The sequence below is a fragment of the Massilia sp. Bi118 genome (genome assembly GCF_918697865.1).
In the GTDB taxonomy this organism is placed as follows: domain Bacteria; phylum Pseudomonadota; class Gammaproteobacteria; order Burkholderiales; family Burkholderiaceae_D; genus Telluria.
Window position 1 is genome coordinate 1 of the sequence record NZ_CAKKMV010000021.1, and the last position, 57,671, is coordinate 57,671.

Sequence of the window (57,671 nt, forward strand, 5' to 3'; positions counted from 1 at the left end):
CTTGAGCTCCTTGAAGGGTCGTTCGAGACCAGGACGTTGATAGGCTGGGTGTGGAAGTGCAGTAATGCATTAAGCTAACCAGTACTAATTGCCCGTACGGCTTGTCCCTATAACCTTGGCAGTCAAAGCCAGGTCAATGACAGCTGTTTGTTGACACAACAGATTACAAAGTAAAACTAACTTCTTCCGGATTCAGGGTAGCGCTGCAGTCAAAAGCGATACCCGTACAGTTTATGCCTGATGACCATAGCAAGTCGGTACCACCCCTTCCCATCCCGAACAGGACCGTGAAACGACTTTGCGCCGATGATAGTGCTGCAACCAGTGTGAAAGTAGGTTATCGTCAGGCTAATTATTAAGCAGAGCCCGCTCAGTCAACACTGAGCGGGCTTTTTGCTTTTCAGCGTCCGACTAGGACGTGTTAATATTTTCGCTCTTCCGCTTCGCTGGAGCATGACGACATGAACAAGTAATGCACTGATGCCTCGCATTTGTCTGAAATCGCTGCCCTCGCACGATCTGTCAGCCGCATACTTACGTTCATATCCAGCACCTCCTGCGCGTCTCGCAGTTCCAGGGCAGTTTTCCGTCTTCATTCAAGGAAAACAGCACATGGCTTCCCTTAAACATATCGATGTGTTCAGTCATAACCGCGCCTCCTGGGATCGCCAGGCTGCCCAGCACTGCGAATGGTCGCAGCCGGTCAGTGCGGAAGAAATCGCCGCGGCCCGCAAAGGACATTGGCAGGTCAGGCTGACGCCCAATCCCTTGCCGCCCGGCTGGCTCGACGAAGTGGCCGGCCGGCGCATCTTGTGCCTGGCTTCGGGTGGCGGTCAGCAGGCGCCTGTTCTGGCGGCCGCCGGCGCACTCGTCACCGTATTCGACGCTTCCGATCTGCAGTTGCAGCAAGACCGCATGGTGGCGCAGCGCGATGGGCTGGAAATGCAGGTCGTGCAGGGCGACATGCGCGATCTGTCGGTCTTTGCCGACGCTTCCTTCGGCCTGGTATTCCACCCGATTTCCAATCTCTACGTGCCGGATATCCGGCCGGTTTGGCGTGAATGTTTTCGTGTCCTGCGCAGTGACGGCACGCTGTTGAGCAGTTTCTATAATCCAGTCGTCTTCGTCGGCGATCGCGATCCGTCCATTGCGAAGCAGGGCCTGATACGTCCGCGCTTTTCGCTGCCATATTCCGACCTCGAGCATCTCGATACGGCGGCGCTGGCAGACAAGCAGCAGCGCGGCGAAGCGCTGGTCTTCGGCCATAGTCTGTCCGAGCAAATCGGTGGGCAGATGGAAGCGGGTTTTGTCCTGACCGGATTCTACGAAGACCACCAGCCGAATCCGCGCTTCGTGATCGACCGGTATCTGCCGACCTTCCTCGCCACCCGGGCCAGCAAGCCTCGAGGGCTGAGCTAACGCTTGTGGTAGGTACCGATCAGTTGCCCCTGCGCCAGCACATGCCCTTGCATCGCTTTTTCCAGCTCGGCCTTGGTCGGATGGCCGACGTTCGGCAAGTCCACATCCAGGGCGTAGAGCTTGTGCACGTAGCGGTGCGTGCCCGTCGGTGGGCAAGGGCCGCCGTAGGCGCTTTTCTTCCAGTCGTTGAGGCCGGCGCGCGTGCCCGGCGGCAGGTCCGTGCCGCGCACACTGGGCGGCAGGCTCGCGGCCGACACCGGAATGTTGTAGAGCACTCAGTGCACCCAGGTCATCTGTGGCGCCGCGGGATCCGGCGCATCCGGATCGTCGATGATCAAGGCAAAACTCTTCGTGCCCGGCGGCGCGCCCGACCAGGACAGCGCGGGTGAGGTATCGGTCCCATCGCAGGTGTGAATCACGGGGATGCTGCCGCCGGCGTCGAAGTCCGCCGAAACGAGTGTCAGGCTCATACTCTTCTCCTGGAGGCTGAATTCCTTACACGCTTCGACCATGCGATGCCGGTCCGGTTGCACCCAAACGCTTCAGGCCTGCGACAGCGGCGCCGTATCCTGCGCCGCAGCCTCTTCTACCCGCTGCTTGCCACGGCTGATGCTCTCGCCGTCATTGCGGCGCAGGCGCCAGAACACGACGGACGACAGCATCGTCGTAATGGCCAGCGCCAGGAAGGCATGGTGCAGCGCCGAGGTGACCATCACCTGGTTGGTCTGCGGCACGCGGCCCAGGAACCAGGCCGTCACCAGAGAACCGCTGGCCAGGCCGAAGCTCATCGACAGCTGCTGGACGGAACTGGCGATGGTGCTGGCCATGCTCGAATCCTTCTGGGGGACATCGGCGTAGGCGAGCGTATTCATGCTGGAGAACTGCAGCGAATTGAAGAAGCCCTGCAGCAGGCCGATGCCGGCGATCGCATACCAGGGCGTTCCCGGTCCCACCAGCGCAAACAGCGCGATCGTCAGGCCGATGCAGATCGTATTCACAACCAGCACCTGGCGGTAGCCGAAGCGCGCCAGCACCTTGGGCGCAATCAGCTTCATGCCCATCGCGGCGGCCGCGGTCGGCATCATCAGCAGGCCCGACTGCCAGGCCGGCAATTTGAGACCCAGCTGGTAAAGCAGGGGCAGAAGGAAGGGCAGGCCGCCGATGCCCAGGCGGGTAATGAAACCGCCCAGTACGGAGATGCGGAAGGTGCGCACCTTCAGCAGCGCCAGGCGCAACAACGGGTGCTCGCGCTCGTTCGCGTGCCAGACATAGGCCGCCAGCAGCGCCACCGACAGGCCCAGCATCAGGACCATGGTCACCATGTCCAGCGTATGCTCGCCGAAGATCTCCAGCAGCCAGGACAGCAGCGCCGTGCCCGAGCTGAACAGGATCAGGCCGATCACGTCCAGCGGCCGCGGCTCGGCGCCCTTGTAATCCGGCATGTAGCGATGCACGAGAAACAGCGCCAGCAGGCCGACCGGCACGTTGACGAAGAAGATCGCGCGCCACGAACTCCAATGCACGATCAGGCCGCCGACCGTGGGGCCGAGCAGGGGACCGATCAGGGCCGGCAGGATCACGAAGTTCATCGCGCCCAGCAACTCGCTCTTGGGGAAGGTGCGGATGATGGCCAGGCGTCCGACCGGCATCATCATGGCGCCGCCCAGGCCCTGCAGCAGACGCGCCACCACCATCATCTGCGCGTTCACCGACAGCCCGCACAGCACCGATGCTGCCGTGAAGATGCCGATCGCGGTGAAGAACACGCGGCGGGTGCCGAAACGGTCGGCCATCCAGCCGCTCACCGGAATGCCGACGGCGAGGCTGAGGATGTAGCTGGTGACGACGGATTTGAGGCTCAGCGGCGTGACGTTCAGGCTGGCCGCGATGCTGGGGATGGCGGTGTTGACGATGGTGGCGTCGAGCTGCTCCATGAACAGGGCAGTCGCCACCAGCCAGGGGAGGTAGCTTTTGACGGTGCTGGTATCGGTCATTGAATGATTTTTACATAAATCATCCAATGCCGAAGTTTGCTAGCTTGGAATCAATAGTGGTAGCTGGCTTTCACCATGAACAGGTTCACACCCCCATTCGGATGCTTGATACCGCCATTCGAGTAATGCTGCAGCCGCGCGCCCAGTTCCCACTTGTTGGCGAATACATAGCCCACACCCACGTGGTCGGCGAATTCATAGGCGGTCGACAGCTGGCGGTGGGTGTTGCGGTACACGTCCGAGAACAGGGCCGCGCCGATACCCGCGTCGGCATAGAAGCCCAGCTTGTTGTCGGCTTCCCAGCGGAATACAGGGGTGAGGCCGATCACGGCCAGGTTGTGGCGGTTGCCGGGCACGTCCAGCCACTGGTTGGCGCGCCAGTAGGCGATGTTGGCATCCCAGTAGCCCGACAGGTGATAGCCGCTGGTCGGGAACCAGTTCTTGTTCCAGTCCTTCTGGGCCGACAGGCGCAGTACCTGCACGTGTTCGCCGCCGCCGGCTTCCACGGCGTAGGCGTCGACCAGGCCGTTCTGGGCATGGCCCGCCTGGGCGGCGAACAGGGCCGCCACAGCGGCCATCGAGGTAGCGAGTTTCTTGGTGGAGAACATCTTCTTCCTTTGGTTTCGAATGACGAATCCCGCTATTTTAGCGAGGTCCGCGTTTTGGCGTGGCCGGTCCGTCAATTGTTAGAATCGAAGGATGGAAAACGCTACCAATCACCCACTGCCGACTCTGGCTTTCCTCGGCATCGGCCTGATGGGCAAGCCGATGGCGACCCGGCTGGCCAAGGCCGGCTATCCCTTGCGCGTCTGGAACCGCACCCATGCGAAAGCCGAGGTCCTGCGCGGCGCCGGCGCCCGGCCCTGTGCCGAGCTCGAAGATGCGGTCAAAGGCGCCGCCATCGTCATCTCGATTCTGGACGCCGGGCCGGTGGTCGGCCAGGTGCTCGCTGCCGCGCTGCCTTGCCTGTCGCCGGGCACCCTGTGGATCGACATGAGCTCGACCCGCCAGGACGAAGCGCTGGACTTCGATGCGCGGCTGCAGCAGGCCGGCTGCCGCTTCATCGATGCGCCCGTGTCCGGCGGCGTGGTCGGTGCGGAAGCGGGCACGCTTGCCATCATGGCCGGCGGTAGCGGGGCCGATTTCGAGGAGGCTGTTCCGGTGCTCAAGACGATGGGATCGCCGACCCTGGTCGGGCCCGCGGGCAGCGGGCAGGTCGCCAAGCTGTGCAACCAGCTGATCGTCGGCGCGACGATCAACATCGTGGCCGAGGCCCTGCTGCTGGCCGATGCGGCGGGCGCCGATCCGGCCGCGGTGCGTGAGGCGATCCGCGGCGGCTTTGCCGGCAGCCGCGTGCTGGAAGTGCATGGCCAGCGCATGCTGGAGCGGAATTTCGTGCCGGGCGGGCAGGTGAAAACGCAGCTCAAGGATCAGCGCAATATCCTGGCTGCAGCGGCGGGGGCGGGCGTGAAGCTGCCGGTGGCCGAGCTGGTGACGCGGCAGTTCGAGACGATCGAGCTTGACTTGCCGGCCGCCGATCATTCGGCGGCCTTGATTGCTTTGGAGCGGATGAATCCGGGCAAGCGGGTCGGCGACGGGGCTGACACGCTGCCGGATAAATAAACAAACTTGGACCCCCGCCTTCGCGGGGGCGACGAGTCAAGGTCGCGGGGACGACGGCTAGGGCTGTGGCAAGCTCATCTCCACCAAACGCACCCAATAACTCGCCCCGATAGGCAGCAACTGATCATTGAAGTCATAACTGCCATTGTGCAGCTGGCAAGGCCCTAGCCCGTGGCCGCCCAGACGGTGTTCGCCATCGCCGTTACCGAGGAAGACATAGCAGCCCGGCTTGGCCTGCAGCATGAAGGCGAAGTCCTCGGCACCCATGGTCGGTTCGACGTTCGAATCGACCATGGGCGCGCCGACCACCGCCTTCATGGCCTCGATCGCAAACGCCGTCTGTTCCGGGTGATTCACCAGCGGCGGGTAATTGCGCTTGAACGAAAAATCGACGCCCGCATTGAAGGCCGCGCAGACACCCTGGGCGATCTCGCCCATGCGGCGTTCGACCAGGTCCAGCACTTCGTTGGTGAAGGTGCGCACGGTGCCGATCATGACCGCTTCGTCGGGGATCACGTTGGTGGCGCTGCCGGCGTGAATTTGGGTGATCGACAGCACGGCGGTTTCCAACGGGTTCTTTTCGCGCGAGATGATGGTCTGCCAGGCTTGCGCGATCTGCACCGCCACCATCACCGGGTCGATGCCGCGGTGCGGCTGCGCGGCGTGCGCACCCTTGCCCTTCACGACCACGCGGAACTCATTACTGGATGCCATCATCGGCCCGGCGACCACGCCGAACTTGCCGGCGGCCATACCGGGCCAGTTGTGCAATCCATATACGGCGTCCATTTTGAAACGCTCGAACAGGCCATCGTCCATCATGCGCCGCGCACCGGCGCCGCCTTCCTCGGCTGGTTGGAAGATCAGGTAGACCGTGCCGTCGAAGTTGCGGTTCTGCGACAGATAGTGGGCTGCACCCAACAGCATCGTTGTGTGTCCATCATGACCGCAAGCATGCATCTTGCCGGCGTGGCGCGACGCGTGCTCAAATGTGTTGAGTTCCTGCATCGGCAGCGCATCCATGTCGGCGCGCAGGCCGATCGCGCGGCTTGATGCGCCATTCTTGATGATGCCGACGACGCCGGTGATGCCGAGGCCGCGCACGACTTCGATGCCCCAGTTTTCCAGGCAGCGGGCCACGACGTCGGCGGTGCGTTGTTCTTCGTAGCAGAGTTCGGGATGCGCGTGGATGTCGCGGCGGATGGTTTCCAGTTCCGACTGAAAAGCCAGGATAGGTTCGACTAGTCTCATACCTTCTCTCCCCATGTTTTTGAACTATTGTAGCCCTTCCGCAGCAGACCTTGCCAGTGCCGGCACAAGGGCCGCGGGAATCGTCTAAACTATTGGTTTCTCGACGTTTTTTCCGGATCTGATTCGATGACCACGACCCTTGTCAGGGCAACATGCCCGCACGATTGCCCCGATACCTGCGCCATCCTCGTTACCGTGGAAGATGGCGTTGCGACGGAGGTCAAGGGCGATCCGGATCACCCGACCACGGCCGGGGTGCTGTGCACCAAGGTCTCGCGCTACGTCGACCGTACTTACCACCCGGACCGCCTGCTCACGCCGATGCGCCGCGTCGGCAGGAAGGGCGAGGGCCGTTTTGAGCCCATCACCTGGGAGCAGGCGCTGGACGAGATTGCGGCGCGCCTCAAACCGATCGCGGAACGCGATCCGCAGGCCATCCTGCCCTACAGCTATTGCGGCACCATGGGTCTGGTGCAGGGCGAGGCGATGGCCATGCGCTTCTTTAACAAGCTGGGCGCCTCCTTCCTGGATCGCACCGTGTGCGCGACCGCCGGCTTTACGGGCTACAAATACACCATTGGTGGTTCGATCGGCACCGACATCGAACAGTTCCAGGATGCGAAGCTGATCCTGATCTGGGGCGGCAATCCGATCGCCTCCAACCTCCATTTCTGGATGCGCGTGCAGGAAGCCAAGCGCCGCGGCGCGAAGCTGATCGCCATCGACCCGTATCGTTCCTTGACGGCCGAGAAGTGCCACCAGCACATCGCCGTGATGCCGGGTACGGACAGCGCGCTGGCGCTGGGCATGATGCACGTGCTGGTCAAGGAAAACCTGCTGGACCACGACTACATCGCCAGGCACACGCTGGGCTTCGCGCAGCTGAAGGACCGCGTGGCCGAATGGACGCCGGAGCGCACCGCCGAAACCTGCGGCATCACGGTGGACGAAGTCGTGAATCTGGCGCGCGAGTATGGAGAAACTGCGCGGCGCAATGAACCAGTGGCGATCCGCATGAACTATGGCCTGCAGCGCGTGCGCGGCGGCGGCATGGCGGTGCGCAATATCGCCTGCCTGCCGGCCCTGATCGGCGCCTGGCGCCATCCGGCCGGCGGCGTGCAGCTGTCGACCTCGGGCTCCTTCCCGGCGAATAAACTGGCGCTGCAGCGCCCGGACCTGCTGCGCGGCCGCCTTCCACGCACCATCAACATGAACACCATCGGCGACGACCTGCTGAAGGAGGCCTCGCCGGCATTCGGTTCGAAGATCGAAGCCGTCATCGTCTACAACGCGAACCCGGTGGCGATTGCCCCCGATTCGTCGAAGGTGCAGCGCGGCTTCGAGCGCGAAGACCTGTTCACCGTGGTGCTGGAACACTTCCAGACCGACACCGCCGACTACGCGGACATCCTGCTGCCGGCCACGACCCAGCTCGAGCACGTCGACGCCCACCTGGCGTATGGCCACCTGTACATGATGGCGAATAACGCCGCCATCGCGCCGCTGGGCGAAGCGAAGCCGAACACCGAGATCTTCCGCCTGCTGGCCAAGGCCATGGGCCTGAACGACCCCGTGTTCGACGAGACCGACGACGAGCTCGCCGCGCAAGCCTTCAACAAGCAGGACGCGCGCGCCGTGCACTTCGACTGGGAATCGCTGAAGCGCACCGGCTGGAGCAAGCTGAACATGCCGGCCGCGCCCTTTGCCGAAGGCGGCTTCCCTACGCCTTCCGGCAAGTGCGAGTTTTATTCCGAATCGATGCTGGCGGACGGTCTCGATCCGCTCCCGAGCTACATCGCGAATTACGAATCCGTTGCATCCAATCCTGAACTGGCGGAAAAATACCCGTTGGCGATGATTTCTCCGCCGGCCAGGAACTTCCTCAACTCAACCTTTGTCAATGTCCAGAGCCTCCGCGCCACGGAAGGTGAACCTCACCTGGACATCCATCCCGTCGACGCCGCAAGCCGCGGCATCGAGCACGGCGAGATGGTGCGCATCTTTAACGACAGGGGCTCGTTCGTCGCGCGAGCCCGTGTCACGCCCAAGGCGCGGGCCGGCCTCGTGGTCGGCCTGTCGATCTGGTGGAAAAAGCTCGCCAGCGACGGCAAGAACGCCAACGAAGTAACCAGCCAGCGCCTGACCGACATGGGCCGGGCGCCGACTTTCTACGACACCCTGGTGCAGGTAGAGTCGGCATCATGACAAACCTACTACGCGTCGCACTGCCAGCCGGCGATGCTCGCTGTACTGTTCGTACAGCTGCGCTTCTCGGCAGGCATTGCTTCCGCTCGCTACGGTTTGTCATGATGCCTAAAGATCGCACCATGAACCATTTAAGACATGAAACTTTCGCGAATCACCCCGCGGCTCCGGGTCCTGCTCCTGGCGGGCACGGCGGCGGGGCTGCTGGCCAGCTGCTCCACGCTGAACTACTACTCGCAGGCGGCCCAGGGCCAGCTTGAACTCCTGTCGGACGCCCGTCCGATCGACGACTGGATCGCCGACCCCGGCACCAGCTCCAAACTGCGGCTCCGCCTGGAGACCGCGCGCCAGATCCGCCGCTACGCCGTTAGCGAAATGTCATTGCCAGATAATGACAGTTATAAAAAATACGCCTCCCTGAAACGCCCCTACGTGCTGTGGAACGTGGTCGCCACGCCCGAGCTGTCGCTGCGGCCCCTGCAGTGGTGCTTCCCGGTGGCCGGCTGCGTGAACTACCGCGGCTACTACGACAAGGACGCCGCCATGGCCTACGCCAGGGAGTTGAAGGCGGACGGCAACGACGTCGAAGTCGGCGGCGTGCCGGCCTACTCGACCCTGGGCTGGTTCAGCGATCCGCTGATCTCCACCTTCATCAACTACCCGGACGCCGAGCTGGCGCGCATGATCTTCCACGAACTGGCGCATCAGGTCGTCTACGTGGCCGGCGACTCGCAGTTCAACGAATCCTTCGCCAGCACGGTCGAGGAGGCGGGCGTGGAGCGCTGGATGGAGCGCTTCGGCAACCAGGGCATGCGCGACGCCTACGCGCGCTACAAGAGCCGCAAGCACGACTTCCTGGCCCTGCTGCTCAAGTACCGCAAGGCGCTCGAGCAGAACTATGGCGTGGTCGACCGCAGCGACAATGAAAAGCGTGCGGTCAAGGTGCGCCTGTTCCAGGAGCTGAAGGACGAGTACCAGGTCCTGAAGGGCAACTGGGGCGGCTATGCCGGCTACGACCGCTTCTTCGAGCAGCCGCTGTCGAACGCCCACCTGGCCTCGATCGCGACCTATGAGGACTTCGTGCCGGCCTTCCGCGCCATGCTCAAGCGCGACGGCAGCTTCGGCCGCTTCTACAAGTCAGTCAGGCAGCTGTCCGAACTGGATCGCAAGGAGCGCCACCGCATCCTGAAGGCCCTGGTGCCGCCGGCGCCGAGCGCGCCCTTGATGGTGCAACGCAGCGAAGCGCCGACCATGGGAGGACGCTAGCGAAGCGGCTAGAATGCAAGTTCGAATTGCAGTAAAAATGCTTGCTATCGGGCGCGCTGCCCGATAGCATCATGTAAGTAACTCAAGCACGACCGTGCGTTTTTTTCGGTTCGGCGGCCCAGACAGAATAATTACACTGGAGACAGGCACCCGATGGACAAGATTTGGCTCAAGTCGTACCCGCCCGGCGTTCCCGCGGAAATCGATCCCGACCAGTACGGCTCGCTGGTGCAGATGCTGGAAGAGTCCTTCCAGAAGTACGCCAGGAATAACGCCTTCGTCTGCATGGACAAGTTCCTCACCTACGCAGAACTGGACAGCATGTCGAAGCGCCTGGCGGCCTGGCTGCAAAGCCGCGGCATGGCCAAGGGCGCGCGCGTGGCGGTGATGATGCCGAACGTGCTGCAGTACCCGGTGGCGCTGGCCGCCATCCTGCGCGCCGGCTACACGGTGGTGAACGTGAACCCGCTGTACACGCCGCGCGAACTGGAGCACCAGCTGAAGGATTCGGGCAGCGAAGCCATCATCGTGCTCGAGAACTTTGCGCACACGCTGCAGCAGGTGATGGGCAAGACCCCGGTGCGCCACGTGGTGGTGGCGAGCATGGGCGAGATGCTGGGCGGCGCCAAGGGCATGCTGGTCAACTTCGTGGTCCGGTCGGTCAAGAAGATGGTGCCGGAGTTCTCGCTGCCGAGCAGCGTGCGCTTCAAGGATGCGCTGGCGCAGGGCGCGAAGATGCCCTTCCAGCCGGCGCAGCTGAAGAACACCGACGTCGCCTTCCTGCAGTACACGGGCGGCACCACCGGCGTGTCGAAGGGCGCGACCCTGACGCACCGGAACGTGATCGCCAACCTGCTGCAATCGGAAGCCTGGTCGGCGGTGGCGATGAACCGCGAGCCGGTGGTCGAGCATCCGACCATCGTGTGCGCGCTGCCGCTGTACCACATCTTCGCGCTGACGGTGTGCGCGCTGTGGGGCATGCGGGTGGGCGCGCTGAATATCCTGATCCCGAACCCGCGCGACATCCCGGGTTTCATCAAGGAGCTGGGCAAGTACAAGTTCAATGCGCTGCCGGCGGTGAACACGCTGTACAACGCGCTGGTGAACCATCCGGACTTCAGGCACCTGGACTTTTCGGGCCTGAAGCTGTCGAACGGCGGCGGCATGGCGGTGCAGCAGGCGGTCAACGACCAGTGGAAGGCCGTCACCGGCGCCCACATCATCGAGGGCTACGGCCTGTCGGAGACCTCGCCGGTGGCCACCGCGAACCGCTGCGACATCTCGTCCTTCACGGGCACGATCGGCCTGCCGATCCCGTCGACCGAGGTGGCGATCCTGGACGACGACGGCAAGGAGCTCCCGCTGGGCAGCGTCGGCGAGATCGCGATCCGCGGCCCGCAGGTGATGGCCGGCTACTGGCAGCGCCCGGACGAAACGGCCAAGGTGATGACCCCTAGCGGCTACTTCAAGTCGGGCGACATCGGCGTGATGGACGAGAACGGGTACGTGAAGATCGTCGACCGCAAGAAGGACATGATCCTGGTGTCGGGCTTCAACGTCTATCCGAACGAACTGGAAGGCGTGATCGCGGCGCACCCGGGCGTGATGGAATGCGCGGTGATCGGCGTGCCGGACGAGCATTCCGGCGAGGCCGTGAAGGTATTCGTGGTCAAGAAGGATCCGAACCTGACGGCCGAGCAGCTGATGGACTACTGCAAGCGCGAGTTCACCGGCTACAAGAAACCGAAGTACATCGAATTCCGCACCGAACTGCCGAAGACGAACGTCGGCAAGATCCTGCGGCGCGCGCTGCGCGAGGAAAAGCAGGCAGCGTAGTTGGCTTAAAAACCGTCGTCCCCGCGCAGGCGGGGACCCAAGGCAGAACTTGGGGGGAACCCAAGGCGGAACTTGGGGGGGACCCAAGGCGGAACTTGGGTCCCCGCCTCCGCGGGGACGACGTTTGTTGAAACAAGAAAGGTAATCACATGGACAAATTCTGGCTGGATTCGTACGAGGCGGGCGTACCGTCGGACATCGACTGGACCCAATACCGCTCCCTCACGCACCTGCTGGAGGAGGCCTTCCACAAGTATGCGGCGCGCCCCGCCTATGCCTGCATGGGCAAGTCCATGAGCTATGCCGAACTCGATAAGCTGTCCGGCCAGATGGCGGCCTGGCTGCAAAGCCGCGGCCTGCAGCCGGGCGCGCGCGTGGCCATCATGATGCCGAACGTGCTGCAGTATCCGGTGGCGATGGCCGCTGTCCTGCGCGCCGGCTACACCATCGTCAACGTCAACCCGCTGTACACGCCGCGCGAGCTGCAGCACCAGCTGAACGACTCGGGCGCCGAGGCCATCGTGGTGCTGGAGAACTTCGCGCACACGGTGGCGGAAGTCGTAGGCCAGACCAAAGTAAAACACGTCATCGTCGGCAGCATGGGCGACCTGCTGGGCGCGAAGGGTTTGATCGTGAATTTCGTGGTCCGCACCGTCAAGAAAATGGTCCCGGCCTGGTCGATTCCGAACGCGGTGCCGTTCAAGCGCGTGCTGTCGGAAGGCGCGCGTGAGAAGCTCAAGCCGGTCACGGTCGGCCACGACGACGTCGCCTTCCTGCAGTACACCGGTGGCACCACCGGCGTGTCGAAGGGCGCGGTGCTGCTGCACAAGCACGTGATCGCCAACGTGCTGCAGAACGAAGCCTGGTTCGCCCCGACCCTGGCCAAGGCCGGCGCCGACCTCCAGTTCGTGTGCGCGCTGCCGCTGTACCACATCTACGCGCTGACCGTGTGCGCCCTGCTGGGCATGCGCGTGGGCGGCATGAACCTCCTGATCCCGAACCCGCGCGACATCGGTGGCTTCATCAAGGAGCTGCGCAACTACCGCATCAACGTCTTCCCGGCCGTGAACACCCTGTACAACGGCCTGCTGAACAACCCGGACTTCGCCAGCCTGAATTTCTCCGGGCTGCTGGTCTGCCCGGGCGGCGGCATGGCGGTGCAGAAGCCGGTGGCGGACAAGTGGCTGGCGCTGACCGGCACCCCGATCGTCGAAGGCTACGGCCTGTCCGAGACCTCGCCGGTGGTCGCTGCCAACCGCTGCGACATCACCGGCTTCACGGGCACCATCGGCCTGCCGCTGCCGTCCACCGAGATTCGCATCCTCGACGAAGCCAGCCAGGAAGTCCCGTTCGGCACCGCCGGTGAAATCTCGGTGCGCGGCCCGCAGGTGATGGCCGGCTACTGGCAGCGTCCGGACGAAACGGCCAAGGTCATGACGCTTGACGGCTTCTTCAAGACCGGCGACATCGGCATCATGAACGAGCAGGGCTACATCAAGATCGTCGACCGCAAGAAGGACATGATCCTGGTTTCGGGTTTCAACGTATATCCGAACGAGGTCGAGGAAGTCGTGGCTTCGCACCCGGGCGTGCTGGAAGTGGCCTGCGTGGGCGTGCCGGACCAGCACTCGGGCGAGGCTGTGAAGCTGTATGTGGTCAAGAAGGACAAGGCCTTGAGCAAGGAAGACCTGCTCGAGTTCTGCAAGGAGCAGCTGACTGGTTACAAGCGGCCGAAGTTCATCGAGTTCCGCGAGACGCTGCCGAAGACGAATGTGGGCAAGATTCTGCGGCGCGAGCTGCGGGACGAGAAGCAGACGGCCTGACGCCGATCGCGGCTGTTCGAACATGCCGTGCCGCGGATGCGGCAGGCAGGTTTTTCTTTGGTGGTGCATGATGCGGCTACTAAAGACAAACCGAACGAGGCTGAAATGGCAAGAATCCTGTCGATCCTTGTATTACTGTTTGCCATGTGCGCCTGCGATGGGCCGCGCACATGGCCGGTAGAGAAATTCGATGCCGCGGTGTGGCGAGCTGCGCCTGAACAGGAACGCTATAGATTTGTGCAGGACCTGATTGCAAGCGGGCGCCTGATCGGCAAAAGAAAGTCGGAAATCATCGAGCTTCTTGGGCCGCCCTCTTATGAATCCAAGTTTCCCACCCTGACCTATCTGGTAACGCCAAGCAATAAACGCTTCGCCCAGGTCTTCATGCTGGACGTCCACTTTGCTGATGGCAAAGTTCGAAACCTCATGGTTCGCGGCGGTTAAGCTTGGCGAGTTCGTGTCAGCCGGTCGTAATCTCGACGCCCGCCTTCCCATCCGCCACCCGAAACGCCGCCAGCTCGCGCTGCGCCGTCTGCGGATCCTTTACATCATCCAGCCCCATGAACCGCGTCCGCGTTTCCTTCGGGGTCAGCTCCATCAGCATGTAACCGCGCCTGTCGCTGCGCCCATACTTGATGTGCGGGTTCATTGCCAGATACTGCAAGGTGCGTTCCTGCGGGCGCGAACTCGAGGTCACCGAGGTGCCGACGAATTCGGTCGCGATCAGCGGGTTGTCGCGCGAGGCCGGCCGGCTGAAGTCGGCGCGCAGTTCGGTCGCATAGAAGGTGTGGACGTCGCCGCCCAGCACCAGCGGATTGCTCGCGCGGCTCGATACCAGAGCATCGAACAGGCGCCGGCGTGCCGCCGGATAGCCATCCCAGCCATCGGTCCAGAAGCGCCCGCCGTCCGCGCCGACGATCGGCACCTGGGTCGACTGCGCCATCAGGGTCTGCTGCGCGAGGATGTTCCAGCGCGCCTTCGAGGATTTCAGGCCGTCTTCCAGCCAGGCTTCCTGCTCCAGGCCCAGCATGCTGCGCGAGGGGTCGAGCAGGGCAGGGCAGGCACGCGGGCCCACCGAGTTCGAGCCGCCCCGGTCCTTGCGCGGGCAGGCTTGATAAGCACGGTACTGGCGGTCGTCGAGCACGTGGAAGCGCGCCAGCCGCCCCCAGTCGACACGCTGGAACATGCGCACCTTAGCGAAGCTCCGCGGCGGCGGCAGGCGCAGCGGCATGTGCTCGTAGAAGGCCTGGTAGGCCGCCGCGCGCCGGGCCGAAAAATCGATTGATAGACGCTCGTCGTGGTCGCCGCCGTAATCGTTGGCCACCTCATGATCGTCCCAGGTCACGATCCAGGGTGCGGCCAGGTGGGCCGCCTGCAGGTCCTGATCGGTCTTGTACTGGGCGTAGCGCTGGCGGTAGCTCGTCAAGTCGAACGACTCGTTCTGGCGCACGATACGCTCCCCCGGCTGCGGATGCTGGCGCCGGAAGGCGCCCCATTCGTAGATGTAGTCGCCGAGGAAGGCGACCAGGTCCGGCGCAGCCTCGGCGATGTAGCGGTGCGCGGCATAGCTGCCGAATTCCCAGTGCTGGCAGGAGGCCACGGCCAGTTTCAGCATGTCCGGCATGCTGCCCGCGCCTGGGGCGGTGCGCGTGCGGCCGACCGGGCTGACGGCATCGCCGAACAGGAAGCGATAAAAGTACCAGCGCCCGGGCTGCAGGCCGCCCACATTCACGCGCACGCTGTGCGCCAGCTCCGGCGTGGCGACGGCGCTGCCTTTCGCGACGATGCGGCGGAAGGCCTCGTCCTGCGCGACTTCCCAGCGCAAGGGCACGGCCAGCCTGGGCGCCGAGCTGGCATCGAGCGGATCGGGCAGGATGCGGGTCCACAGGATGACGGAATCCGGCAGCGGCGATCCGGAAGCCACCCCCAGGCTGAACGGATAGCCGGTCGCATTCGACGGCGCCGCACGTACAAAGCCGGAAGCAGTAACAGCCGCGGCCAGGCGCGCCGCATCCAGCAGGAACAGGCGGCGCGATGACATCCTTGTGTTATTCCGCGATCAGCGCTTCGAGCGGCGGCAGCTGGCGCGGCTTGCGGTCCGCGCCGGTGGCGACATAGGTGAGGGTGGCTTCGGTCACCTTGACCACGTTGGTCTGCAGGCGGTTGCGCTCCGCGTAGACTTCGACGTAGACGGTGATCGAAGTATTGCCGACCTTGACGATGTCGGCGTAGAAGGACAGCAGGTCGCCGACGAAGACCGGGTTCTTGAACAGGAAGGAGTTGACGGCGATGGTGGCGACGCGGCCATTCGCGCGGCGCACGGCCGGCAGCGAGCCGGCAACGTCGACCTGGGCCATGATCCAGCCGCCGAACACGTCGCCGTAGACGTTGGCATCGGACGGGGCAGGCATCATCCGCAGCACCGGCATCTTTCCTTCAGGCAGGCGGGTAGTGGATGGTGTCTGGTTTTCTGGCTGGGTCATCTTGAAATCTCGGTAAAAGCTACAATCGTCCCAGATTGAACCATAAATAAAGAATTCCTGTCATGCGACGCTCCTCTCCAAGCTCATCCCTGCCGCCCGCGGCCGACCCGAACGCCAAGCGCAACGACTGGGCGGTCATCGGCACGCTGCTGCCCTATCTGTGGGTCTACAAATGGCGCGTGATGGCCGCGCTGCTCTGCCTGATTGGCGCCAAGGTCGCCAACATCGGCGTGCCGCTGGTGCTGAAGAATATCGTCGACAGCCTCAGCATCTCGCCATCGAATCCCTACGCGCTGCTGGTGCTGCCGCTCGGCGCGCTGTTCGCGTATGGCGCGCTGCGCTTCTCGAGCACGCTGTTCACCGAGCTGCGTGAATTCCTGTTCGCGCGCGTGACCCAGCGCGCGGTGCGCACCATCGCATTGAAAGTGTTCCGCCACCTGCACGCGCTGTCGCTGCGCTTTCACCTGAACCGCCAGACCGGCGGCATGACGCGCGATATCGAGCGCGGCACGCGCGGCGTCAGCTCGCTGGTGTCGTACTCGCTGTTCTCGATCCTGCCGACCCTGGTCGAGATCACGCTGGTGCTGGGCTACCTGGCCGCGCGCTACGACAAGTGGTTCTCGATCATTACCGCGGTGGCGCTGGTCACCTACATTACCTTCACCATCGTCGTCACCGAATGGCGCACCCACTTCAGGCGCACGATGAACGAGCTCGATTCGAAGGCCAACACCAAGGCCATCGACTCGCTGATCAACTACGAGACCGTCAAGTACTTCGGCAACGAGGACTACGAAGCCAAGCGCTACGACGAAGGCCTGCAGGGCTACGAGCGTGCCGCCGTGCGTTCGCAGACCTCGCTGTCTTTCCTCAACAGCGGCCAGTCGCTGATCATCGCCGCCGCCGTCACCGCCATCCTGTGGCGCGCGACGCAGGGCGTGATCGACAAGACCATGACCCTGGGCGACCTCGTGCTGGTGAACTCCTTCATGCTGCAGCTGTACATTCCTCTCAACTTCCTGGGCGTGATCTACCGCGAGATCAAGCAAAGCCTGGCCGACATGGAGCGCCTGTTCGGCCTTCTCGAGCAGCACCGCGAAGTGGCCGACTCACCGGAAGCCAGGCCGCTCGTGACGCATGGCGCCAAGGTCGAGTTCTCGCACGTCGAATTCAACTACGACCCCAAGCGCCAGATCCTGTTCGACGTCGACTTCACCATCCCGGCCGGCACCACCACCGCCGTGGTCGGCCACAGCGGCTCGGGCAAGTCGACCTTGTCGCGCCTGCTGTTCCGCTTCTACGACGTGCAGCAGGGCTCGATCTGCATCGACGGCCAGGACATCCGCAACATCACCCAGGATTCGCTGCGCCACGCGATCGGCATCGTCCCGCAGGATACGGTGCTGTTCAACGACACCATCGAATACAACATCGCCTACGGCCGTCCGGGCGCCAGCCGCGAGGACATCGTGGCGGCCGCGCGCGCCGCCTCCATCCATGACTTCATCGAAAGCCTGCCCGACGGCTATGCGACAATGGTGGGTGAGCGCGGCCTGAAGCTGTCCGGCGGCGAGAAGCAGCGCGTGGCGATCGCGCGCACGCTGCTGAAGAACCCGGCCATCCTGATCTTCGACGAAGCGACGTCGGCCCTCGACTCCAGGTCCGAGCAGGCGATCCAGGCGCAGCTGAAGGAAATCGCGAAGCAGCGCACGACCCTGGTGATCGCGCACCGCCTGTCGACCATCGCCGACGCGCACCAGATCCTGGTGCTCGACCACGGCCGCATCGTCGAACGCGGCACGCACGCCCAGCTGATCGCGCAGCGTGGACTGTATCAACAGATGTGGGACCGGCAGCAGGCAAGGCAGGACGAAGACCTGGCATCGCCGCCGCTGGAACTGGAACAGGAACAGGAATAAAAACATGGAAAACCAGATCGTCGAGATCGACATGCAGGAGGTCGGCCACGGCAATCCGGCCTGGATCGCCGCGCTGGAAGCCGGCAAGGTGCTGTACTTCCCGAACTTCGGCGAACACGGCTTCGCACCGCAGAAGGAAGAGCTGGCGCTGTTCCGCGAAGACATCCGCGACCCGAAGATCCGCAACATCAGCCTGGACGCCGCTGGCCGCCTGAAAGGCGTGATCGGCGACGATGCCACCCAGGCGCTGGCGGCCGGCATGATAGGCCGCTTCCGCGCCCAGGCCGAGGGTCTGCTCGGCAAGCTGGTGCCGCGCTACAGCGAGCACCTGCGCCGCGGCTCCGTGAGCTTCCGCCCGTCGAAAGTCGAGACCCGCGTGCAGTCCTGGCGCGCCGACGACCGCCGTCTGCACGTCGACGCCTTCCCCTCGCGCCCGAACCGCGGCGAGCGCCTGCTGCGCGTGTTCACCAACGTGAACCTGGAAGGCGTGCCGCGCGTGTGGCGCGTGGGCGAGCCCTTCGAAGATGTGGCGCGCCGCTTCCTGCCGCGCCTGAAGCCCTATGTGGCGTGGCAGGCCAAAGCCCTGAACGCGCTGCACGTGACCAAGTCGCTGCGCAGCGAGTACGACCACCTGATGCTGCAGCTGCATGACGCCATGAAGTCCGACCTCGACTACCAGAAGAACGCGCCGCAGGTCACCTTCGGCTTCCCGCCAGGCTGTGCCTGGGTGTGCTTCTCGGACCAGACTTCGCACTCGGTGATGTCGGGGCAGTTCATGATGGAATACACGGCGCAGCTGTCGCCGGCGCAGCAGTACGACAAGGAGGCCAGCCCGCTGGCGATTCTGACGCGCTTGCAGGGGCATCCGCTGGTATAAACCGAATCGCCAATGAAAAAGCCGCCCGAGGGCGGCTTTTGTGCGTTACGTAGGGTGGGCACGCCGTGCCCAAGCGCTTCAATACGTATAAAACATCCGCTGAATCTCTTTGGTGTTATTCGTCTTCGTCAGCGCCAGCATCAACAGAATCCGCGCCTTCTGCGGATTCAGCGTATCCGACACCACGAAGTCCAGTTCGTCGTCGTTGGCTTCGCCATTGCGCGCCACGATGCCCTGGCCGACGCGGCTCGAACGCACGACGATCACGCCTTTTGCGCGCGCGCTTGATAAGGCAGGGCGCACCTTGGTCGGCAGGCTGCCGTCGCCCACGCCGGCGTGGACCAGGCCCTTGACCCCGGCGGCAACGAAGGCGTTGACGGCGGTCGGGCCGACGTTGGCGTAGGTGTAGGCGATGTCCACGGCCGGCAGCGTGTCCAGCTTCGAGATGTCGAACTCGGTGTCCACCGTGTGCTTGCGGGTCGAGGCGCGGTAGAAGTGCGGCTGGTTGCCGACCACGTAGCCCAGCATGCCCAGTTCCGGCGATTTGAAGGTGTCGGTGGTGACGGTGTTGGTCTTGGTGACTTCGCGCGCGGCGTTGATCTGGTCGTTCATCACCACCAGCACGCCTTTACCCACGGCTTCCAGGCTGCCGGCGGTCAGCACCGCGTTGTACAGGTTGATCGGGCCGTCGGCCGAGATCGCGGTCGACGGACGCATCGCACCGACCACCACCACCGGCTTCCTGCTCTTCACGACCAGGTTCAGGAAGTAGGCGGTCTCCTCGATCGTGTCGGTGCCGTGGGTGATCACGATGCCGTCCACGTTGGGCTGCGCCAGCAGGGCGTTGACGCGCTTGGCCAAGCTCAGCCACTGCTCGTTGCCCATATTCTCGCTGGCGATCTGGAACACCTGCTCGCCACTCACATGCGCCACCTTCTGCAGTTCCGGCACGGCCTTGATCAGGGCATCGACGCCGACCGTGGCAGCGGTATAGCCGACCGTGGTGGTACTGGTCGCGCCGGTGCCGGCAATGGTGCCGCCGGTGGCGAGGATGACGACGTTCGGCAGCTTGGCCGGTGCGGCGGTCTGGGCTTGCGCTGCGAGGGCGAACAGGCAGAGGAAGAGCGCGAATACGTTGCGCACGGATTTCAGGTAGGTCATGCAGGTCTCCAAAAATGCGTCGTCCCCGCGCAGGCGGGGACCCAAGTTTGTTCGCGTTACGTTAGCGCACGCAGAACTTGGGTCCCCGCCTGCGCGGGGACGACGGATGAAAATTTAGCGCAGCGGCGAAGTAGCGATATCCTTGTCCGCCGCGGTCGGATTGGCCAGCTCACCCTCCCACTTCGCAACCACGGCGGTGGCGATGCCGTTGCCGATCACGTTGGTAGCCGAACGGGCCATGTCCAGGAAGTGGTCGATGCCCAGCAGGAGCAGCAGGCCGGCTTCCGGAATGTGGAACTGGTTCAGGGTCGCGGCGATCACCACCAGCGAGGCGCGCGGCACGCCGGCCATGCCCTTCGAGGTCAGCATCAGCACCAGCATCATCGTGATCTGGGTCGACAGCGGCACTTCGATGCCGTAGGCTTGGGCGATGAAGATGGTGGCGAAGGTGCAGTACATCATCGAGCCGTCGAGATTGAACGAATAACCGATCGGCAGCACGAAGGCGGCCAGGCGGTTCTTCACGCCGAAGCGCTCGAGGCCTTCCAGGGTTTTCGGGAAGGCGGCTTCCGACGAGGCGCAGGTGAAGGCCAGGATGGTCGGTTCGCGCAGTTCGCGCAGCAGCTGCAGGATGCGCGGGCCGACGAACAGGATGCCGATCGCGATCAGCACGATCCACAGCAGCGCGATGCCGAGGTAGAACTCGCCCATGAACACGCCGTAGGTTGCCAGCACGCTGACGCCGCTCTTGGCGATCACACTGGCGACCGCCGCGAACACCGCGACCGGCGCGAAGTTCATGACGTAGCCGGTCACTTTCAGCATCACGTGGGCGGCGCCGTCGATGGCGTCGATCAGCGGGGTGGCGCGCGCGCCCACGGCAGCGGCGCCGGTGCCGAAGAAGATCGAGAAGATCACGATCTGCAGGATCTCGTTCCTGGCCATGCCGTCCACGATCGAGGATGGCACCAGGTGGGTGATGAATTCCTTGAGCGTCAGGCCGGTGACGGCGATGCCCGAGGATTCCGTCACGGCCGGCAGGTGGCCGGCGGCGGCCATCGCATCGCCCGGGCGGAACACGTTCACCAGGACCAGGCCCAGGGTCAGCGACAGGATCGAAGCGATGATGAACCAGCCCAGCGCCTTGACACCGATGCGGCCGACTTCCGAAGCGTCGCCCATCTTGGCGATGCCGACCACCAGGGTCGAGAACACCAGCGGCGCGATGATCATCTTGATCAGGCGGAGGAAGAGGGTGGTCACCAGCGACAGCGTGTCGGCGAAGCCGGCCGGATCAGCGAGGTTCGTGTGCGCGATATAGCCGGCGGCAATGCCGAGCACCAGCCCCACGAGAATATAAGTGGTCAGGCGGTTTCGATTATTCATAGGGCTTCCTTCTGGTGGTGGCGGCGGCGCGGTGGAATCAGGCGGGATCGTCCGTCCTGCTTCCCTGGCTTTTCGGGCACAATGCTGACAATCTTGACAAGTTCCGCAGTATCCTAGGGGCCGATGGTGCTGTCAAGCACGCTCAAATGCATGGGAACACATATATAAGCACATGATCGAACTAGACAATGTCAGCAAGTGGTATGGAACATTCCAGGTCCTCAGCGACTGCAGCACGCGGGTGGAACGCGGCGACGTCGTGGTGGTCTGCGGCCCCTCCGGTTCGGGCAAGTCGACCCTGATCAAGACCGTCAACGGCCTCGAGCCCTTCCAGCAGGGCAGCATCCACGTCGACGGCACCGCGGTCGGCGATCCGTCCACCCGTTTGCCGGCGCTGCGCGCGAAGATCGGCATGGTGTTCCAGAACTTCGAGCTGTTCCCGCACCTGTCCGTGCGCGACAACCTGAACCTGGCCCAGATGAAGGTCCTGAAGCGCTCGCGCGAGGAAGCCACCGCCAACGGCCTGAAGTATCTGGAACGGGTCGGCCTGCTGGCGCACCAGGACAAGTTCCCCAGCCAGCTCTCCGGCGGCCAGCAGCAGCGCGTGGCGATCGCGCGCGCGCTGGCGATGGACCCGATCGCCATGCTGTTCGACGAGCCGACCTCCGCGCTCGACCCAGAAATGGTGGGCGAGGTGCTGGACGTGATGACCGGCCTGGCCCAGGACGGCATGACCATGATGGTGGTGACCCACGAGATGGGCTTCGCGCGCCGGGTGGCCGACCGCATCCTGTTCATGGACCACGGCCGCATCGTCGAGGAGAGCGCGAAGGACGATTTCTTCACGGCGCCGAAGTCCGAGCGGGCGCGCGAATTCCTGGCCCGGATCATTCACTGACGCTTGCCGGCGGCCTCCTCGACGATGGGGCTGTCCAGGGCGCCCAGGAAGGCGGCCAGATCGCGCAGCTCGCTCTCGGACAGGCGCAACGGTTTTAGTTCGCTGTGCCCGGCCGCCGCCGCCGGCGCGCGCCTGTAATGGTCCACGACCTCGCGCAGGGATGCCAGCTGGCCGGCATGCATGTACGGACTCCTGGCGGCGGCATTGCGCAGGCCGGGTACCTTGAATGCGCCGTCCAGCGCGTGGTCGTCGGCCTGCAGGAAGCGCAACTCCTCGCATTGTTCGGGTCTGGCATCGCTGTAGGGGCCGAGGCAGTTGAACTCGTCCTTCAGCAGCGCCGCCAGGGCTGCGCCGCGTCCCAGGTCCGGACGGCCTGGCGTGCGCGGGGCGATGCCGGTGTTATGGAACTGCTGGTCGGTGAACAGGGGGCCGGCGTGGCAGGTCACGCATTGCGCCTTGCCGATGAACAGGCGCAGCCCGTTCTTTTCCTGGGCGTTCAGCAGCAGCTGCGCCGTGCGGTCCGCGTTGACGACGCCGTCAATGTAGCGGTCCAGCCGCGATTCGCCGTAGCGCAGCGTCTTCTCGTAGGCGGCGATCGCCTTGCCGATGTTGGCGAACACGCGCGACACCTCGCGCCGCTCGTCCTCTCTCATGGCGGCCCAGGCGGCGCGCTGCGCCGGCGTGCCCAGCGGCCCGCCTTCCGCAGGCAGTTTACTCAGGGCGGGCAGGGGGCCGAACAGGGCTTCGTACTGGGTGCGATAGTGGGCTCTGACCAGGTGGGCATAAGCCAGGCGGCTGCCGCCGTGCTCGGCCTGGTCTTCGAGCGGACCGAGGGCCTGCGCCCAGAGGCTGTCCTTGCGGCCGTCCCAGAACATGAAAGGCGCGTGGCCGGCGGCGGCCAGCGGCATCGTGCGGCGCAGGCCGGTGCCGACACCTTGTCCTACCGGCAGGCCGTCCTGGAAGGCTTTGTCCGGCTGGTGGCAGCTGGCGCAGGAGACGGAGCCGTTGCGGCTGAAGCGCGGATCGGCGAACATCTGTTTCCCGAGCCGCGCGGCATCCGCATCCCCTTCGACGGCATTCGAAGGATCGGCCGGCGCCCGTTCCAGCTCGCTCAGCCTGAGCGAGGACAGGATGCCGAACTCCTCGATGCTCCAGCCATCCCTGCCTTGCGACGCGAACGCGCCCAGCGCGGCGCCCGCCGCCATCAGGGCGGCCAACGCCAGCAGCAGTTTCCAGAATAGCGGTTTCATGGCGGGCCTCAGCGGCCGGCGAGCCGCCCGGCGCGGCCGTCGACGATGGTATTGAAGGTGACGCTATCGCTACCCGCCGCGCCGTCGAGCTTCAGCTTGATTTCCCACCAGCCGGTCATGCTGAACTTCATGCCCTCCACCAGGTAACGGCCCTCGCCGAGGTAGCGGGTGACCCGGGGCCGCGTCGGCAAGCCGTGGCCGTGTTGCGGCATGCCGCCGTCGACCGCGATCTTCAGCCCATCGACGGGCTGGCCGGCAGGCGACACGACATGGACTTCCCAGGCGTGGATCTTGTTCAGGTCCGCGGGGCCGCCGACCGGGTGGATGTCGACGACATAGTTGTGCTTGGCGGTATGCCGGCGCGGCGACACGTCGAGGTCGGACGGGGGCGACATGCTGCAGCCAGCCAGCAGGGACAGGGCCAGGAAGGCCAGGAACGGGATTATCTTTTTTGAGACCATGATTGCGCTTCCAAAGTAGGTTCACAGGGACCGCTTGGCGGTATGGACGCTACTTTCAAGCTTCCCATCATGGGAAGGTCAAGCGCATTTTTGATCTAAAGATTACGCAGCACCAGACTGGCGCCGCCCACGATCAGCACTACCCAGATCGCTTGCCGGATCCGTTCGGCGGGCAGGCGCTGGTGCAGGTGGTTGCCCAGGTAGAGTCCTCCCAATGCGCAGGGCAGCAGGAGCGCCGCCATCAGCGGCAGCGATTCCTGCTTGTACAGGCCGGCGCTGGAAAACAGCACCAGCCGCGCCACCGCGCTGAAGAACAGCACGCCGCTGATGGTGGCGCGCAGGGTCAGCTTGTCCGGCAGGCGCCGCGTCAGGTAGATCGTATAAAAGGGGCCGCCGGCGCCGAACAGGGCGGTGAAGATGCCGCCGACGGCGCCGAAGGGCGCGGCCCAGGCGCCCGCCAGCGGCTGCGGTTTGCCGCGCACCATCAGGCTCCAGGCTGCATAGCAGAGGATGAAGACGCCGAGGATCACCAGCAGCATGCGCTCGGGCGCCTTGACCAGGGCCAGCACGCCGAAGGCCATCCCGCCCAGCATGAAGGGCACGAGACGCAGCGCTTCGCGGCGTTCGATGAAGCGGCGGTTTTTGAGCCCCAGCAGCAGGCCGGAGGCGAGGTCGAACACCAGCATCAGCGGCACCGCCATGCGCAGCGGGATCACCAGCACCAGCATCGGCATGGCGGTGATGGTCGAGCCGAAGCCGGTCAGGCCGAAGACCGTGTAGGCGAAAACGATGATGAACGCGAGCGGGCCCAGCGTGTCGAATCCGATACCCATGCCGAAGTGTGAACCTTAAATGCTTTAATTTTAACGTCTTCGGCATTTTTCAGTTCTTTGGGGAAACGTATCGTGCGCACCCCAGGCCGGCGCGTGCCGCTTTCCAGACCTGCAGGTAAAATGTCGCGGTTCGCAATCCGAGAGCCGCCATGTCCATCATCGAATCCCCCGACACCATCACCCTCATCCGCCCCGACGACTGGCACGTGCACCTGCGCGACGGTTCGCACATGGCCGCCGTGCTGCCGCACACCGCGCGCCAGTTCGCCCGCGCCATCGTCATGCCGAACCTGAAGCCGCCGGTCACCACCGCCGCCGACGCATCCGCCTACCGCGATCGCATCCTGACCGCGCTGCCTGCCGGGATGCGCTTCGAGCCGCTTATGACCCTGTACCTGACCGACAACACGGACCCGGACGAGATCCGCCGCGCCCAGGAGACCGGCTTCATCCACGCCGTCAAGCTGTACCCGGCCGGCGCCACCACCAATTCCGCGGCCGGCGTGACCGACCTGCGCAAGTGCTACAAGGCCCTGGAAGTGATGCAGGAACTCGACATGCCGCTGCTGGTGCACGGCGAAGTCACCGATGGCGACATCGACCTGTTCGACCGCGAAGCCGTGTTCATCGAGCGCGTGATGCGCCCGCTGCGCCGCGACTTCCCGGAGCTGAAGATCGTGTTCGAGCACATCACCACCCGCGACGCCGCCCAGTACGTGGCCGAAGCCGAAGGCCCGATCGCCGCCACCATCACGGCGCACCACCTGCTGTACAACCGCAACGAGATCTTCAAGGGTGGTATCAACCCGCACTATTACTGCCTGCCGGTGCTGAAGCGCGAAGAACACCGCCTGGCCCTGCTCACGGCCGCCACCAGCGGCGACGAGCGCTTCTTCCTCGGCACCGACTCGGCCCCGCACGCGGTGCACGCCAAGGAAAGCGCCTGCGGCTGCGCCGGCTGCTACACGGCCCTGCACGCGATGGAGCTGTACGCCACTGCCTTCGAACAGGCCGGCGCACTGGATAAACTGGAAGCCTTCGCCAGCCTGAACGGCCCGGCCTTCTACGGCCTGCCGGTCAACGAGGGCACCGTCACCCTCAAGCGCGAAGCCTGGACCATTCCGCCGAGCGTGACGATGGGCGAACACCAGCTGGTGCCGCTCGACGCCGGCAACCAGCTCAACTGGAAGATGCTGTAAGCGCGGATGTCTGCGGAGATCGCGCAGATCGACTGGACGCACCCTTGGTATGACGCGGTGCGTCCCGCCTTCGACAGCCTGGACCCCGGCGTCCCCTTCATCGCCGGGTTCAACGCCAACGCGGCCAGGCTGGGCCTGCAGAACCATCGCGGCCAGCCGATCCGCTTCGTGCCCCAGGCCGAGCTGCCACCGAATACCGCCTACGAAGAATTCATCGGCGCCACCGGCTGCGTGCCGACGCGCGAGAACCTGCACGACTTCTTCAACGGCCTGGTGTGGCAGACCTTCCCGCTCATCAAGCGCGAGCTGAACGCGCTGCAGGCGGCGCAGATTGCGCAAGCCGGCGTGGGCAAGTCGCGCGGGCCGGCGCGCGATGCCGCCACCATCTTCGACGAGAACGCGGCCCTGCTGGTGCTGCGCGATGCGGATACGGGCCGCGCACTGGCCGAGGGCCTGCGTGCGCACCGCTGGCACGACACGCTTTTCGTCCAGCGCGCGCTGTTCGGCGCCGGCGGCGGCGCGGAGGTCTGGCTGTTCGGCCACGCGCTGATGGAAAAACTGGTGGCGCCGCGCAAGGCGATCACGGCGCATACGCGGGTGCTGTTCGCGCCCGCCGCCTGGTTCGGATTGCCCTGGGAAGACCGGCGCGCCTGGATCGACATGCAGGTGGCCGGCCAGCTCTGCACCGAGGGCCTGGCCACGTCCGCCTTCACGCCGCTGCCGGTGCTGGGCGTGCCCGGCTGGTGGCCCGGGCAGGACGAAACCTTTTATCTCGACGACACCGTATTCCGCCCCAAGCGGGCGGACAAGAACGCAAACCAGGGAGGAAAGCATGACTGATGTGGTTCGCTGGGGCATCCTCGGCACCGGCAAGATCGCGAAGGCCTTCGCCAATGCGCTGAAGGAGACGCCGGGCGCGGTGCTGGCCGGCGTCGGCTCGCGCGGCTTGGCGAGCGCGCAGGCCTTCACCGGCGAATTCGGTGGCATGGCTTACGGCTCGTATGAAGAACTGGCGCAGGCCGGCGACGTCGACCTGATCTACGTCGGCACCCCGCACCCGGCCCACGTCGACAACGTGCGCCTGGCCCTGAACGCCGGCAAGGGCGTGCTGTGCGAGAAGCCATTCACGATGAACCGCAGCGAGGCCGAAGAACTGGTGGCGCTGGCGCGTGCGAAAAAACTGTTCCTGATGGAGGCGATGTGGACGCGCTTCATGCCGGCGCTGGCGGAAGTGCGCCGTGTGGTGGCCTCCGGCGAGATCGGCAAGGTCACGCAGGTGATCGCGGACCTCGGCTTCAAGGCCGATTTCGGCCATGAGCACCGCGTGTTCAATCCGGTGCTGGGCGGCGGCGCGCTGCTCGACCTGGGCATCTATCCGCTGTCGATCGCGGTGGCGCTGCTCGGCCCCGTGGCCTCGGTGGCGGCGCAGGCCGAACTCGGCCCGACCGGCGTCGACGAACAGACCGGCTTCCTGCTGCGCCACCGCGACGGCGGCATGTCGGTGTGCAGCTGCTCGCTGCGCGCGCGCCTGCCGAGCGAGCTGACCATCGCCGGCGAGCAGGGCCACGTGCGCATGAACGCCATGTTCCACCGCACCCAGACGGTGACGGTGGCGCGCGCGGACGGCATTTCGCGCACCGTGGCCACGCCCTTCCTCGGCAACGGCTATGTGCACGAGGCGATCGAGGCGCAACGCTGCTGGCAGGCGGGCCTGATCGAGAGCCCGGGCATGACGCACGAAGACACGCTGGCCCTGATGGGCGTGATGGACGAGGTGCGGCGCCAGATCGGCGTGCACTATGCGGCTGACGATGCAGCCAACAACGAATAAACCAACAAGGAGAACAACATGAAACGCGATCCCCGCACGAACGGCCGTATGCGCCGCCTGAACGCCCGCCAGCGCAAGAAGCAGCGCGTCGGCGAATTCAAGGAGCACTGCTTCGACATCGAACTGGTATTCAACAGCCCGATGCGCGGCGAGCCCTACCACGACTTCATCAACGACTTCTTCGGCTTCCTGGAGCAGCGCGGCCTGCTGGGCGGCGGCTTTGGCGGCAAGGAGCCGTTCAGCGAGACCGAAGGCGTGATCGCCAACATCGAGCGCGGCTCGCCCACCGAAGAAGACCGCGAGGCGGTGGTGACCTGGCTGCGCGGCCGCAAGGAAGTGACGGACGCGCGCGCCAAGGACTTCAAGGATGCCTGGCACGGCTACCGGTTCTGAAAACTGCGCTGATACGGTCGAGTTGTAAGCATATGTCAGCGCGGTAAGGCTTTGTAAAGCCCGTCAACAGCATGATGCGGCGCCTCGTTTCAGGCTCAAGTGACACGCAAACGTGCACTGACAACCCCGAGACAAAACTGAGGACCACATCATGCAAAAGACCATCGCTACCCTGATCGCCGGCCTGTTCGCCACCGCAGCATTCGCAGCACAGACGCCCGCCACCACCACCCCGGCAGCGAGCGCGACGCCTGCAGTGGCCAAGGCCGAAGCCAAGCAAGAGAAGCAGGCTGCGAAGGCTGAAGTGAAAGAGACCAAAGCGGCAGTAAAAGCCGACGTCAAGGAAGCCAAGCACGCCGCCAAGGCCGATGTGAAGGAAGCCAAGGCCGACGCCAAGGTTACCAAGGAAGCCGCCAAGGCGGATGTGAAGGAAGCGAAGGCCGAGCACAAGGCTGCCAAGGCTGAAGCGCACAAGGATGCGACGGTTGCTGCCGCCGCCCCGGCCAAGTAAGTTCCCCTGACGCGTCGTTCCCGCTTTCGCGGGAGCGACGTTCATGCGCTGGCGAATCGCGCCAGCTTATCCATCGCTTCCTCCACCTGCTTCAACCTCCCCGCCTGCAAGGCCCGCGACCTCGCCACCCGTTCCGCCCCAGCTCCCTCGGGCGAACCGCAATCGAAAGGCGGCTGCGGATCGTATTCGAAATTCAGCTGCAGCAGCTTCGCCGTTTCCTCGCCCGCCAGCTCGGCGGCCAGCGCCAGCGCGAAGTCGATGCCGGCCGTGACGCCGCCGCCCGATACGCGGTTGCGGTCGCGGACGATGCGTTCGGCCACCGGAATCGCGCCGAAGCGCGGCAGGTAGCCGCGCCACATCCAGTGGCAGGCGGCTTGGTATCCGTCCAGCAGGCCGGCCGCGCCCAGTACCAGCGAGCCATTGCACACCGAGGTCACGTAGCGCGCCTGTTCGCCCTGGCGGCGCAGGAAGGCCAGGGTATAGCCGTCGCCGAACAGGGCGCCGATGCCGAAGCCGCCCGGGACGCACAGCACATCCAGCGGCGGGCAATCCTCGAAGGTGGTGGTCGGGTTGATGCTGAAGCCGACGTCGGTCATCACCGGGTCCAGCGTCTTCCACAGCAGGTGCACCCTGGCGCCGGGAATGCGGCTCAGGATCTGCGCGGGACCGGTCAGGTCGAGCTGGGTCACGTGGGGGAACAGCAGGAAGCCGATATGGCAGGGCGTGCTCATCGTGGATTCTCCATGACAGGGTAGGGGATGCGGAAATTCTAGGTCCGCCACCCTTGGCAGGAATGCCAATCTCTGGTCAAATCCTGCCAATGAAGAAGCTTCGCCACATCGCCCTGCTGGCCTTCGACGGCGTGCAGGTGCTCGACATCACCGGGCCGGCCGCCGTGTTCGGCGCCGCCAACGACGCGCCCGGCGGGCCGCACTACCGGCTGCACATCGTCTCGCCGCACGGCGGCGCCGTCGCCAGCAATTGCGGGGTCGCGCTGGTGACGGCGGCGATTTGTGATGTGGAGTCACAAATCATGGACACGGTGCTGGTCGCCGGCGGCAGCGGGGACGGCTTGCGCGCGCTGGCGCAGGACGAGGCCGCGCGCGCCTGGATGGTGCGGGCAGCCGCCCGTGCGCGGCGCTACGGCTCGGTGTGCAGCGGGACCTTCGTGCTGGCCCATTTCGGCATCATCCAGGGCAAACGCGTAGCCACCCACTGGGAGGGAAGCACGCTGCTCGGCCGGCACTACCCGGACCTGCAGGTCGACGCCAATGCGCTGTACGTCGAGGATGGCCGGGTGTGGACTTCGGCCGGCGTCACCACCGGCATCGACATGTGCCTGGCGCTGGTCGCGCGCGATCTCGGCGAGCCGGTGGCGAACGAGATCGCGCAGCGCCTGGTGCTGTACGCGCGGCGGCCCGGCTACCAGTCGCAGTTCAGCCCCATGCTGGCGGCCCAGGCCAGGGCCGATACCGCCTTTTCCGGCCTGATCGAATGGATCCGCGCCCACCTGGCCGAGTCCCTGGACGTCGAGCGCCTGGCCGAACGCGCCGGCATGTCACCGCGCAGCTTTCACCGCCGCTTCCTCGAGGCGACCGGCGAGACGCCGGGCCGCTTCATCGAAACGCTCAGGCTCGATCACGCGCGCCAGCTGCTGCAGACCCGCGCTTCCTTGAAAGAGATCGCCGCCAGGTCCGGCTATGCCACGCAGGGGCAGTTTTCGAAAGCCTTTGCGCGGCGCTTCGGCCTGAACCCGGGCCTGTTCCGCGAGATGCATGCGGCGAACCCGGACTGACGTGCATATCCGTTTGTGTTTGACAGGGCCGGCGGGCGCATCGATACTTTTCGCTGTCCCGTCCCGAACCAGTCCCTGAAAGGAGCCTCATGATCCGTCGCGCCATCCTGCTCGCCGCCTGCCTGTGCGCGGCCCAACCCGGCTTTGCGGCCCCGGTGCCTGTCCCCGCCGACAAGATCGCCTACGTGGGCGAATGGCTGGGCAAGGACATGCGGCTGAACATCAAGCAGGACGGCCAGGTCGAATACAAGCGCAAGCAGCCGGGCAAGGACCTGAGCCTCAGCGTCGACCTGCAGGGCTTCAACGGCGACAATTTCGACGTCGGCGTCAGCCTGATCCGCTCCACCTTCGTGGTCAGCAAGCCGCCGCACCGCGAGGGCGGCAAGTGGAAGATGACGGTTGACGGCGTCGAGCTGACCAGGTCGGAGTAGAGCGCTTGACAATCCCCATGGCGGCGTTGCATTCGTCTCGCCGTACTAACGTACTGTCTTCGACGATGCGCCTTGCCCTGGGGCTTGTCAGACGCTCTACCATCAGGCCGTAGCCGGCGCCGCGGCAGTGCGGCGCGCGGCCACGATCACCCAGGCCACCAGCGCCAGCTCGATGAGATTGGCGCCGCGCTCCACCAGGAACACCGTCGATCCGGCGGCGCCCTGCACCTTCGAATACATCATGCACAGGTTCAGGACCATGTGCAGGATCACGCACAGCCACAGGCTGCCGGTGCGGTAGCGCACGGCGGTGAACATCATGCCGCACACCGAGGTCACCAGCATCTGCCCGGAGGCGGTCTTCCAGTCGGTGCCCATGAAGCCGTGAATCAGGTGCATGGCGCCGAACAGCAGGCCGTTCAGCACGATCCCGCGCCAGACCGGCAGCGACAGCAGCAGCGCGAAGATCACGCCGCGGAACAGCAGCTCTTCGCCGAAGGCGTTGAAGAGCTGGATCGTGAAATCGGACAGCAGCTTGCCGTTGTCAGCGCTGCGCAGGCCCCAGGGCAGGAACAGCGCAGCCGTCGACAGGCTGGCGAGGAACACCGGCTCGAGCCGGATGCGGTTCAGGCCCAGCGCCAGCCGCTGCCACAACCCGAAGGCCTGGGCCAGCACCAGCGGGTAGAGGATGGTCGAAGCGAAGGCGATCAGCTTGACCTTGCCGTGGGCTTCGGGCGCGGCCAGGCTGAAGCCGAACTTGAGGATCGCGATCGTCAGCAGGAACTGGCCGACGGCGCAGGCGATGGCGAAAGGGACGGGGGATTCGGTGTTGCGGGCGGTGTGCATGGCTGGTCTCTTCGTTGTTGTTGTAGTGACGAGCGCACTGTAAAGACCACGCGCCGGCCGGGCCATCGCTTTGCGACGGACGGCAGAATTCGCGGAACAGGCCGTATTTACGGATGGGTGTACATTGGGGGCTCAGCCCAAGGCCGGCGCCAAGTCCAGGAAGGCCAAGGGCAAGGCCAGTAAAAAGACCAGGCCCGATGATGGCCACGCCAGCAAGGAAGACACCACGGTCTGATGCTCGCAAACTTGGGTCCCCGCCTTCGCGGGGACGACGGCTTGACGACTTACACCTTCAGGAACTCCTCGCGCCCGCCCAGCCAGCGCAGGAGGTGCGCATCGACGATCGCCTCGGCCTCGGGCCGGTCGGACGCCAGCAGCCAGGCCGCGACGTCGCGCGCCTGTTCGACGATCCACTGGTCGGTTTCCAGGTTGGCGAAGCGCAGCATGGCTTCGCCGGACTGGCGCGCGCCCAGGAATTCGCCGGGGCCGCGGATCTCGAGGTCGCGGCGCGCGATCTCGAAGCCGTCGGTGGTCTCGCGCATCGTCATCAGGCGCTGCTTGGCGACGTGGCCGAGCGGGCTCTGATACAGCAGCAGGCAGACGCTGGCCGCCGAGCCGCGGCCCACGCGGCCGCGCAGCTGGTGCAGCTGCGACAGGCCGAAGCGCTCGGCGTGCTCGATCACCATCAGCGAGGCGTTCGGCACGTCGACGCCGACCTCGATCACGGTGGTCGCCACCAGCACGTGCACGTGCCCCGCCGAGAAGGCATCCATGATCACCTGCTTTTCCGCCGGTTTCATGCGGCCGTGGACCAGGCCCACCACCAGGTCGGGCAGGGAGGCCGCCAGGGTCTCGAAAGTGTCGGTGGCGGTCTGCAGCTGCAGCGCTTCCGACTCTTCGATCAACGGGCACACCCAGTAGACCTGGCGGCCTTCCAGCGCCGCCGCGTGCACGCGCTCGATCACTTCGTCGCGCCGGTTCTGGTCGATCGCGCGGGTGACGATGGGCGTGCGGCCCGGCGGCAGCTCGTCGATCACCGACACTTCCAGGTCGGCGTAATAGGTCATGGCCAGCGTGCGCGGGATCGGCGTCGCGGACATCATCAGCTGGTGCGGCACCAGGCCGTCGCTGCCCTTGTTGCGCAAGGTGAGGCGCTGGCCGACGCCGAAGCGGTGCTGTTCGTCGACCAGCACCAGGCCCAGTTTCGCGAACTGCACCGAATCCTGGATGAGCGCGTGGGTGCCGATCACCAGATTGGCTTCGCCCGATTCCGCCATCTCGCTGGCGGCCTGCTTTTCCTTCTTTTTCAGGCTGCCGGTCAGCCAGGCGACCTTCACGCCCAGCGGCTCCATCCAGGCCGCGATCTTGCGGAAGTGCTGCTCGGCCAGGATCTCGGTCGGCGCCATCAGGGCCGCCTGGTAGCCGCTGTCGATGGCCTGGGCGGCCGCCAGCGCGGCGACCACGGTCTTGCCGCTGCCGACGTCGCCCTGCAGCAGGCGCTGCATCGGATAGCTCTCGTGCAGGTCCTTGCTGATCTCCTGCACCACGCGTGCCTGGGCATTGGTCAGCTTGAAGGGCAGGGCTTCGAGGAAGCTTGAAGACAGCGCACCCACGGTGCTCAGCTGCGGCGCGCCCTTTTCGCGCCTGGCCTGCTGGGCGCGTTTCAGGGACAGCTGCTGCGCCAGCAGCTCGTCGAATTTCACGCGGGTCCAGGCCGGGTGGGTCTTTTCGATCAGGGCGTTCTCGTCGACTTCCGGCGGCGGGTAGTGCAGCAGGCGCACGGCCGGCTGGAACTCGGCCAGCGACAGCTTTTCGCGCACCGCGCGCGGCACCGTATCCGTCCAGTCGACGCGCTTCATGGCGTCGGCAATCGCGCGTCGCAGAATCGTCTGCGACAGGCCTTCGCCGGCCGGATAGACTGGGGTCAGGGAGGCCGGCAGGGGCGCGCCCTCGTTGACGATTTTATAAACGGGGTGAACCATCTCGGCGCCGAAGAAGCCATGGCGCACCTCGCCGCGCGCCCGCACGCGGGTGCCTTCGGCCAGCTGCTTGACCTGGCTGCCGTAGAAATTCATGAAGCGCAGCTGGATGTCCGAAGTCTCGTCGGCGATGGACACCAGCAGCTGCTTGCGCGGTTTATAGGTGATTTCATTCTTGCTGACGATGCCTTCGACCTGCGAGACGTGGCCGCCGCGCAGGCAGGCCTCGCGGATGGGCACGATCTCGGTCTCGTCCTCGTAGCGCATCGGCAGATGCAGCACCAGGTCCATGTCGGTGCGCAGGCCGAGCTTTGCTAATTTGCTCTCGATGGTCTTCTGGACCGATGTTGCTGGCTTGGCTGCGGGCTTGGCGGCAGCCTTGTCTTTGGTTGCGGGCATAAAGGCTGGTGTAAAATAGAGGGTTCGCCGCATACGCTTGAGCTTCTATTGTAAGGCTCCTGGCACTGTTTTCCCATCATGAGCAGAATCTACTCCCTCTCCGATTTCGATTTCGACCTGCCGGAAGCGCGCATCGCGCAGGTGCCGCTACCCGACCGCAGCGCTTCGCGCCTCCTGCAGCTCGACGGCGACCGCATCACGGATCGCACCTTTGCCGACATCGTCGACCAGCTCCAGGCCGGCGACGTGCTGGTGATGAACAATACGCGTGTGCTGAAGGCGCGCTTCTTCGGCCAGAAGGAATCCGGCGGCCAGGTCGAGGTGCTGGTCGAGCGCGTGCTCGACAACCGCACCGTGCTGGCGCAGGTCAGGGCATCCAAATCGCCCAAGCCCGGCAACCGCATCCGCCTGGCCGACGCCTTCGACGTCACCACCGGCGAGCGCGCCGGCGAGTTTTTCACGCTCCATTTCGAGGGCGACGTGTTCGACCTGATCGAGGCCCACGGCCGCCTGCCGCTGCCGCCCTACATCGCCCACGACGCCGACGAATTCGACGAGCAGCGTTACCAGACCGTCTATTCGAAAGAGCCGGGCGCCGTCGCCGCGCCGACCGCCGGCCTGCACTTCGACCAGCCGCTGCTCGATAAACTGGCCGCGAAAGGTGTGAACATCGCCTACGTCACCCTGCACGTGGGCGCCGGCACCTTCCAGCCGGTGCGTGTCGAGAACCTGGCCGAGCACAACATGCACAGCGAGTGGTACACGATCGCGCAGGAGACCGTCGACGCTGTGCGAGCCGCCAGGGCCGCGGGCCGCGACGTGGTGGCGGTCGGCACCACGTCGCTGCGCGCGCTGGAATCGGCTTCGCAGTCCGGCCAGCTGGTGGCGGGCAGCGGCGACACCCGCCTGTTCATCACCCCGGGCTACCGGTTCAAGACCGTGACCCGTTTGATCACGAACTTCCACCTGCCCAAGTCGACCCTGATGATGCTGGTCTCGGCCTTTGCCGGCTATGACGAAATCCGCAAGGCCTACGCCCACGCGATCGCCAGCGAATACCGCTTCTTCAGCTATGGCGACGCGATGCTGCTCACCCGTAAAGATAATTGATAGACAATGCTGGAATTTACCCTTCTTAAAAAAGACACCAGCGGCCTGTCCCACGCACGCCGCGGCCGTTTGAAACTCAACCACGGCACCATCGAAACGCCGATCTTCATGCCGGTCGGGACCTACGGTTCCGTCAAGGCGATGGACCCGCTCGAGCTGAAAGAAGTCGGCTCGCAGATCATCCTCGGTAACACCTTCCACCTGTGGCTGCGCCCGGGCACCGAGGTGATGGACAAGTTCGGCGGCCTGCACGGCTTCATGGGCTGGGACAAGCCGATCCTGACCGATTCCGGCGGCTTCCAGGTGTTCTCGCTGGGCGCGATGCGCAAGATCACGGAAGAGGGCGTGAAGTTCGCCTCGCCGATCGACGGTTCGCGCCAGTTCCTGTCGCCGGAAATCTCGATGCAGATCCAGCGCTCGCTGAACTCGGACATCGTGATGCAGTTCGACGAATGCACCCCCTACGAGATCGACGGCCGCCCGGCCACGGCCGAGGAGGCCGCCAAGTCGATGCGCATGTCGCTGCGCTGGGCCCAGCGCTCGATGAACGAGTTCAATCGCGGCGAGAACCCGAACGCGCTGTTCGGCATCGTCCAGGGCGGCATGTACGAGCGCCTGCGCGACGAATCGCTGGCCGGCCTCGAAGACATCGATTTCCCGGGCCTGGCGATCGGCGGCCTTTCCGTCGGTGAGCCGAAGGAAGACATGATGCGCATCCTCGAGCACGTCGGCCCGCGCCTGCCGGAAAACAAGCCGCACTACCTGATGGGCGTGGGCACGCCGGAAGACCTGGTGGCGGGCGTGGCGAATGGCGTCGACATGTTCGACTGCGTGATGCCGACCCGTAACGCGCGCAATGGCTGGCTGTTCACCCGCTTTGGCGACCTCAAGATCAAGAACGCGCGCTACAAGGATGACACCGCGCCGCTGGACGAGTCCTGCACTTGTTATTGCTGCAAGAATTTCTCGCGCGCCTATCTGCACCACCTGCACCGTTCGAAGGAAATCCTGGGGGCGCGCCTGAATACGATTCACAACCTGCACTATTACCTGAATTTGATGCAGGAAATCCGCGATGCGATCGATGGCGACCGCTTCCATGAGTTCCGCCTGCAGTTCAATGCCGACCGCGCCCGCGGCGTGTAAATTATGCAATGTGGGCACGGGGTGCCCACGATCGCCGCATTATTTTTTCAGCAACGTCTTGCAAACCGGCATGACGGTCCCACATCCCCGAAACTGGCTGTTGACAGTTTGCGGGTGCTAGAATACAGCGCTTGTTTTTTCACATTCTTATAAATCGGAGTCCTTGTGTTCATTTCCAACGCTTACGCCCAAACCGCAGCCGGCGCCGCCGATCCTGGCATCATGGGCAGCCTGACGACGTTCGCGCCGATCATCATCATGTTCGTGGTCATGTATTTCATCATGATCCGTCCGCAGCAGAAGCGTCAGAAAGAAATGAAGACGATGATGGACGCGCTGGCCAAGGGCGACGAAGTGATCACCGTCGGCGGCGTGCTGGGCCGCGTTTCCAAGGTGGCCGACGCCTACGTCACCATCGAAGTGGCTGCCGGTACCGAAATCGTGGTGCAGAAGAACGCCGTCACCACCCTGCTGCCGAAGGGCACGCTGAAGGCCCTGTAACCCCGTAACCAGCCGCACGGCCCCTATCATGAATCGCTATCCCCTCTGGAAGTACATACTGATCCTCGCGGCAGTGCTGCTTGGCCTGCTGTACACGGCGCCGAACTACTTCGTCGACTCGCCGGCGCTGCAGGTCACGACCTCGAAAGCGACGGTCAAGGTCAACAGCGACACCGTTCGCACGGTCACCGAGGCGCTCACGCGCGACGGTCTCCCGCCTGAAGCGGTGAGCCTGGAAGGTACCGGCGACACCAGCGCCGTGCGCGCACGCTTCGCCAGCACCGACGCCCAGTTCAAGGCCAAGCTGGCCCTCGAGCGCGACCTGAACCGCGACCAGGCCGACCCCGACTACATCGTCACCGTCGGCCTGGCGAAGAACACCCCGGTCTGGATGCAGAAGCTGGGCGCACAGGCGATGAACCTGGGCCTGGACCTGCGCGGCGGCGTGCACTTCCTGCTGCAGGTCAACGCCAAGGAAATCCTGGAATCGCGCGTCAAGGGCATCGTGTCTTCGGCCCGCACCCAGCTGCGCGACCAGAACGTGCGCCACGCCGGCATCGACCGCGTCGGCGACCGCGTCGAGATCCGCTTCCGCGATGCCGAAACGCGCGCCAAGGCGCGCAGCGTGCTGGCCAACGCCAACCCCGACCTGGCCTTTGCCGAAGCCGCCGACGGCACCGACCTGAAGCTGGTCGTGACCCTGAAGCCGGACGCGCTGCAAAAAGCCGTCGATGAGGGCGTGAAGCAGAACATCAGCACCCTGGGCAAGCGCATCAACGAACTCGGCACCACCGAGCCGGTGATCCAGCAGCAGGGCCGCGACCGCATCGTCGTGCAGCTGCCAGGCGTGCAGGACGTCGCCCACGCGAAGGACATCATCGGCCGCACCGCCACGCTGGAATATCGCATCACCGACGACAGCATCACCCCGGGCACCGAACTGAGCGCCGCGATTCCGCTGAACTCGGAACTGTTCACCCAGGGCCGCGACGTGCCGGTGGTGGTGTCGAAGGACGCCGTGGTGACCGGTAAGTCGATCATCAGCGCGACGCCGGGCTTCGACGAGAACCAGCGTCCGGCCGTGAACATCGAGCTGAACGCCGAAGGCGGCCGCGCCATGCGCGCCATGACCCGCGAACGCACCGGCAAGCGCATGGCCACCCTGCTGAAGGAAAAGGGCAAGTACACCGTGCTGCAGGTGGCGACCATCCAGGGCGAATTCGGCGCGAACTTCCGCACCACCGGCATGCGCACCCCGCAGGAAGCCGCCGAGCTGGCCCTGCTGCTGCGCGCCGGCGCGCTGTCGGCGCCGATGGAGTTCATCGAGGAACGCGTGGTCGGCCCGCAGCTGGGCGCCGAGAACATCGCCAAGGGCCTGCACTCGACCGTGTGGGGCTTCGTGGCGATCGCGATCTTCATGATCATCTACTACCAGCTGTTCGGCTTCTTCAGCGTGGTGGCGCTGGCCTGTAACCTGCTGTTCCTGCTGAGCATCCTGTCGATGCTGCAAGTCACGCTGACCCTGCCGGGCATTGCCGCAATCGCGCTGGCGCTGGGTATGGCAATCGACGCCAACGTGCTGATCAACGAGCGCATCCGCGAGGAGCTGCGAGCGGGCAACACGCCGCAGGCGGCGATCGCGGCCGGCTTCAGCCACGCTTGGGCGACCATCCTGGACTCCAACGTGACCACCCTGATCGTCGGCCTGGCCCTGCTGGTGTTCGGTTCGGGTGCGGTGCGCGGCTTCGCGGTCGTGCACTGCCTGGGCATCCTGACCTCGATGTTCTCGGCCGTGTTCCTTTCGCGCGGCGTGGTGAACCTCTGGTACGGCCGCAAGAAAAAGCTGGGCAAGATCGCCATCGGTACCGTCTGGGAACCGGGCATCACCGCGGCGGGCGCCAAGTCCGCGGCCAAGAAATAAGCAGCGAGGAAAGACATGGAATTTTTCAAGATTAAACGGGACATCCCGTTCATGCGCCATGCGTTGATCTTCAACGTGATTTCGGCGCTGACCTTCGTTGCCGCGGTGTTCTTCCTGATCACCAAGCCGCTGCACTTCTCGGTGGAATTCACCGGCGGCACCACCATGGAGCTGCGCTACCCACATGCGGCGGACCAGGAGAAAATCCGCCGCAGCCTGGAAAAGCTGGGCTATGAACAGCCGGAAGTGACCAGCTTCGGCTCGGCCCAGGACGTCATCATGCGCCTGCCGCTGCGCAAGGACTTGCCGGGCGCAACCGCATCGACCACGGTCTTCAACGCCCTGTGCGCGGCCGAGAACGGCACGAGCAAGCAGGTCCAGCAGACCACCGAGAAGGGTGAGACCGTCACCCGCGCCAGCTGCATGACCGCGGCCGGCGCCGAGGCGGTGCACCTGCAGCGCGTCGAATTCGTCGGCCCCTCGGTCGGCGAAGAGCTGGCGCAAAATGGCCTGAACGCCCTGATCATGGTGGTGGTGGGCGTGGTGATCTACCTGGCCGTGCGCTTCGAATGGAAGTTCGCGGTGGCGGCGATCATCGCCAACCTGCACGACGTCGTGATCATCCTGGGCTTCTTCGCCTTCTTCCAGTGGGAATTCTCGCTGACCGTGCTGGCGGCGGTGCTGGCGGTGCTGGGCTACTCGGTCAACGAATCGGTCGTGATCTTCGACCGGATCCGCGAAACCTTCCGCAAGCAGCGCAAGATGAGCGTGACCGAGGTCATCGACCACGCGATCACCAGCACCATCTCGCGTACCATCATCACCCACGGCTGTACCGAGATGATGGTGCTGTCGATGCTGTTCTTCGGCGGCCAGGCCCTGCATTACTTCGCCGTCGCGCTGACCATCGGCATCTTGTTCGGTATCTATTCGTCCGTGTTCGTGGCGGCCGCCATCGCCAAGTGGCTGGGCGTCAAACGCGAAGACCTGATCAAGCCGATCAAGGAACGCGACGAGACCGACGGCGCCGTCGTCTAAGACTCGTCAATACAGAAAAGCCGCCTCCGGCTCCGGCCGTTGGCGGCTTTTTTGTTGATTGCGTACGATTTCTTCTATAAGTGAAGCACCGCACAGAGGTGTTCTTAAGGCGGACTTAAGATGGACTTGTCTCTTTCAGGACATCCCTAGTTTTGGACTTCACCCGCTCCGCTGGAGCGGGTTTTTTTTGTGCTGATCTAAAACAGGATGTATTGCTGAGTTGTTTTAAGCGTCATCTTAAAAGATTTAACAAAATGTGAGTTCGCGCACAGAGTGTTTCGATTCACGGAACTAATATGGAGCTGTCTCTTTCAGGACATCCCTAGTTTTGGACTTAGCCCGCTCTCGTAGCGGGCGTTTTTTTGAGCGCCGAACAAAGCCCTCATGGCGGCGTTGCACCGTCTCGCCGTACTCACGTACTGTCTTCGACGGTGCGCCTTGCCCTGAGGTCTTTGTTCGACGCTCTTGAAATCAGGTCAGTTCAGCGCGTTGACCAGACTGCGCACTTCCTCTTCCGACTCCTGCAGGATCAGCGCCAGGGTGCCGTCGCCGACCGCGAAATCGATGGTGGCGTTGGCCTGGGCCGGGCTGAAACCCGGACGCTCGAGCAGGGGGGAGGGGATGGGCGCCAGGTCCTTGGCCAGCATCAGGGTGTCGCCGAGGGTTTCCGGCGGCAGCGCGCGCATGCCGTTCCACAGGGCTTCGATCGCATCCATCACCGGGCCGGGGACGCCCAGCTTGAGCAGGACGCCGCGGCCGATGTCGACCTGGCCGTATTCGATCCATTCGTCGGCGCCGCCGTCCAGCAGGCCGGGGAATTCGGCCGCGCGTGACAGCAGGTAGAAGCCGCCGACCTCGTGCACGATGCCGGCGAACATCGCCGTGTCCGGGTCGACGAAGGAGACGCGGCGCGCGATCACCAGCGCCAGCGCGGCGACGTTGGCCGAGTGCTGCCACAGCTGGTCGGCCTTGGCGCGCAGCAGTGGGTCGGTGACGCCGCTGGCCAGCTGGCGCACGATCACGGACGCGGCCAGCGCGCCCAGCGTGCGGAAGCCCACCCGCTGCACGGCGGCGCGGACATTCGTGACGTCATTGCCCGCACGGTTGTAGGCGGCCGAGTTGGCGATGGCCACGGTGCGCGCGGCCAGCAGCGGCTCGGCCTGCACCAGGCGCGCGGCTTCCTCGACGTGGCAGTCGGGATCGCTCAGCGCGCGCTGCAGCTTGAGCGTGGCGTTGACGTGGGTGGGAAAGGCCAGCTCGCCGCGCCCGGCCTGCGCGGCGATGCTCTTGAGAGCGTCGAGTCTGTCCATGGGGAAATATCAGGGTTCGCTGAAGATCGCGTCGCAGCCGTCGCGCGGCTCTTCCGTGTCTTGCAGTTCATCGACCAGGCCCAGGTCGAACAGTTCCTCGACCGCGTTCATGAAGCTGTTGACTTTGGTCGCGCCGATCAGGCGGTAGATCTCGCCGGCGTCGTTGCGCACGCCGATCAGCATCTTTTCCTTGCGCACCTCGTCGGCCGGGGCGACATCGAGCAGGATGTTGCCGATGATGTGCTTGTCGAAATGGGGCGGCTTTTTACCGTCGAGCAGGGCAGTTTTCACGAGTCGGTTTTCCTTTCCTTGGTCATGCACGGATTATAGCGGCCTGCGCGCCTCTGCGGCTCGGCGCCGGCATTCGCGTTTTATGGCCGGGGCAGGTACCATATTGCCCCATGACCCAGCAACTGCGCGGCATTGCCGCCCTCATCCTCGTCGTTCTCGTGTGGGGCACGACCTTCCCCGCCATGAAAGATCTCACCGCGACCTTCTCGCCGGTGTGGATCATCCTGACGCGCTTTGCCCTCGCGGTGCTGATTTTGTCGCCTTTCCTGTGGCGCGCCCATTTGAGCGACCTGCGCTCCGGTGTGCTGCTGGGCATGGTCCTGTTCTTCTGCTACCTGTTCCAGGTCGAGGGCCTCGCGCTCACCAGCTCGAACCGCAATGCCTTCATCACCGGCCTGAATGTGCTGGTGGTGCCGCTGCTGGGCGTGCTTGGCGGGCGCCTGCCGGAGCGCCGCATCGTGTTCGCGCTGGTGCTGGCGGTGGCCGGCCTGGCGGCGCTGTGCTGGGACGGCGGCGCCTGGGGCACCGGCGATACCCTGGCCCTGCTGGGCGCCTTCTGCTTCGGCGCCTACGTCAAGCTCATGGAAATCCGCACCCGCACCGCCAAACGACTGCTGAGCGTGACGGCGGCGCAGATCGGCACCGTGGCCGTCTGCGCGGCCGTGTGGCTTCTGCTGCGCGAGGCGCCGCGCGGCTTCGGCGTGCTCGAGGACGGCGGCAATTATTGGCGCTACATCGGCGGCAACCTGCTGGCCTACTGGCCGAATTTCGCCTACCTGGGCGTGGTCTGCACCGCCGCCATCATCTCGCTGCAGGTCTGGGGCCAGTCGCGCACCACCGCCAACGAGGCGGCCGTGATCTACGCCTTCGAGCCCGGCGCGGCGGCCTTCTTCGGCTACTTCTGGCTGGGCGAGGCGATGACGGCCCGCGGCTGGCTGGGCGCGGCGCTGTTGATCTCCGGTATGATTGTCAGTCAATGGAATGCCGAGAGCCGGCCTGCCGCCGCGCTCGCCCCCGAGTGATGACCCTGATCCGCCCACATGCAGCCCGCTGAACTGTCCAGCCTCGCGCGGGAAGCGCCGCTGCGTGTGCTGCTGGTGAATGCCGGCGAGCCGGATTCCCTGACCTGGTCCGGCATCGTGCAGCCGCTGCGCCTGGCGGCCAAGATGGTGGGGCCGGAGCGCCTGATCGTCGACGTGCGCAGCCCGGACAAATTCGCCGGCGACGCCCAGCGCCACTGGCACCTGGTGCTGCTGGTCGCCGACGAAGCCGAAGCCGGCCTGCGCCCCGCCAACATGCGCCTGCTGTCCCAGCGCTGCCGCGCCGCGCCCTGCTGGGGCGGCGTCGGCGCCGGCGTGCTGTGGCTGGCCGAGGCCGGCGCCTTCCACGGCGCACGCACCGCGCTGCCCTGGTCGCTGTACCCGGACGCCGACGCCATCGCCGACCAGTCCATGCTGAGCCCCCATCTGTATGAAATCGACGGCGCGCGCCTGAGCTGCTGCGGTGGCGGCGCCAGCATCGACTTCGCGCTGACCCTGGTCGACATCCTGTTCGGCGCCACGGTCCAGGCCCAGGTCAAGGAAATCCTCTGCGTGGACCGCGTGCGCGGCCAGGAAGAGCGCCAGCGCGTGGCCCTGCAGGCCCGCTTCGGGGTGCTGCAGCCCAAGCTGACCGAGGCCGTGACGCTGATGGAAGCCAACATCGAAGAGCCGCTCTCGACCGACGACATCGCCCAGCTGGCCGGCATTTCGCGGCGCCAGCTGGAGCGCCTGTTCAAGCAATACCTGGGCAGCCTGCCTTCGCGCTACTACCTCGAACTGCGCCTGAAGCGCGCCCGCCAGCTGCTGCGCGACACCAACCACTCCATCGTACAGGTCGGCCTGATGTGCGGTTTTTCCTCCGGCTCCCACTTCTCCACCGCCTTCGGTGCCCAGTTCGGCAACACCCCGCGCGAAGAACGCCAGCGCAAACTCGCCGAGTAATTTCCTTACTTCGGGGTCAGGTCCATTTTTCTTGACATGATCGCAGAGGAAGCCTGGTCTTCCCAGGCAATCCCGGGTGCGTTTAAAGAAGTTCACAAATTAAAGTGCTCTGACCCCGAATTTTGCTGACCCCGAATTTTGCTTGAGATAGCGCAAATGTTGCTCGTCCAAAAATGAAAATGCCTGTCGCAGTTTGAAAAGAACTGCAAGGGTGGCCTTTTTATAATGGGGCGCTCGGCGCGGCTGCTGGAGTTCGCGCGACTCTTATTTGGATGAGGAAGAACGTCATGAATGCTAAGCTCGAATCGGGTGTCACTTCGCTGCCTGTCACACGCCAGACTTTCGACGAGGTCCTCGTCCCGACCTACGCCCCTGCCGCCATGGTGCCGGTGCGCGCCGCCGGTCTCGATGTGTGGGACCAGGAAGGCAAGCATTACCTCGACTTCACTTCCGGCATCGCCGTTTCGAGCCTCGGCCACTGCAACCCGCTGCTGGTCGACGCCATCACGCGCCAGGTCAACACCCTGTGGCACCTCGGTAACGGCTACACCAACGAGCCGGTGCTGCGCCTGGCATCCATCCTGACCGCCGCCACCTTCGCCGACCGCGCCTTCTTCTGCAATTCCGGCGCCGAAGCCAACGAAGCCGCCCTGAAACTGGCGCGCAAGTACGCGCACACCAAGTTCGGCCCGCACAAGTCGCGCATCGTGTCCTGCCTGTCGTCCTTCCACGGCCGCACCCTGTTCACCGTCTCGGTCGGCGGCCAGCCGAAGTACACCGAAGGCTTCGAGCCGCTGCCGCAGGAAATCAACCACATCAGCTACAACGACATCGAGTCGGCGCGCGCCGCCATCACCGACGACGTGGCCGCCGTGATCGTCGAGCCGATCCAGGGCGAGGGCGGCGTGATCCCGGGCGACATCGACTTCCTGAAAGCGCTGCGCGAACTCTGCGACAAGACCGGCGCCCTGCTGGTGTTCGACGAAGTGCAGTCGGGCGTGGGCCGCACCGGCGCCCTGTACGACTACATGAACGTGGGCGTGACCCCGGACATCCTGACCTCGGCCAAGGCCCTGGGCAACGGCTACCCGATCGGCGCCATGCTGACCACCGACGAGATCGCGCAGCACTTCAACGTCGGCTCGCACGGCACCACCTACGGCGGCAACCCGCTGGCCGCGACCGTCGCCCTGAACGTGGTCGAGCAGATCAACCAGCCGTCCTTCCTGGCGCGCGTGAACGAAGCCAGCGCCAAGCTGTTCGCCCAGCTGGAAAAGCTGTCGAACGACTTCCCCCAGCTGTTCGGCAAGCCGCGCGGCAAGGGCCTCCTGATCGGCCTGCCGATGGCCGAAGGCTTCAAGGGACGCGCCAAGGACTACACCAAGACCGCCGAGAAGCTGGGCCTGATGCTGCTGATCGCTGGCCCGGACGTGGTGCGCCTGGCGCCCGCGCTGGTGGTCTCGGACGAGCAGCTGATCGAAGCCGACCGCATCATGCGCGACGCCGCCGAAGCCTTCATCGCCGGCTAAGCTGTCCATCCGGCCGGCTGCGTGTGCAGCCGGCTTGTCCGACCCAAGATCGGGAGTTCCCATGTATGTTGTCCGTCCGGTAGAGCCCGCGGATGTCGGCGCCCTCGAGACGCTGCTGGCCGCCTCCATGCCGGGAGTGCATACCCTGCCGCGCACGCGCGAGAAGATCGCCGCCCTGGTCGAGCGCTCGGTCGCGTCCTTCGCGGCCCACGTCGACATCCCCAGCGAGGAAACCTATCTGTTCGTGCTGGAGGACCTCGCCACGCGCGAGCTGGCCGGCACCGCCGCGATCCACGCCTCGGCCGGCTCGAACGGCACCTATTTCGCCTTCCGCAACGACGTGATCCAGCAGGTCTCGCGCGACCTGAACATCAGCCACAGCGTGCACGCCCTGACCCTGTGCTCGGAGCTGACCGCCTACTCGCAGCTGTCCGGCTTCTTCATCAGCCAGAGCGTCCGCCAAAGCGACAGCGCCGCCCACGAAGCGGCCCTGCTGTCGCGCGCCCGCCTGCTGTATTCGGTGCTGGCGCCACACCGCTTCGGCGACCGCTTCTTCGTGCCGCTGGCCGGCGTCACCGACGACGACGGCCAGTCGCCGTTCTGGGATGCGCTGGGCCGCAAGTTCTTCAAGATGGACTTCCTGGATGCCGAGCGCACCATCGGCGGCGCCCGCAACCGCACCCTGATCGTCGAGCTGATGCCGCACTACCCGGTGTATGTGCCGCTGCTGCCCGGCCCGGCGCAGGCGGCGCTCGGCCAGATCCACCCGAGCGGCCAGCTGGCCTTCGATTTGTTGACGGAAGAGGGCTTCGAAGCCGACGAGTACATCGACATCTTCGACGGCGGCCCGATCCTGCAGGCGCACAAGAACGCGCTGCGCTCCTTCCGCAGCGCGATGGTGCGCCGCGTGGCGACCCAGGACCAGCCGGCCGCCGCGCCGGACGCCCTGGTCGACTACGCCGTGGCCAGCAGCGAGCGCAAGTTCCGCGCCATCGTCGTGGCCTGCGCGCCGGCCGACAGCAGCGAGTCGCTGTGCCTGCCCGCCTGGGCCCAGCAGGCGCTTGGCGTCGCGCCCGGCGACAACGTCATCTGCGTGCGCATCTGACGCATCTACCCTAGAGGAATCCATGCTCGTAATTCGCGCAATCACCCTCGACGACATCGATCCCCTGATCGAGATGGCGCGCCAGGTCGGCAGCGGCATGACGACCCTGAAGCCGGACCGCGCGATGCTCGGCGAGCGCGTCGAAACCGCCGTCGCCTCCTTCGCCCAGACCATCCCGCCCGAAAAGCGCGACTACATGTTCGTGATGGAGGACACCGCCAACCATCGCCTGTCCGGCGTATGCGCCATCAAGGGCGCGGTCGGCCTGACCGAGCCCTTTTATAACTACCGCATCGGCACCCTGGTCCACTCCAGCCGCGAACTCGGCGTGTTCACGCGCATGGACACGCTCTACCTGTCGAACGACCTGACCGGGTCGAGCGAACTGTGCTCGCTGTTCCTGATGCCGGAATACCGCACCGGCCACAACGGCAAGTTCCTGTCGAAGAGCCGCTTCCTGTTCATCGCCCAGTTCCAGCAGCTGTTCACCGAGAAGATCATCGCCGAGATGCGCGGCTTCCAGCTCGACGACGGCACCTCGCCCTTCTACGAAGGCCTGGGCCGCCACTTCTTCAAGATGGATTTCGACCACGTCGACGGCCTGACCGCGCTCGGCAAGAAGTCCTTCATCGCCGAACTGATGCCGCGCCAGCCGCTGTACGTGGACTACCTGCCGGAAGACGCGCAGGCCGTGATCGGCCAGGTGCACCGCTCCACGCTCCCGGCGCGCAAGCTGCTGGAGCAGGAAGGCATGCACTACGAGGGTTACGTCGACATCTTCGACGCCGGTCCGGTGCTGCAGGGCCGCGTGTCCGAGCTGCGCGCGGTGCGCGACAGCGTGGCGACCGTGGCGGAAGAGGGCGTTCCGGAAGGCGAGTGCGACATCACCCTGGTCTCGAACACGAAACTCGAGGATTTCCGCATGATCCTCACGCAAACCGAGTCGGACCTAATGCGCGGCGGCGCCAAGGTCGCGCTGAACGTACGCGAACTGCAGCTGCTGCATTGCCAGGCGGGCGACCCGGTGCGCACGCTGTCACTCAATGTAAGGAAAAATTCGCATGGCTAATCTCTCCAACTACATCAACGGCGAGTGGCTCGCCGGCAGTGGCCAGGAGCTGGTCACGATCGATCCGTCCACCGGCCGCCAGACCTGGACCAGCAAGGAATCCTCGAAAGAAGACGTGGCGCGCGCCGTGCAGGCCGCCCGCGAGCACTTCGAAGACTGGGCCCTGACCCCGCTCGAGCAGCGCGTCGCCATCTGCCAGCGTTTCCGCGACCTGCTCAAGGAGCACAACGAGGAACTGGCCGCGATCATCGCCGAGGAAGTCGGCAAGCCCTTGTGGGAAGCCCGCACCGAAGTCACGACCATGGCCAACAAGGTCGACATCTCGGTGCAGTCCTTCGGCGCGCGCACCGGCGAGGTCGCCAGCAAGGTCGCCGACGGCAATGCCGTGCTGCGCCACCGCCCGCATGGCGTGTTCGCCGTGTTCGGCCCCTACAACTTCCCCGGCCACCTGCCGAACGGCCACATCGTGCCGGCCCTGATCGCCGGTAACACGGTCGTCTTCAAACCCAGCGAATTCGCGCCGCGCACCGCCGTGCGCACGGTCCAGCTGTGGGAACAGGCCGGCCTGCCGAAGGGCGTGCTGAACCTGGTCAACGGCGGCCGCGAGACCGGCATGGCGCTGGGCGCCAACGACGACGTCGACGGCATCCTGTTCACCGGTTCCAGCCAGACCGGCGCCGCGCTGCATAAACAGTTCGGCGGCATGCCGGGCAAGATGCTGGCGCTGGAAATGGGCGGCAACAATCCGCTGGTGGTGTGGGACGTAAAAGAGATTGACCCAGCCGTGCACCACGCCGTGATGTCGGCGTTTATTTCGGCCGGCCAGCGCTGCACCTGCGCGCGCCGCCTGATCGTGCACGACACCCCGGAGGGACAAGCCTTCATCGATCGCCTGGTCGAAGTCGCCGCCAGGCTGGTGGTCGGCCCCTCGAACGCCGAGCCGCAGCCCTTCATGGGCCCTGTGGTCTCCGCGCAGGTGGCCAAGCGCCTGGTCGAAGCCCAGCAGATGATGGAAGAGAAGGGCGGCAAGGTGCTGCTGCAGATGCGCCAGCTCGATCCGAATGCCGGCTTCGTCACTGCCGGCATCGTCGACGTCACCGATGCGCAAGGCATCCCGGACGAGGAATGGTTCGGCCCCCTGCTGCAGATCGTGCGCGTGCAGGATTTTGATTCCGCGATCAAGGTCGCCAACGCCACCGAATTCGGCCTGGCCGCCGCGCTGCTGTCGCCCTCGGAAGAGCTGTGGAAGCGCTTCGCCATCAAGGCCAGGGCCGGCGTGGTGAACTGGAACCGCCCGACCACCGGCGCGGCCAGCTCGGCGCCTTTCGGCGGCGTCGGTAAATCGGGCAACCACCGCCCGAGCGCCTACTACGCGGCCGACTACTGCGCCTACCCGGTTGCCTCGATCGAAACCTCGGTGCTGGAAATGCCCGCCAAACTGTCGCCTGGACTGAGCTTCCAAGATGCGTAACGCCCGCGAATTCAACTTCGATGGCCTGGTCGGCCCCTCGCACAACTACGCCGGCCTCTCCTTCGGCAACGTCGCCTCCTTCAACAACGTGAAGAGCGCCTCGAACCCGAGGCAGGCCGCCCTGCAGGGCCTGGCCAAGATGCGCGAACTGGCCGCGCGCGGCTTCGCGCAAGCCGTGCTGCCGCCGCAGGCGCGCCCGAACTTCCGCCTGCTGCGCCGCCTCGGTTTCAGCGGGACGGATGCGGACGTGCTGGCCCAGGCCTGGCGCGAAGCGCCGGTGATCCTGGCCTGCGCTTATTCCGCATCGCCGATGTGGACCGCCAATGCCGCCACCGTCAGCCCCTCGAGCGATACCGCGGACGGCCGCGTGCACTTCACCGCCGCCAACCTGAACAACAAGCTGCACCGCGCCGAAGAGCACATCCAGTCGACCCGCACCCTGCGCGCGCTGTTCGCGAACAGCGATTGCTTCGTCGTGCACGAGCCGCTGCCGTCGACCCCGGCCTTCGGCGATGAAGGCGCGGCCAACCACACGCGCTTTGCCAGCGCCCACGGCGCCGCGGGCGTCGAGTTCTTCGTCTATGGGAAGGTCGAGTTCGACCCGTCCGCACCGAGCCCGAAAAAATACCCGGCGCGCCAGACCCTGGAAGCTTCGCAAGCCATCGCCCGCCTGCACGGTCTCGATAGCGCGCGCACGGTGTTCGCTTCGCAGAATCCGGACGTGATCGACCAGGGGGTGTTCCACAACGACGTGATCGCGGTCGGCAACGGCAATGTGCTGTTCTACCACGAGCAGGCCTTCGCCAATGAAGCCGGCACCCTGGACGCGCTGCGGCGCGCCATGGCCGGCGTCGGCGCGGACCTGCAGGCGGTGCGCGTCGATACGAACATGGTGCCGGTCGCCGATGCGGTGGCCAGCTACCTGTTCAACAGCCAGCTGCTGTCCAAGCCGGATGGCCGTATGGCGCTGGTGGTGCCGCACGAGTGCCGCGAGAACGCCTTTGTTTCGCGCTACCTGGACAGCCTGATTGCGGGCGGCAGCGCCATCGACGAGCTGATCGAATTCGACCTGCGCCAGAGCATGCGCAACGGCGGCGGTCCTGCCTGCCTGCGCCTGCGCGTGGCGCTGACCGACATTGAAGCGGCCGCGATGCACCAGGGCGTGATCATGACCGAAGACCTGTACGCGAAACTCGTGCCCTGGGTCGAGCGCCACTACCGCGACCACGTCGAGCCCAAGGACCTGGCCGACCCGCAGCTGGCTATCGAATGCGCGACCGCGCTGGAAGAGCTGGAACGCCTGCTCGGCCTGCCTGGACTGTACGAACTGAATTAGCAACACCGGCCCCGGAGTGTTGCCGCTTGGATACCAAATACGCCCGCATCGACTGCGCGGCATGTTCTAATAGCGGATTAGCTTTCGGGATAAGGAAGCACTGAATCTGGACGGGACAACCCCGTCCGCATAAGCCGGAGGACGCGTGGCCACAAGCCGCGGCGGACCTGGCACAACTATCAGCTCTGGAGAAGCAAATGAATAAAGCACTGCCTGCGGACCTGCGTTCCCGTACGCTCGCCCTGGTTAACGAGAAAACTGCGGACAACAAGCCCACCGAACAGGTGAGCGCCCTGATCGGCGCCTGGCTCGGTTCCCTCGACGACGAGGACCTGGCCGGCGTTTCGCCCGACAGCCTGGCGGCGATCCTGCAGGACGGCTTCGCCCAGGTCGCGCAACGCACCACGCCGGGCTGCCAGATCGCGCAAATGCGCTACACCGACGGCCGCTGCGGCATGTCGACCGCTCTCCTGATCCTCAACGAGGACATGCCTTACCTGGTCGACTCCTTCGTGATGGCGCTGCGCCGCCAGCGCGTGGTGGCCTCGGGCGTGATGAACGCCGTGCTGCCGGTACGCCGCGACGCGAATGGCGCCGTGGTCTCGGTCGGCGAAGCCGGCGCCCCGCTGGAATCCTACGTGCTCTGCCTGCTGGCCGAAGACCTGCCGCAGGATGAGCTGGACGCGCTGATCGGCCGCATCCAGATGGTGGCGCGCGACGCCGCCGTCGTGCACCGCGACGCCGTCGCCATGGGCGACCGCATGAGCGCCGTCGCCGCCGCTGCAGCAGCCCAGGGCACGCCCTCCGGCCAGGAAGTCGCCGCCTTCCTCGAGTGGGCCAAGAACGAAGGCTTCGAGCCCTTCGGCTATGCCTACTACTTCGTCAAGCCGGGTGTGCGCGAACTTGAACGCGACATCCCGAGCCGCATCGGCGTGCTGCAGGACACCTCGCACCCGGTGTATGCGACCAGTATCCAGAACATCCCGGGCGACTTCGAGATCCTCTCCAAGCGCGAAGAAACCCTGTCGATCGTGAAGGCCGACGTGGCCGGCACCCTGCACCGCGACCAGCCGCTCGACTTCATCGGCGTGCGCGCCACCGACGCCCAGGGCAACACCATCGGCGAACACTGCTTCATCGGCCTGTTCACCCGCGCCGCCACCTCGACCCCGCTGGCGCGCTTGCCCTTCGCGCGCGGCCGCGTGGCCAAGGTGCTGGGCATCGCCGGCGTGCGCCAAGAAGGCTTCCGCGCCGAGAAATTCCTCGAAATCCTGGAGTCCCTGCCGCGTACCGAAGCGCTGGAAGCCGATCCGGAATGGCTGGCCCAGGTCTGCAGCTCGGTGGTCTCGCTGTACAAGCAGCCGCGCGCCAAGGTGTTCGCGCGCCGCGACGTCTACGCCCGCCACCTGAACGTGCTGATCTACCTGCCGCGCGAGCGCTACAGCGCCGCCGTGGTGGCTTCGCTGGCCCAGGCCCTGAAGGACAGCTCGGGCGCCACCGACGTGCGCACCCAGACCATGGTGGCCGACGGCCCGCTGGCCCGCGTCTACCTGATCGCCGAAGCCGCGCGCAATCCGCTGGATCTCGAAACCGACATCCAGTTGCCGCTGCTGGCCGTGCTGGACGGCTGGCATGACCGCTACACCGTGCTGACCGAGGACATCGCCGATGTCCCGACCCGCAACGCGCTGCGCAAGCTGATGCCGACCCTGCCGGTCAACTACGTGGCCGCCACCAATCCGGAAGTCGCCTTCCGCGACCTGTGCGCGCTGATCAACAACGGCAAGCCGAACCACGTGTCGGTGCGCATCGAAAGCGATGCCGCAAGCGGTGCTTCGCTGCGCCTGTACTCGACCGGCAGCGTGCCTTCGCTGTCGCGCATCCTGCCGGCCCTGCAGAACGCCGGCGTCGCGATCGACCGCGAGCAGGCCTTCGCCATCACCACCAATGACGGCACCCGCCACTTCGTGACCAGCCTGATCGTCGATGCGGAAAGCGCCGCGAAGCTGGCCAAGCCGGGCATCGCCGACGTTGCCGAAGAGCTGTTCGCCGCCCTGTTCAACGATGAAGCCGAAGATGGCCGCCTGAACGGCCTCACCATCGAAGGCGGCCTGTCGACCCGCGAAGTGCAGCTGGTGCGCGCCTATATCAGCTACTGGCGCCAGGCAGGCAGCAAGTTCTCGACCCGCTACATGGCCGAAACCCTGCGCCTGCGCGCCGGCCTGGTGCGCGAACTGGTGGAAGGCTTCAAGCTGCGCTTCAACCCGGCGCTGTCGGAAGACGAACACGCTTCCGGCAACGCCAAGCTGGCCGAGCTGAAGGCCGGCCTGGCCAAGGTCAACCACGCCGACACCGAAGAGATCATGGCCGCCCTGGTCGACCTGGTGATGGCGACCGTGCGCACCAACTACTTCCAGAACGACGGCGAGAAGATCATCTTCAAGTTCAACACCAGCAACCTGATGCTGGTGCCGGAACCGCGTCCGTTCCGCGAAATCTATGTGTTCTCGCGCCGCTTCGAAGGCGTGCACCTGCGCGGCGGCCCGGTCGCCCGCGGCGGCCTGCGCTGGTCGGACCGCATGGAAGACTACCGCACCGAGGTGCTGGGCCTGGTGAAGGCGCAGATGGTCAAGAATGCCGTGATCGTGCCGGCCGGCTCGAAGGGCGGCTTCGTCTGCAAGCAGATGCCGAAGGACGCCGTGCGTGAAGTGGTAGCGGCCGAAGGCGAAGCAGTCTACCGCCTGTTCATCGCCAGCCTGCTGGAAGTGACCGACAACCGCGTGCGCGGCGAGATCGTCCCGCCGAACGCCACCGTGCGCTATGACCAGGACGACCCGTACCTGGTAGTCGCCGCCGACAAGGGCACCGCGACCTTCTCCGACATCGCCAACAGCATCGCCGTCTCGCGCGGCTTCTGGCTGGGCGACGCCTTCGCTTCGGGCGGTTCGAACGGCTACGACCACAAGAAGATGGGCATCACCGCGAAGGGCGCCTTCGAAGCCGTCAAGCGCCACTTCTACGAAATGGGCCACGACATGGCCACCACCCCGATCACCATGGTCGGCGTGGGCGACATGTCGGGCGACGTGTTCGGCAACGGCGTGCTGCTGTCGCGCCAGCTGAAGGTGCTGGCCGCCTTCGACCACCGCCACATCTTCCTGGATCCGACGCCGGACGTCGAAGTCTCGTTCAAGGAACGCGAGCGCATGTTCGCGCTGCCACGTTCGTCCTGGGACGACTATGACAAGAGCCTGATCTCGACGGGCGGCGGCGTGTTCCCGCGCAGCGCCCGCCACATCGAGCTGTCGCCTGAAGTGCGTGCGGCCCTCGACATCCAGGAAACCTCGCTGACGCCTGAAGAACTGATGCACCGTATCCTGCTGGCGCCGGTCGACCTGTTCTACAACGGCGGCATCGGCACCTACATCAAGTCGTCCAGCGAGACCCACGCCCAGGTGAAGGACCGCGCCAACGACAACATCCGCGTCAACGGCAATGAACTGCGCTGCAAGGTCGTGGCCGAAGGCGGCAACCTGGGCGCGACCCAGGCCGGCCGTATCGAATTCGCACTGGCCGGCGGCCGCATCTTCACCGATGCGATCGACAACTCGGCGGGCGTCGATTGCTCCGACCACGAAGTCAACATCAAGATCTGGCTGGACACCGAGGTCAATGCCGGCGAACTGCCGGAAGCAGACCGCAACCGCGTGCTGAACGAAATGACCGGCGCCGTGGAAGACCTGGTCCTGCGCGACAACACCCTGCAGACCCACCTGCTGGTGCGCGAAGCCCAGGCGCAGTCCAACAGCGCTGTCGTCGACGGCTATGCCGCCCTGATCGCCAGCCTGGAAGCCGAAGGGGCCGTGTCGCGCGAGCTGGAGCAGCTGCCGTCGGAAACCGAGCTCGTTCGCCGCAAGGCGCTCGGCCTGGGCCTGACCACGCCGGAGCTGGCGGTCGTCATCGCCAACGTCAAGAACCGCTTCAAGCGCGTGCTGGCGGCGCTGCCGCTGACGGAATTGCCGTGGGCCGAGACCGTGCTGCGTCCGTACTTCCCGGAACAGCTGGTCGCCACCCGCAAGCCGCTGGATCACCCGCTGGCCAACGCCATCCTGGCGACCGTGCTGGCCAACGAGTCGGTCAACCGCTGCGGTCCGCTGATGCTGCGCGACCTGGCGCTGGAACACCGCATCGACGACGCCGAAGTGGTCAAGGCCTGGGGCCAGGCCTGGTCGGCGCTGCACCTGGCGCCGGTGTTCGACGCGCTCGACGCCGACGCACTGAAGGTGCCGCGCGACGTCTCGCAGACGGTCGACGCGCGTACCCGCGCGATGCTGCGCACCGTGATCGAAGGCGTGCTGTCGCTGCCGGCGGAACAAGCCGGCGCCGGCGGCATGGCCGAGCTGTCGAACCTGTTCTCGCAGCCGGAGCAACTGGCCGTCCTGATGCCGGCCAAGTCGGATGCCGACGCCCACGCCGGCCTGTCGCCGTCCTTCGTGCAGGCATGGAAGGCCATCGACACGGTCGAATCGCTGGCCGCCTTCCTGTTCGCCGCGGTGTCGGTGCAGCGTCCGGGCGGCATGTCGCTGGCCGAGTTCCTGCAAGTCGGCATGGTGCTGCGCGCCGCTTCCGGCATCGACACGCTGGAGCGCGGCCTGAAGCTGCCGGCCACCAGCAAGTCGCAGGAACAGCTGCGCAACTACGCGATGCAGGCCCTGCGCCGCACCCAGCAGCGCCTGCTGCTGACCGTGCTGGAACGCACGAAGCAGACCGGCGACATGCAGGCTGCGGTGCGTGACACCACCGGCGCGATGGGCCTGACCGGCTTCGCTCAGCCGACCGACCTCGAACAGGCAATGCTGAACGTCTGGTCGCTGTCGGAAGGTTCGAGCCCGGAACGCATCGCGGCTTGAGGCGATGAGCACCGGCGTAAGCAAAAGCGCTTTTGACGCGCTGCCGGAATCGGTACGGGCCCTGGCCCAAGCCGATTTCGGTCAGGTGGCGGATTTGTTCCGCGCTGCCGGTTTCACGGTCGGCCTGCCCGCCAAGGGCGTGCTGACCGTGAAAGGCTCGCAGGCTGCGCAGTTGGATACCGCGCGCGCAAGCGTGCTGCTGTCGGTAGGCGTGCACGGCGACGAGACCGGGCCGATCGAGATGGTGGCGCATGCGGTCGAGGCGCTGTCACGCACGCCGCAGGCCTTGAAGGTCGACCTGATGCTGTGCGTCGGCAGTATCGATGCGATCGCAGTCGGCAAGCGCTTCATCGACGCCGACCTGAATCGCATGTTCCGTCTCGACCGCGGCGACCTTGCCGGCACCTTCGAGGCGGGCAGGGCGGATACGCTGATCGCGGCCACTCGTGACTTCTTCGACGGCGCCGGTCCGCAGCGCTGGCACCTCGACCTGCACACGGCGATCCGTGCTTCGCGCTATCCGCAGTTTGCGATCGTGCCGGAGCTGATTGCGGATGCACCGCGCAAGGCGCTGATCGAATGGCTGGGGCAGGGCGGCATCGAGGCCGTCATCATGAACCCGAAGTCGGCCGGCACCTATTCGTACTGGACCGCGGAGCAGCATGGCGCGGCCTCGAGCACGGTGGAGCTGGGCCGCATCGGCACGCTGGGGCAGAACGATCTGTCGCAGTTTGCGGCGATGAGCGCCGCCCTGCATGCGCTGCTGCGCGGCGAGCCTGCGCCGCAGGGTGCTGCGCCGTTGGTGTTCAACACCGCGCAGTCGATCACCAAGCTGTCCGATGCATTCAGGATGAGTTTCGGAAAAGAGACCGAGAACTTCACGCCCCTGCAAAAGGGCGAGACCATCGCCACCGATGGCGATACCGTCTACACCGTCAAGCATGACGAGGAATTCGTCGTGTTCCCCAACCCGGACGTGCGTGTGGGTCTGCGCGCCGGGATCATGGTCGTTCGGGCAAAATAAGCGTTTTGGTGGGCACGGTGTGCCCACCAAACATCCACCGAATGGGGTATTTCCATGAGCAAGCTGTTCTCACCAATCAATCTCGGCCCGCTGGCCCTGCCCAACCGCATCGCCATCGCACCGATGTGCCAGTACTCGGCCGCGGAAGGCCATGCGACCGACTGGCACATGATCCACCTCGGCCACCTGGCCTTGTCCGGCGCCGGCCTCCTGATCATCGAAGCCACCGCGGTCACGCCGGAGGGGCGCATCTCGCCCGATGACCTGGGCCTGTGGTCGGACGAGCATGCGGCTTCGCTCGAGCCGGTCATCAACGCCATGCGCAGGCACTCCCCGATCAAGATCGCAATCCAGCTCGGCCACGCCGGCCGCAAGGCGTCCAGCGAAGTGCCGTGGCAGGGCGGCGCGAATATCCCGGTGGACCACCAGCGAGGCTGGCAGACCGTGGCGCCGTCCGCCATCCCGCACGCGCAGGGCGAGACCGTGCCGCTGGCGCTCGATGCGGAAGGCCTGCAACGCGTGAAGGAAGGCTTTGCCGCCGCTGCCCGCCGTGCCGATGCCCTGGGCCTGGACGCGATCGAGATCCACGGCGCCCACGGGTATTTGCTGCACCAGTTCCTGTCGCCGCTGGCCAACCGGCGCAGCGATCAATATGGCGGCTCGCTCGAAAACCGCATGCGCTTTCCATTGGAGGTGTTCGATGCGGTCCGCGCGGCGGTGTCGCCGGAAATGGTAGTGGGCATGCGCATCTCGGCCACCGACTGGGTCGAAGGCGGCTGGGACCTGGAACAGAGCCTGGCCTTGACCGCGGAACTCGAAAAGCGCGGGTGCCAGTTCATCCACGTGTCGAGCGGCGGGCTGTCGCCGCAGCAGAAGATCCCGGTGGGGCCGGGTTACCAGATCGAGTTCGCTGCCCGCATCCGCCAGCAGACGACGATGCCGGTGATCGGGGTGGGGCTGATCACGGAAGCCAGGCAGGCCGAGACCATCGTCCAGACCGGCCAGGCCGACATGGTGGCGCTGGCGCGCGCGATGCTGTACGACCCGCGCTGGCCCTGGCATGCGGCGGCCGAGCTGGGCGCCAGCGTAAGCGCGCCGCCGCAGTACTGGCGCTCGCAGCCGCACGAACTCAAGAATCTGTTCGGCGATACGCGGCTCGGACAGCGATAAAGAAGCGCGCTAATCCTCGCCAGTCACCGTTCGTTCCGCATTTTTTGCAGTTTGTCGCATGGCGCGGGATGGCTGAAACCTGACTTGTTAGAGTGAATCATCTCAAACAAGAAGACAGAAAGGCCATCCACCATGCGTACCCTGCTTGCCATCGCCTGCCTCGCCGCCCTCGGCGGCTGCGCCATCGTCGTCGCTCCCGGCGCGGACGGCGACTACACGGTTCGGACTCCGTTCAACGGCAACACGATCGAGGGCGACGGCATCGCCGCGCGCGACCAGCGGACGGTCGGCACCGTGAATGGCCTGGACGTGAATGGTTCCATCGTGGTCGACGTGCGCGTCGGCCCGGCCACTTCGCTGGTGGTGGAGGCAGACAGCAACCTGCTGCCGCTGATCCGCACCGACGTGCGCGGCGACACCCTGAACATCTATACCGACCGCTCTTACCGCAGCCGCAATCCGGTGCACGTGATCTACACGGTGCCGCGCCTGACCGACCTGCACCAGAACGGCTCCGGCCGCATCGCCGTGGAGGGCCTGTCCGGCTCTCCGCTGACCGTGCGCCGCAACGGTTCGGGCATGGTGTCCCTGTCCGGCCAGGTGGCCAGCCTGGAAGTCGACAACAACGGTTCCGGCAGTGTCGACGCCAGCCGCCTGCAGAGCGCCAGCGCCAAGCTGGCCATGAGCGG

At 65.3% G+C, this 57,671-nt stretch carries 48 protein-coding genes, 2 rRNA genes and 1 pseudogene (1 of these 51 running past the window's edge); 35 read left to right on the forward strand and 16 right to left on the reverse strand.

The window, feature by feature from the left end; all coding sequences use genetic code 11:
• From LQV39_RS23620 to LQV39_RS23630, 3 genes are all read left to right on the forward strand, one after another.
• A 23S ribosomal RNA gene (locus LQV39_RS23620) occupies window positions 1-109 on the forward strand; the annotation flags it as partial.
• A gap of 127 nt (window positions 110-236) precedes the next feature.
• A 5S ribosomal RNA gene (rrf, locus tag LQV39_RS23625) occupies window positions 237-349 on the forward strand.
• Window positions 350-612: 263 nt separating this feature from the next.
• A complete protein-coding gene (locus LQV39_RS23630; protein WP_230029635.1) occupies window positions 613-1,419 on the forward strand; it encodes a class I SAM-dependent methyltransferase in 807 nt (268 codons plus the stop codon).
• Here the strand turns inward: LQV39_RS23630 and LQV39_RS23635 are convergent.
• From LQV39_RS23635 to LQV39_RS23645, 3 genes and pseudogenes are all read right to left on the reverse strand, one after another.
• A pseudogene (locus LQV39_RS23635) lies at window positions 1,416-1,889 on the reverse strand (YbhB/YbcL family Raf kinase inhibitor-like protein). The gene LQV39_RS23630 and the pseudogene LQV39_RS23635 sit on opposite strands and share 4 nt — an antisense overlap.
• Window positions 1,890-1,961: 72 nt before the next feature.
• Window positions 1,962-3,413 (reverse strand): DHA2 family efflux MFS transporter permease subunit, encoded by a 1,452-nt coding sequence (locus LQV39_RS23640; protein ID WP_230029636.1) that lies wholly within the window; start codon window positions 3,411-3,413, stop codon window positions 1,962-1,964.
• Between the two features lie 50 nt (window positions 3,414-3,463).
• Entirely contained in the window at window positions 3,464-4,021 is a 558-nt protein-coding gene (locus LQV39_RS23645) for an acyloxyacyl hydrolase (RefSeq protein ID WP_230029637.1), read from the reverse strand.
• Window positions 4,022-4,112: 91 nt separating this feature from the next.
• On the opposite strand from LQV39_RS23645, the gene LQV39_RS23650 reads away from it, so the two are divergent.
• Window positions 4,113-5,036, forward strand: a complete 924-nt coding sequence (locus LQV39_RS23650) for an NAD(P)-dependent oxidoreductase (protein WP_290368623.1) — start codon at window positions 4,113-4,115, stop codon at window positions 5,034-5,036.
• Window positions 5,037-5,093: 57 nt separating this feature from the next.
• Here LQV39_RS23650 and LQV39_RS23655 read toward each other — a convergent pair whose 3' ends face one another.
• Entirely contained in the window at window positions 5,094-6,287 is a 1,194-nt protein-coding gene (locus LQV39_RS23655) for a M20 aminoacylase family protein (RefSeq protein ID WP_230029638.1), read from the reverse strand.
• Window positions 6,288-6,413: 126 nt separating this feature from the next.
• Between LQV39_RS23655 and LQV39_RS23660 the strand changes: the two genes are divergently transcribed.
• The 5 genes from LQV39_RS23660 (at window position 6,414) to LQV39_RS23680 (ending at window position 13,861) form a co-directional block, all read left to right on the forward strand.
• Window positions 6,414-8,492 carry a molybdopterin-dependent oxidoreductase gene (locus tag LQV39_RS23660; RefSeq protein WP_230029639.1) on the forward strand — a complete coding sequence of 693 codons (2,079 nt, stop codon included), beginning with the start codon at window positions 6,414-6,416 and terminating at the stop codon, window positions 8,490-8,492.
• Window positions 8,493-8,630: 138 nt separating this feature from the next.
• Window positions 8,631-9,758, forward strand: a complete 1,128-nt coding sequence (locus LQV39_RS23665; protein WP_230029640.1) for an aminopeptidase — start codon at window positions 8,631-8,633, stop codon at window positions 9,756-9,758.
• 153 nt (window positions 9,759-9,911) lie between these two features.
• Complete coding sequence (locus LQV39_RS23670) at window positions 9,912-11,594, forward strand: long-chain fatty acid--CoA ligase (protein ID WP_230029641.1); 1,683 nt, start codon at window positions 9,912-9,914, stop codon at window positions 11,592-11,594.
• Between the two features lie 149 nt (window positions 11,595-11,743).
• Window positions 11,744-13,417: a long-chain-fatty-acid--CoA ligase gene (locus tag LQV39_RS23675; protein WP_230029642.1), complete on the forward strand. Its 1,674-nt coding sequence runs from the start codon at window positions 11,744-11,746 to the stop codon at window positions 13,415-13,417.
• 36 nt (window positions 13,418-13,453) lie between these two features.
• Window positions 13,454-13,861, forward strand: a complete 408-nt coding sequence (locus LQV39_RS23680) for a hypothetical protein (protein WP_230029643.1) — start codon at window positions 13,454-13,456, stop codon at window positions 13,859-13,861.
• 16 nt (window positions 13,862-13,877) lie between these two features.
• Here the strand turns inward: LQV39_RS23680 and LQV39_RS23685 are convergent, their stop codons facing one another.
• Together LQV39_RS23685 and LQV39_RS23690 are read right to left on the reverse strand one after the other, a co-directional pair.
• Window positions 13,878-15,458, reverse strand: a complete 1,581-nt coding sequence (locus LQV39_RS23685; protein ID WP_230029644.1) for an alkaline phosphatase — start codon at window positions 15,456-15,458, stop codon at window positions 13,878-13,880.
• Between the two features lie 7 nt (window positions 15,459-15,465).
• Window positions 15,466-15,900: an acyl-CoA thioesterase gene (locus tag LQV39_RS23690; protein WP_230029645.1), complete on the reverse strand. Its 435-nt coding sequence runs from the start codon at window positions 15,898-15,900 to the stop codon at window positions 15,466-15,468.
• Window positions 15,901-15,962: 62 nt separating this feature from the next.
• On the opposite strand from LQV39_RS23690, the gene LQV39_RS23695 reads away from it, so the two are divergent.
• Window positions 15,963-17,819 (forward strand): ABC transporter ATP-binding protein/permease, encoded by a 1,857-nt coding sequence (locus LQV39_RS23695; protein ID WP_230029646.1) that lies wholly within the window; start codon window positions 15,963-15,965, stop codon window positions 17,817-17,819.
• 4 nt (window positions 17,820-17,823) lie between these two features.
• On the forward strand, window positions 17,824-18,696 hold the full coding sequence (locus tag LQV39_RS23700; protein ID WP_230029647.1) for a Kdo hydroxylase family protein: 873 nt from the start codon (window positions 17,824-17,826) through the stop codon (window positions 18,694-18,696).
• Window positions 18,697-18,774: 78 nt separating this feature from the next.
• Here the strand turns inward: LQV39_RS23700 and LQV39_RS23705 are convergent, their stop codons facing one another.
• Both LQV39_RS23705 and LQV39_RS23710 read right to left on the reverse strand, forming a co-directional pair.
• Complete coding sequence (locus LQV39_RS23705) at window positions 18,775-19,857, reverse strand: type II asparaginase (protein WP_230029648.1); 1,083 nt, start codon at window positions 19,855-19,857, stop codon at window positions 18,775-18,777.
• Window positions 19,858-19,971: 114 nt separating this feature from the next.
• Entirely contained in the window at window positions 19,972-21,243 is a 1,272-nt protein-coding gene (locus tag LQV39_RS23710) for a dicarboxylate/amino acid:cation symporter (RefSeq protein WP_230029649.1), read from the reverse strand.
• A 172-nt stretch (window positions 21,244-21,415) separates the two neighbouring features.
• Between LQV39_RS23710 and LQV39_RS23715 the strand changes: the two genes are divergently transcribed.
• Window positions 21,416-22,141, forward strand: coding sequence for an amino acid ABC transporter ATP-binding protein (locus LQV39_RS23715; protein ID WP_230029650.1), 726 nt, complete (start codon window positions 21,416-21,418; stop codon window positions 22,139-22,141).
• Here LQV39_RS23715 and LQV39_RS23720 read toward each other — a convergent pair.
• The 3 genes from LQV39_RS23720 to LQV39_RS23730 all read right to left on the reverse strand — a co-directional run bounded on the left by LQV39_RS23720 (window position 22,135) and on the right by LQV39_RS23730 (window position 24,685).
• Window positions 22,135-23,391, reverse strand: a complete 1,257-nt coding sequence (locus tag LQV39_RS23720; protein ID WP_230029651.1) for a cytochrome-c peroxidase — start codon at window positions 23,389-23,391, stop codon at window positions 22,135-22,137. The genes LQV39_RS23715 and LQV39_RS23720 overlap by 7 nt on opposite strands.
• Window positions 23,392-23,399: 8 nt before the next feature.
• Window positions 23,400-23,852 carry a FixH family protein gene (locus LQV39_RS23725; protein WP_230029652.1) on the reverse strand — a complete coding sequence of 151 codons (453 nt, stop codon included), beginning with the start codon at window positions 23,850-23,852 and terminating at the stop codon, window positions 23,400-23,402.
• Between the two features lie 95 nt (window positions 23,853-23,947).
• Window positions 23,948-24,685, reverse strand: coding sequence for a sulfite exporter TauE/SafE family protein (locus tag LQV39_RS23730; protein ID WP_230029653.1), 738 nt, complete (start codon window positions 24,683-24,685; stop codon window positions 23,948-23,950).
• A 149-nt stretch (window positions 24,686-24,834) separates the two neighbouring features.
• Between LQV39_RS23730 and pyrC the strand changes: the two genes are divergently transcribed.
• The 5 genes from pyrC (at window position 24,835) to LQV39_RS23755 (ending at window position 28,619) form a co-directional block, all read left to right on the forward strand.
• The gene (gene pyrC, locus LQV39_RS23735) at window positions 24,835-25,884 is read left to right on the forward strand and encodes a dihydroorotase (RefSeq protein WP_230029654.1); all 1,050 of its coding nucleotides are present in this window, start codon (window positions 24,835-24,837) and stop codon (window positions 25,882-25,884) included.
• Window positions 25,885-25,890: 6 nt separating this feature from the next.
• The gene (locus LQV39_RS23740) at window positions 25,891-26,724 is read left to right on the forward strand and encodes a DUF3025 domain-containing protein (RefSeq protein ID WP_230029655.1); all 834 of its coding nucleotides are present in this window, start codon (window positions 25,891-25,893) and stop codon (window positions 26,722-26,724) included.
• Window positions 26,717-27,715, forward strand: a complete 999-nt coding sequence (locus LQV39_RS23745; RefSeq protein WP_230029656.1) for a Gfo/Idh/MocA family protein — start codon at window positions 26,717-26,719, stop codon at window positions 27,713-27,715. Before LQV39_RS23740 ends, LQV39_RS23745 begins: the two co-directional genes overlap by 8 nt.
• Before the next feature lie 18 nt (window positions 27,716-27,733).
• Entirely contained in the window at window positions 27,734-28,108 is a 375-nt protein-coding gene (locus tag LQV39_RS23750) for a 50S ribosome-binding protein YggL (protein WP_230029657.1), read from the forward strand.
• Window positions 28,109-28,259: 151 nt separating this feature from the next.
• Window positions 28,260-28,619, forward strand: coding sequence for a hypothetical protein (locus LQV39_RS23755; protein ID WP_230029658.1), 360 nt, complete (start codon window positions 28,260-28,262; stop codon window positions 28,617-28,619).
• A 41-nt stretch (window positions 28,620-28,660) separates the two neighbouring features.
• On the opposite strand, the gene LQV39_RS23760 is transcribed toward LQV39_RS23755, so the two are convergent.
• Window positions 28,661-29,350, reverse strand: a complete 690-nt coding sequence (locus LQV39_RS23760; RefSeq protein WP_230029659.1) for a DJ-1/PfpI family protein — start codon at window positions 29,348-29,350, stop codon at window positions 28,661-28,663.
• Between the two features lie 89 nt (window positions 29,351-29,439).
• On the opposite strand from LQV39_RS23760, the gene LQV39_RS23765 reads away from it, so the two are divergent.
• Both LQV39_RS23765 and LQV39_RS23770 read left to right on the forward strand, forming a co-directional pair.
• Window positions 29,440-30,414, forward strand: coding sequence for a GlxA family transcriptional regulator (locus tag LQV39_RS23765; RefSeq protein ID WP_230029660.1), 975 nt, complete (start codon window positions 29,440-29,442; stop codon window positions 30,412-30,414).
• Between the two features lie 89 nt (window positions 30,415-30,503).
• Complete coding sequence (locus LQV39_RS23770) at window positions 30,504-30,845, forward strand: hypothetical protein (protein WP_230029661.1); 342 nt, start codon at window positions 30,504-30,506, stop codon at window positions 30,843-30,845.
• A gap of 102 nt (window positions 30,846-30,947) precedes the next feature.
• Here LQV39_RS23770 and LQV39_RS23775 read toward each other — a convergent pair whose 3' ends face one another.
• A complete protein-coding gene (locus tag LQV39_RS23775; protein ID WP_230029662.1) occupies window positions 30,948-31,691 on the reverse strand; it encodes a CPBP family intramembrane glutamic endopeptidase in 744 nt (247 codons plus the stop codon).
• A gap of 284 nt (window positions 31,692-31,975) precedes the next feature.
• Entirely contained in the window at window positions 31,976-34,069 is a 2,094-nt protein-coding gene (recG, locus tag LQV39_RS23780) for an ATP-dependent DNA helicase RecG (protein WP_230029663.1), read from the reverse strand.
• Window positions 34,070-34,156: 87 nt separating this feature from the next.
• Between recG and queA the strand changes: the two genes are divergently transcribed.
• From queA to secF, 5 genes are all read left to right on the forward strand, one after another.
• Entirely contained in the window at window positions 34,157-35,179 is a 1,023-nt protein-coding gene (gene queA, locus LQV39_RS23785) for a tRNA preQ1(34) S-adenosylmethionine ribosyltransferase-isomerase QueA (RefSeq protein ID WP_230029704.1), read from the forward strand.
• A gap of 6 nt (window positions 35,180-35,185) precedes the next feature.
• Entirely contained in the window at window positions 35,186-36,325 is a 1,140-nt protein-coding gene (tgt, locus tag LQV39_RS23790) for a tRNA guanosine(34) transglycosylase Tgt (RefSeq protein ID WP_230029664.1), read from the forward strand.
• A gap of 165 nt (window positions 36,326-36,490) precedes the next feature.
• Complete coding sequence (yajC, locus tag LQV39_RS23795; RefSeq protein ID WP_230029665.1) at window positions 36,491-36,826, forward strand: preprotein translocase subunit YajC; 336 nt, start codon at window positions 36,491-36,493, stop codon at window positions 36,824-36,826.
• A 28-nt stretch (window positions 36,827-36,854) separates the two neighbouring features.
• Entirely contained in the window at window positions 36,855-38,747 is a 1,893-nt protein-coding gene (gene secD / locus LQV39_RS23800) for a protein translocase subunit SecD (RefSeq protein WP_230029666.1), read from the forward strand.
• Between the two features lie 15 nt (window positions 38,748-38,762).
• Window positions 38,763-39,785 carry a protein translocase subunit SecF gene (secF, locus tag LQV39_RS23805; RefSeq protein ID WP_230029667.1) on the forward strand — a complete coding sequence of 341 codons (1,023 nt, stop codon included), beginning with the start codon at window positions 38,763-38,765 and terminating at the stop codon, window positions 39,783-39,785.
• Between the two features lie 476 nt (window positions 39,786-40,261).
• Here secF and LQV39_RS23810 read toward each other — a convergent pair whose 3' ends face one another.
• Together LQV39_RS23810 and LQV39_RS23815 are read right to left on the reverse strand one after the other, a co-directional pair.
• Window positions 40,262-41,095, reverse strand: coding sequence for an HDOD domain-containing protein (locus LQV39_RS23810; protein ID WP_230029668.1), 834 nt, complete (start codon window positions 41,093-41,095; stop codon window positions 40,262-40,264).
• Window positions 41,096-41,104: 9 nt separating this feature from the next.
• Window positions 41,105-41,386: a hypothetical protein gene (locus LQV39_RS23815; RefSeq protein WP_230029669.1), complete on the reverse strand. Its 282-nt coding sequence runs from the start codon at window positions 41,384-41,386 to the stop codon at window positions 41,105-41,107.
• Between the two features lie 110 nt (window positions 41,387-41,496).
• Between LQV39_RS23815 and LQV39_RS23820 the strand changes: the two genes are divergently transcribed.
• The 11 genes from LQV39_RS23820 to LQV39_RS23870 form a co-directional block, all read left to right on the forward strand.
• Window positions 41,497-42,408 (forward strand): DMT family transporter, encoded by a 912-nt coding sequence (locus LQV39_RS23820; protein ID WP_230029670.1) that lies wholly within the window; start codon window positions 41,497-41,499, stop codon window positions 42,406-42,408.
• 18 nt (window positions 42,409-42,426) lie between these two features.
• Window positions 42,427-43,368 carry a GlxA family transcriptional regulator gene (locus LQV39_RS23825; protein WP_230029671.1) on the forward strand — a complete coding sequence of 314 codons (942 nt, stop codon included), beginning with the start codon at window positions 42,427-42,429 and terminating at the stop codon, window positions 43,366-43,368.
• Between the two features lie 287 nt (window positions 43,369-43,655).
• Entirely contained in the window at window positions 43,656-44,897 is a 1,242-nt protein-coding gene (locus LQV39_RS23830) for an acetylornithine/succinyldiaminopimelate transaminase (protein ID WP_230029672.1), read from the forward strand.
• Window positions 44,898-44,958: 61 nt separating this feature from the next.
• Window positions 44,959-46,002, forward strand: coding sequence for an arginine N-succinyltransferase (locus tag LQV39_RS23835; RefSeq protein WP_230029673.1), 1,044 nt, complete (start codon window positions 44,959-44,961; stop codon window positions 46,000-46,002).
• A gap of 22 nt (window positions 46,003-46,024) precedes the next feature.
• A complete protein-coding gene (gene astA, locus LQV39_RS23840; protein ID WP_230029674.1) occupies window positions 46,025-47,071 on the forward strand; it encodes an arginine N-succinyltransferase in 1,047 nt (348 codons plus the stop codon).
• A complete protein-coding gene (astD, locus tag LQV39_RS23845; RefSeq protein WP_230029675.1) occupies window positions 47,064-48,542 on the forward strand; it encodes a succinylglutamate-semialdehyde dehydrogenase in 1,479 nt (492 codons plus the stop codon). The genes astA and astD overlap by 8 nt, the downstream gene beginning before the upstream one ends.
• Window positions 48,535-49,878, forward strand: coding sequence for an N-succinylarginine dihydrolase (gene astB / locus LQV39_RS23850; protein WP_230029676.1), 1,344 nt, complete (start codon window positions 48,535-48,537; stop codon window positions 49,876-49,878). Before astD ends, astB begins: the two co-directional genes overlap by 8 nt.
• 197 nt (window positions 49,879-50,075) lie before the next feature.
• Window positions 50,076-54,788 carry an NAD-glutamate dehydrogenase domain-containing protein gene (locus tag LQV39_RS23855; protein ID WP_230029677.1) on the forward strand — a complete coding sequence of 1,571 codons (4,713 nt, stop codon included), beginning with the start codon at window positions 50,076-50,078 and terminating at the stop codon, window positions 54,786-54,788.
• Window positions 54,789-54,792: 4 nt separating this feature from the next.
• On the forward strand, window positions 54,793-55,812 hold the full coding sequence (locus LQV39_RS23860; protein ID WP_230029678.1) for a succinylglutamate desuccinylase: 1,020 nt from the start codon (window positions 54,793-54,795) through the stop codon (window positions 55,810-55,812).
• Between the two features lie 54 nt (window positions 55,813-55,866).
• Entirely contained in the window at window positions 55,867-56,982 is a 1,116-nt protein-coding gene (locus tag LQV39_RS23865; RefSeq protein WP_230029679.1) for an NADH:flavin oxidoreductase/NADH oxidase, read from the forward strand.
• 132 nt (window positions 56,983-57,114) lie between these two features.
• A protein-coding gene (locus tag LQV39_RS23870) for a head GIN domain-containing protein (protein ID WP_230029680.1) crosses the window boundary here: on the forward strand, window positions 57,115-57,671 show its 5' portion. Its footprint extends 307 nt past the window's final position; the window shows 557 of its 864 coding nt (coding positions 1-557); the start codon lies at window positions 57,115-57,117; its stop codon lies off the right edge, out of view.

Coding starts and splice junctions, on each gene's coding strand:
- LQV39_RS23820 (WP_230029670.1), top strand. CDS start 41,497: ATGACCCAGCAACTGCGCGGCATTGCCGCCCTCATCCTCGTCGTTCTC.
- astD (WP_230029675.1), top strand. CDS start 47,064: ATGGCTAATCTCTCCAACTACATCAACGGCGAGTGGCTCGCCGGCAGT.
- LQV39_RS23720 (WP_230029651.1), bottom strand. CDS start 23,391: ATGAAACCGCTATTCTGGAAACTGCTGCTGGCGTTGGCCGCCCTGATG.
- LQV39_RS23775 (WP_230029662.1), bottom strand. CDS start 31,691: ATGCACACCGCCCGCAACACCGAATCCCCCGTCCCTTTCGCCATCGCC.
- LQV39_RS23705 (WP_230029648.1), bottom strand. CDS start 19,857: ATGACCTACCTGAAATCCGTGCGCAACGTATTCGCGCTCTTCCTCTGC.
- LQV39_RS23725 (WP_230029652.1), bottom strand. CDS start 23,852: ATGGTCTCAAAAAAGATAATCCCGTTCCTGGCCTTCCTGGCCCTGTCC.
- LQV39_RS23855 (WP_230029677.1), top strand. CDS start 50,076: ATGAATAAAGCACTGCCTGCGGACCTGCGTTCCCGTACGCTCGCCCTG.
- secF (WP_230029667.1), top strand. CDS start 38,763: ATGGAATTTTTCAAGATTAAACGGGACATCCCGTTCATGCGCCATGCG.
- LQV39_RS23740 (WP_230029655.1), top strand. CDS start 25,891: ATGTCTGCGGAGATCGCGCAGATCGACTGGACGCACCCTTGGTATGAC.
- LQV39_RS23835 (WP_230029673.1), top strand. CDS start 44,959: ATGTATGTTGTCCGTCCGGTAGAGCCCGCGGATGTCGGCGCCCTCGAG.
- LQV39_RS23760 (WP_230029659.1), bottom strand. CDS start 29,350: ATGAGCACGCCCTGCCATATCGGCTTCCTGCTGTTCCCCCACGTGACC.
- LQV39_RS23770 (WP_230029661.1), top strand. CDS start 30,504: ATGATCCGTCGCGCCATCCTGCTCGCCGCCTGCCTGTGCGCGGCCCAA.
- LQV39_RS23690 (WP_230029645.1), bottom strand. CDS start 15,900: ATGACCCAGCCAGAAAACCAGACACCATCCACTACCCGCCTGCCTGAA.
- astA (WP_230029674.1), top strand. CDS start 46,025: ATGCTCGTAATTCGCGCAATCACCCTCGACGACATCGATCCCCTGATC.
- LQV39_RS23710 (WP_230029649.1), bottom strand. CDS start 21,243: ATGAATAATCGAAACCGCCTGACCACTTATATTCTCGTGGGGCTGGTG.
- LQV39_RS23645 (WP_230029637.1), bottom strand. CDS start 4,021: ATGTTCTCCACCAAGAAACTCGCTACCTCGATGGCCGCTGTGGCGGCC.
- LQV39_RS23640 (WP_230029636.1), bottom strand. CDS start 3,413: ATGACCGATACCAGCACCGTCAAAAGCTACCTCCCCTGGCTGGTGGCG.
- LQV39_RS23665 (WP_230029640.1), top strand. CDS start 8,631: ATGAAACTTTCGCGAATCACCCCGCGGCTCCGGGTCCTGCTCCTGGCG.
- LQV39_RS23680 (WP_230029643.1), top strand. CDS start 13,454: ATGCGGCAGGCAGGTTTTTCTTTGGTGGTGCATGATGCGGCTACTAAA.
- LQV39_RS23670 (WP_230029641.1), top strand. CDS start 9,912: ATGGACAAGATTTGGCTCAAGTCGTACCCGCCCGGCGTTCCCGCGGAA.
- recG (WP_230029663.1), bottom strand. CDS start 34,069: ATGCCCGCAACCAAAGACAAGGCTGCCGCCAAGCCCGCAGCCAAGCCA.
- LQV39_RS23655 (WP_230029638.1), bottom strand. CDS start 6,287: ATGAGACTAGTCGAACCTATCCTGGCTTTTCAGTCGGAACTGGAAACC.
- LQV39_RS23810 (WP_230029668.1), bottom strand. CDS start 41,095: ATGGACAGACTCGACGCTCTCAAGAGCATCGCCGCGCAGGCCGGGCGC.
- LQV39_RS23755 (WP_230029658.1), top strand. CDS start 28,260: ATGCAAAAGACCATCGCTACCCTGATCGCCGGCCTGTTCGCCACCGCA.
- LQV39_RS23675 (WP_230029642.1), top strand. CDS start 11,744: ATGGACAAATTCTGGCTGGATTCGTACGAGGCGGGCGTACCGTCGGAC.
- LQV39_RS23765 (WP_230029660.1), top strand. CDS start 29,440: ATGAAGAAGCTTCGCCACATCGCCCTGCTGGCCTTCGACGGCGTGCAG.
- LQV39_RS23730 (WP_230029653.1), bottom strand. CDS start 24,685: ATGGGTATCGGATTCGACACGCTGGGCCCGCTCGCGTTCATCATCGTT.
- LQV39_RS23695 (WP_230029646.1), top strand. CDS start 15,963: ATGCGACGCTCCTCTCCAAGCTCATCCCTGCCGCCCGCGGCCGACCCG.
- tgt (WP_230029664.1), top strand. CDS start 35,186: ATGCTGGAATTTACCCTTCTTAAAAAAGACACCAGCGGCCTGTCCCAC.
- LQV39_RS23660 (WP_230029639.1), top strand. CDS start 6,414: ATGACCACGACCCTTGTCAGGGCAACATGCCCGCACGATTGCCCCGAT.
- secD (WP_230029666.1), top strand. CDS start 36,855: ATGAATCGCTATCCCCTCTGGAAGTACATACTGATCCTCGCGGCAGTG.
- astB (WP_230029676.1), top strand. CDS start 48,535: ATGCGTAACGCCCGCGAATTCAACTTCGATGGCCTGGTCGGCCCCTCG.
- LQV39_RS23825 (WP_230029671.1), top strand. CDS start 42,427: ATGCAGCCCGCTGAACTGTCCAGCCTCGCGCGGGAAGCGCCGCTGCGT.
- LQV39_RS23650 (WP_290368623.1), top strand. CDS start 4,113: ATGGAAAACGCTACCAATCACCCACTGCCGACTCTGGCTTTCCTCGGC.
- LQV39_RS23860 (WP_230029678.1), top strand. CDS start 54,793: ATGAGCACCGGCGTAAGCAAAAGCGCTTTTGACGCGCTGCCGGAATCG.
- LQV39_RS23865 (WP_230029679.1), top strand. CDS start 55,867: ATGAGCAAGCTGTTCTCACCAATCAATCTCGGCCCGCTGGCCCTGCCC.
- LQV39_RS23750 (WP_230029657.1), top strand. CDS start 27,734: ATGAAACGCGATCCCCGCACGAACGGCCGTATGCGCCGCCTGAACGCC.
- LQV39_RS23830 (WP_230029672.1), top strand. CDS start 43,656: ATGAATGCTAAGCTCGAATCGGGTGTCACTTCGCTGCCTGTCACACGC.
- LQV39_RS23700 (WP_230029647.1), top strand. CDS start 17,824: ATGGAAAACCAGATCGTCGAGATCGACATGCAGGAGGTCGGCCACGGC.
- LQV39_RS23630 (WP_230029635.1), top strand. CDS start 613: ATGGCTTCCCTTAAACATATCGATGTGTTCAGTCATAACCGCGCCTCC.
- LQV39_RS23745 (WP_230029656.1), top strand. CDS start 26,717: ATGACTGATGTGGTTCGCTGGGGCATCCTCGGCACCGGCAAGATCGCG.
- pyrC (WP_230029654.1), top strand. CDS start 24,835: ATGTCCATCATCGAATCCCCCGACACCATCACCCTCATCCGCCCCGAC.
- LQV39_RS23685 (WP_230029644.1), bottom strand. CDS start 15,458: ATGTCATCGCGCCGCCTGTTCCTGCTGGATGCGGCGCGCCTGGCCGCG.
- LQV39_RS23715 (WP_230029650.1), top strand. CDS start 21,416: ATGATCGAACTAGACAATGTCAGCAAGTGGTATGGAACATTCCAGGTC.